This window comes from Candidatus Methylacidiphilales bacterium, assembly GCA_028713655.1.
Taxonomy (GTDB): Bacteria; Verrucomicrobiota; Verrucomicrobiia; order Methylacidiphilales; family JAAUTS01; genus JAQTNW01.
This window is the reverse complement of sequence record JAQTNW010000015.1, coordinates 1-57,671: the sequence shown is the minus strand read 5'-3', so window position 1 is coordinate 57,671 and position 57,671 is coordinate 1. Positions and strand designations below refer to the sequence as shown.

Sequence of the window (57,671 nt, the reverse complement as noted above, 5' to 3'; positions counted from 1 at the left end):
CCGCGGCGGCCAGTTCACGCAGCGTACGGGCCAGTGTTTCCTGCGAGGGACGGTCCAGACCGGCAAACGGTTCATCCAACAAAAAGACATGCGCCTGCTGAGCCAGAGACCGGGCCAGGAACACCCGCTGTTGCTGGCCGCCGGAAAGGGCATTGATCTGGCGCTCAGCCAGGTCATCCAGCTCCATCGCCGCCAACGCCGTGCTGACATTTTTCTGTTCCTCATCGCCAAACTTGCGCCACCAACCCAACCGCTTGTAACAGCCCATCTCCACCAAACCGCGCACCGTCACCGGAAAGTCCCAATCCACATTCTCGCGTTGCGGCAGGTAGGCAATCTCGCACCCGGCGCCGCGCATCCTGTGGCCGTGGAAACGAACCACGCCTGTCTCCAGCGGCAACAATCCGGCGAGGGCCTTCAGCAGCGTGGTTTTGCCGCCACCGTTGGGTCCCAACAGGGCCACGCTGTGCCCGCAGGGAATGGACAAGCTGATGTGATGCACCGCCGGCACGCGGTTGTACGCCACGGTCAGGTCCTGGATCTCCAGCCGGTGTGTTTCCATTTTATTGTCAGGTTTCATCCGGGTTAGGGGAAAGTTAGAATTTCATCGATCGCGCCTTTACCCCAAACGGTTTTATGCAGGCTTGCCCCTTCCGGTGTTTGCACATCCAGACGTACTGCCGTTTCCGGCGTTCCTTCAGGCCACTGCGCTTTCAATTCCAAGTCAATCCCTTCCTTCGGGAATGGAATGCCGAGCTCTGTTTTGAACGACTCGGCCCCGTTCACAGAAGGGTTCCACAAGGTTTTTCCCAAATACAACAACCGGAAACTGCGGGGGGCATGGACAAATTTCAGGTGGACTGACAATTTTTTAGCGGGTTCATTTGCCGCTATTTCGGGCGCCACAGTTGCAACCGGAGCGCCATGACTGCGGGTCAATCGCCACAAGGGCAGAGCCGCCAGCAACAGCAGGGCAAGCACCACACAAGTCCGGATTAAAGGAGAGCCGCGCACAGGATTTATTTCAATGCATTCACAAGGGTCAGGACATTGTGTTTGAACATTCCCTCGTAGGTCGCGGCGTCCCCGTTCTCTGCACCCAGGCCGTCCGCATACAATTTACCGCCCGGCACCGCTCCGCTTTCCCTGGTGATCTCAGTGATCACCTTGGGATTTTCAATACTCTCGAAAAACACGGCTTTGACATGTTCCCGTTTGATCATCTCGATGATCCGGGCCACTTTTTGGGAGGACGGCTCATCTTCCGTGCTGAGGCCTTGGATCGGGTAAATTGCAAATCCGTATTCCGCTGCGAAATAGTGGAACGCGTCATGCGAGGTTACCAGTTTGCGCCGGTCCCTCGGAAGCAATGCAATTCCCCTGCGGGCCCAACTCTCAAGCGCGTCCAATCGGGCAATATAAAGGTCTGCATTGTGTTCGTAAGCGGCTTTTCCTTTCGGATCGAGTCCCTCCATCGCTCTCCCTAACACGCGCGTGGCTTGCTTCATGTTTTCAATGCTGTGCCACCAGTGCGGATCTTCCTCCTGCTTTCCCGTGCCGCCTTCGACGGCTTCTTCATCCTGTACTTTCGGCGAGGGCAGCAAATTACCAACCTCGAGCAATACGGCCTTGGTCCCGGCACTCTGCCGCAACTTGCTGACATAATTTTCCAAATGGCGGCCCAGGGTCAGAACCAGGTCTGCGCGCGCAACCACCTTGAGATCTTCCGGCGTCGGCTCGAACGCATGCGGGTCCACCCCCGGTCCGACCAGTCCTGCAACCTGAACCCGGTCTCCGCCCACTTCGCGGGCGATTTCCGTTGTGATGGTGGAAAAGCTGGCGATCTGCACGGGGGCGGCCTCGCAGGCTGCGACTGCAAACAGACAGATAAAAATCAAGGCACGCGCCAAGTTCATGGTTTTTGATCCTATGATATTGATAAATTATTATCAATAATTAAATGCGCCGCACGGCGTTCCAATTCTCTGCATTTTCCGTTCAATACCGAAACACAATCCGCGCCTTCAGCGCTCGGATGCTTTACCCTTCTCCTTCGTGCCTTCGTGTGAGACCCGCTTTGCTTTCAAGAGTTTGAGATGGAGTAAGAGTAGGATTAAGAGCAAGAGTAAGATTTTTATCCGGCGCGCTTCTTCCGATTGCAGGCCGGACAGAGGCCGGACAACGTGATTTCGTGCCCTTCCAACTTGTATCCCCGGGGCAGCATCCTTTCCACAGCGGACGATAACAGGCAACCGCTCAAGTCATCCACCCTTCCACATTTGCGGCATTGGAAATGGTGATGATGCCCCCGGCTCGCAGGCTCATAACGCGTCTCCCCGCCAGGCAGGGCCACCGGAAGAATCAAGCCCGCATCCTGCAACAAGTTCACGGTGCGATACACGGTCGCTATCCCCACCTTGAGCCCCTTTTTTTGCGAGCGCTCATGAATTTGCGGAACCGAAAGCGGGCCGCCCGCGCTTTCCAAAACGCGCAGAATACTGTCGCGCTGCCGTGTCTGCCGTTGTCCAACTTGCGGGGCTGTCACAATTTTTCCTGTTGCAGATAAGAAATCCTTTGAGGCATGCAGGTTAAAGCGGATGCCGGTTGACGCGCCACAAGAGCCAGATTCCGGCGGACTGAAAAATCAGGTTGGGCGTCCAGACAATCAACTCGGGCCAGGCCGAGGCGGTTTCCCTCAACGCCATCGCCACCACCACCATCAGGTAATAAAAGATGAAAATCGCGATGCCCATGACAAAACCGATCGACGTCTCCTTGCGCCCGGTTGTTATCGCCAGCGGTATGCCGACCAGCACAAATGTGAAACAGGCCATCGGAAATGCCAGCCGTTTCTGCAATTCCGTCAACAGCGGCGTAAAATTCAACCCGGTCGCGTTCGACGAAAATATCCGGTACCGCAGCTCCCCGAACGTCATGACATTGACCGTCTTCACCCGGGACGTGTCCAGCATGTCACCCAGCGGGACCCGGATCGGCAATTGCGCCGCCCTCATGCCGGACTGGATCTGGTTCAGCACAGTCGGATCCGCCCCACGCTCCTCCTGCCGGGCGTTGAACAGCGTGATGGTCAGGGTCATGTCCTGCAAGTCCGCGTTCAAAATCCCGCGGTCGGCCCTCATACTGCGCTTGGGCAGCCCATTCGGCCCCATTTCCCAGATATACACGCCCTCAACCGTGTTGCCGTATTTCTTGTCCACGTACAAATTAAAGCCGTTGAATTTCGTGATCGGCTCCTGGGCCCGGATCAACACGGTGGGATTGTTGCGGCCCATATCGACCAGCATCGTTTTGAAAGTGGTCATGCAGGTCGGGGCCAGCATGGCATTGTTGTAAAAACAGACCAGGCTCATGAAGATGCTGAACAAAACCACTGGCGCAATAAACGGGATCAACCCAAGGCCGGACGAACGGATGATCTGGATCTCCTGGTCATGCGACATCCTGCCGAACACCAGCAGCACCGCCACCAGCAGGCCCAGCGGTATGGTGACGGTCAGGGCCTGCGGCAAAAGCAGGGCCAGCATTTTCAAAATAATCAGAAAGGGAATGTCATTGTCCATCAAGAGGCCGAAGATCCGTTTCGACCCGTCCAGAAGCAGGATAATGCTGGTCAAGACCCCGATGGCCGCAAAAGCCGCCATCAAAACCTGCCTGAATACATATCGATGAAGAATCTTCACGTGAGCCTGGAGGCTGCCTCTTTTAGTTGCCAAACCATAGGGATTCGGAATAAATAGGGTTTATCTTCCAATTTAGCAAGCAGCCGCACAGCACCATTATTTTTTCACCATTCGCATGAATCCGGATCCCTCCAACAACGTCCAAAACACAGGAGCGGGGTCTCATGACGAATCCTGGCTGCCGGGGGCTCGCGAGGGCCGTGAGGAGGCTTGGGCGGAAATACACCGCCATTATTATAAAGGACTTTGGAGTGCCGTGAACCAGATTTTACATGATGAAACATTGTCCGAGGACGTGGTCCAGGAGGCGTTTTTAAAGGCGTACCGGCAAATCCGCCGCTTCGAAGGCCATTCCCGCTTCAGCACCTGGCTTTACCGCATCGCCCTCAACCAGGCGTACGACGTCCTGCGCAAAACCAAACGGAGAAGCAAATATCTCGGCCTTTTCCCCGTGCAGGAAGAAGACGAAACCGTACCGCTGGAGGCAATCGACCCCCACACACCCATCGACGATGTGGAGCGCGCCGACCACCAACTCGCCCTCTCAAAAGCCCTGGCCACACTGGCGCCCGAACATCGCGCAGTGGTGGAATTGCGACTCGTGCAGGGATTTTCAACCGATGAAACCGCGCAAATTTTAAAGTGCAGGCGTGGGACCGTTCTTTCCCGCCTGTTTTACAGCTGCCAACGCCTGAAAAAAGTGTTAGAAAAATACCGCCATGAACTTTGAATCCTTCGAAAAAGAATTGCAAAAGCTGGACTCCGCTTCCGGCAAGGAGGAATCAAACGATTCTCTGGCCGGCCTGCGCTCCAAACTCCGCCAGTCAGCATCCGCCGACTCACGCTCGGATCAGCATCAAGCCTGGGCCTGGACCCGGCTCCGCGAACAGCTCCACAATCCGGAACGCGCGCAAACATCCATGTGGCCCTGGTTGACGTGGAAATGGCTGCTGCCGGCGGCGGGCGCGGCGGCCCTGGGCCTCACCCTGTGGTGGATGAACAGCGATGACAGCTCCGACCTGACGCCGCTTGATTCCAATATTTACGCCTCGTCTTTCCACATGAAAAACGCAGCGGCGGATGTCCTCTGGGTCGAAGGCTATGACTCGACAGCCGGATCGTTGCCATGAACCAACCGGCGCGCATCTTCCTGCCGGCCCTCATGGGCTGCCTCCTGATGGTCAGCGGCTGCGCCCATAAGGAAACCACGGGAGGCACTCCGGCTGTCGTGGTTTATCTGTTCCAAGGCCAGAACGAAGGCATTCCGGACGAACTGGGGCATGACCCGCAACTGCGCGGCAATCTGGTCAAACTGTTCGGCTACACCCATTACCGCAAGCTGGGAGAAGCCAGGGGCAGCCTGACCAGCACGCAGGAAATCGATTTGAAGCCATCGACTCTTTTTTCCATCCGCCTGGCGCCCTGCACCAAGAAGGCCGACCGCCTGAGTTTTGCCTTGTTGCGGGATGACAAACTGGTGCTGAGAGGCCGCTACATTCCCAAACCCGGAGTGCCTCTCATCATCCGCGGTCCGCATTATCAAAGCGGCAACCTGATCCTGATCCTGAACACATACAAATGACATTTCACCACGAAGACTCGAAGGAACACATTTTGGACAGGATTAACAGGATAAGAGGCAGTGAAACCGCAAAAGACACGAAAATCACGAACAAGAAATAAGCTGGTTGTCAGTTCCTATTTGCTCTTTTCGTGCCTTTAGTGTTTTTCGTGGTTAAAAAATTTTCACCCTTTGCGTCTTCGCGCCTTTGCGTTAAAATTCCCCAGCTAAATTCGTTTGCCCCGCAGCGGGATTCCGCGCATCATCTCCCCCATGAGTCTTCTCGAACAAATTGATTCCCAGCTCAAGGACGCCATGCGCGCCAAAGACCTCGACAAGGCCAATGTCCTGCGCAGCCTGAAATCCGCGGGCAAATACATGGCCATCGAAAAATACGGGGCCGACAGCCAGCCGACGGATGAAGACCTCATGACCGCCGCGCGCAAGGAAATCAAAAAGCGCGTCGAAGCCATTGAGAGTTTTGAAAAGGCCGGACGCCCCGATGTTGCCGCCAAGGAAAAAATCGAAAAGACGCTTCTCGAAACTTTCCTGCCCGCCGCATTGTCAGAGGCCGAAGTGGAACAAATCGTCAAAGCGGCCATTGCCGAAACCGGCGCCACCGGCAAAGCGCAGATGGGGCTTGTGATGAAAGCCGCGCTCGCAAAAGCCGCCGGCCGCGCAGACGGCAAACAAGTCAGCACCCTGGTCAACAAACTCCTGGCTTGAGCATCTTCCTGATGAGGAAGCGCCGAAGGATCGCCTAATAGAGACCGAATCGGCTTGGCTTAATCCAGAGCCGGGTGATGATTCCGTAAATAAATCCAAGGATTTCGCCTTGGATACCGTCTTTACCTACAAGGATCGAATGAGGCTCGAGAACGAGGACGTGCCGGAAGCGCACTTGATAAGCGGCGCACAATCCGGCGACACCAAGTCGTTCGAGACACTCTTTGATCGTTACTACGATATGATTCACGCCTTTGCTTACAGGGTTTGCCTCACTGCGACCGAGGCTGATGACATCACACAGGAAACGTTTATCCGTGCGGCCCGGGGGATCAATTCTTATCATGGAACAGCTTCGTTTAAAAACTGGCTTTACCGCATCGCGCACAACGCGCTGGCCGACTGGGGACGGCAAAACTCCCGTGAAAGGGACAAGCAGGTTCAATTTGCCGCCGAACTGGAATCCTGGGCACAGGTGCGTACCCCAGATTACGCCGATGTGCATTTCGCCTTGAAACAATTATCCCCGGATCTGCGCGAGGCTGTTGCCCTGGTTTATTTTGAAGAAATGAACCACCGCGAAGCGGCTCGCTCAATGGGTTGTGCGGAGACGACCGTTTCGTGGCGGATTTTTCGCGCCAAAAACGCACTCAAGAAGCTCTTGAGGGCCGGGAAAGGAAAGTCCTCATGAAAGATGATGATCTCCGGCGGCATCTTCAGAAATTAAAGGTGCCGGAAGTATCGGAATCGGTCCGCGCCCGCGCGCGGCACCGGGCAGTCATTGCCTTCCAGCAAGACAGTTCCATGCAACAGGATGATTCTGCATGGAAAGGAGTTATTGGCCGCTTGTGTGGCGCTTTTGCGCTGGTTTTAGCCGTTGGCCTTCTCCCTTTTCTCTTTTTCAAACACCATCCTATCTCGGAAAACCTGGCCAGCGACCAACAAATCCTTCTGCAGGTGGAGAAACTCTTTCCCGGCCAAGTCAATGCCGTGGTGACGGAAAACGGGAAAGTTGACCTTTCGATTGCCCAGTCTCCTGTGATTGGCTCAAACCAGCCGGTGTTAATTGTTTTTAAACGAGGTAGCGATACAATCCGCGTTTTGAGCTACAGCGGACATCGCGTCTGTTTAATGTTGGGAAAAACACATAGTTGCTTTGAAATTTTGGTAACCCCGACAGGCAGCGTCATTTTGGAAAGCGAGAATAAGGTTTGGCTGGCCTCGGAACATCCTAAAGTGGCTGGTTATTCCGTGCGGGCTCAAACGCTGGAGACTACACTATGAGACTGAGCCCATCCTTCTGGCTTGTTTGCGGAACCTTGCTCCTATGGGCGACAGTGTCTGTATTCTCCGCAGAATCTGTTCAACTTATCGGCTTGGAAAGCCACATCCAGCCTGCCTCACAATTACCCGCGGTTTTTGGGAATCGCGAGGAAAGAATCAACATCGAGATTAGTGGAGTGGCCGTAAAGTCGGCTTCCTTGCGAGCCGATTTATTTCAAATCGCAGGCGCCTTGGCGATGCCGTTGGCGAAGGACATTCATTTACAGGAAGGACTCACTTTTCCGAATACATCGCCCAAGCGCCTGAGCATCTCTGTGAAATTTCCAAGTGTAAAACAGCGGGCGGAAGTCCTCGTCCGTCTCGCACTTGTCCAAAGCGGTCCGCAAGCAAACCCCATTTTGTTGGAATCTCTCAAGTTCGAGGTTTTTCCAGACAGCGTGACAAAGGAGCTGAAGAATTTACTCCAACCCAAACCCGATGGCTCCGTGCAAGTCGTCGTTTTCGGGCCCGGAGACAAATTCCGTCGTTTTCTTGCCAGCTTGCGCCTCCCTTTTGAAAATGCCGGAAACGGCACACCGGATCGATTCGATCCGAATCGCCTATATTTTGGAGAGTTGGCCACTGACGAGCAATTTCAACAAGCGCAGGATCGGAGTGCCGGCGCGTGTTTGGCCCTTTTCTGGCCCGATGAATCGTTGCCGGTGGGGGTATATGCAGATCACTCGAATTCCCGCGTCCTCGTTCATGTTACGTCACATGTCCTCGACAATATGAACAACGATCCTCGCGCACAACTTGGACTCATTAAAATTATCCATCTTCTTTCCGGTCAAATTCCACCCGCGCATCGAGCAGTAAACTTATGAACTACTACTTACATCTGATTTTATTTGGCAGTTTTGTCATGATGCCTCTCTCTCCTCAAACCTCAATTGCCGCCGATACAAGCCAACCGCTGGCCACCGCTGTATTTAACTTTCAAAGTTCGGACGAATCGATGGACAAACAGGGCGCAGAGATCGCCATATTGTTGGAGGCTGATTTATCCACAAGCAAGCACACCCTCATGGTCGAGCGGCAGGAAGTGGACAAGATTCTGAACGAACAAGAACTCGGCAAATCCGGATTAGTGTCGGCTGAGACAGCCGCCAAGATTGGCTCCCTCACCGGCGCTCAGGTGCTGGTAACGGGACGTTTATTTGCCGTGGGCAACCAATACATGGCAGTAGCCAAGATCATCAGCACCGAGACCAGCCGCGTCTATGGTGTAACGACAACTGTTGCCGACCTTGGAAACCTACCGCAAGCCGCACGGGATTTGTCTGGAAAAATCGATGAAGTACTAGCTTCACATCGCGATGTTTTGTTGGCGCAGAAAGAAATCCCCGCCCAGCGCTTACAACGCTTGCGGGGCATTGTTGGGCAACGCTCTCTGCCCTCCGTAGCGGTAACGATCACCGAGCGTGATTACAGCCAACCAACCATTGATCCCGCGGCGCAAACCGAAATTGCGATGCAGTTGCAAGGACTTGGATTTCAAATCATTGAGCCCGATCAGAGCCAAAAAAAGCCCGATATCATCATTTCGGGCGAGGCTTTTAGCGAACTGGGAGCCCGTCATGGGAATTTGGTCTCCAGTCGCGGGCGAATCGAAATAAAAGTTGTCCGCGCATCGACACACGAACTCCTCTGGACGGACCGAGAAACGCAGGTGGCCGTTGATCTTGGCAATCACACCGCCGGGAAAGAGGCGCTTGAAAAAGCTGCAGGAAGGCTGGTCGAGCGATTGCTCCCAAAACTAACAAAGTAAACACGACTGCGTATTCCGTCATGATTCTTCCTTTTTGCACTGCCTTGGCGCTTGTTTCAACCACCAGAGAAAAATAATGGGAATTTCCGGGCGATCACGTCATGCCATGCGGCCAACGATACAAGGCAACGTATTGGCAAGCCTGGTAATCTTTTGTTTTTCCTTGATTACATTCCCCCCGGCAAAGGCGGAAGAACCCGCAAAGCCTTCCGCAACTCCTGTTAGGTTGGCCCTGGTAGGGACGGAAGCAACCGGGGATTTGGCTGCATTGTTATCGGCCAGGCTTGGCTCGCTTCCCGGAATCGTGCTGTTGGAACGCGCCGAGTTGTCTCGGTTGGCTACGGAAAAGCAACTGCAGGAATTTGCCGCAGGGGATCGTTTGAACCATGCGTTTGACCTGTTGAAGGCAGACGGGCTTTTGGTTTTGGAAAAGGCGGGTCAGGGTGGCCCTCTGACGCTTCGGCTTTTTTCCACACACAACGGACTCCGCTTGTGGAGTGCAGAAATTCCGGAAAAGAATCCGCAGGAATTGGCCAATAAACTGGCAGATGCCGTGGCTGAAAAAGCTCCCAAATGTTTATTGGCGAGCACGAATGCCTTGCCCATAACCGTAATCAATCTGCGTGCCGCAACTTTTTCGCCCACCAATGTAGAATGGGAGATAAAGTTGACCCGCTTGCTGGAGATGCAGCTTGATGCGGAACCGGGGGTTGTTCTATTGGAGAGAAGGCGCTTGGGCGAGGCACAGTTCGAGAGGGGCCTGGGCGCCGCAATCCCTGAGTCGCTGCAATCGGGTGTTTTATTGGTGGATGGATCATTCGAAGTGGGGTTGAACGACGGGGAAATCAGCCTGAGCCTGCGGGTTCGTGGGAAAGAGGCAACCAGAGAGGGCAAGTTCAAAGTCAAATCGGAAGAGCTAAACAGGCTGATGCAAGAAACCACAGCCTTTATTACGGGACAACAAAACAAAAAGGAAGTTCTTGGGGCAAAGGAAACGAAAGAATATCTGACTGAAGCCTTGTGGGCCGAGACTCATGGCATGGATGAAATGGCCTTGGAGGCGGGCGAGGCGGCTGTGGCTCTTGGAGAAAAATCAGTCGTGCTCCAACAGCTTCTGGCCAAGACCTATGCCAGGCTTGCTCACGGTGAAAAGCGTTTTTACAACGGCAAAGTTCTGGAACCCGTGCCCGCCTCACCGCAATTCCGTTATGATGTGATTCTGAATGCGCTGGCTTTATGCCGGGAACTGGAAAACCAGAAACAGGACGTTCCCAAAACCGAGGTTTTGAATGCCGCTTCCGAATTCCTGTTGGAACTTGAAACAGACGGGAATTCAGAACTGGACATGGAACGCATCCGGGTCTTGTTGCGGGAGTTGGCGCCATTTGATCCTACTGGCAAAAATAGTCCCTACAATTTCGCTTATGCCGCGGATTATGCGCCGCTATGGGCGGCTTCCCTGGAAGATCTGCTTTCTTTTTACAAGGTTTGGGTGGAGTCATCCGAACCCAAGCGTTTTTGGGTATTCAAACGGTTGAAGCGTGAACCTGAGATCGCACTTGGAAAACGTTTTTTAAGCAAAGAGGAGGCCAGAAAACATCTGGTGGCCCTGGCTGTGGAATGGAAGGCTCAACCTGGCACTGAGCTTTTCGGCTTATTGCTGCTGAGCAGGCATGGATCGACGGAGGAGTCGGCGGCGGCTTACAGACAATATCTGAAATTAATGGCGGATCGCGCCGAGACTCTGGAAAAAAACGGCGAGCTGGATGAATATCTGAACGCAGATTGGCTGAATGGACGCTTTGACAGCAACATGGCAAAGGAGCGCGCGGAATTTTTAACGCAGCTTTTTCAGGTTTTGAAAAAATATGATGGTGACCTGCTGTCTGAATATCTTGACAGGGGCACCTTTGATCCGGAGCTGGCACAAGCTGTTTGGAAAAACTTCAATGAATACCGGAAGCGGATATTGAATTCACTGCCGGAAACGGAACAAAGCAAGACTGCCAGAGCCTTTAACTGGCATGAAAAAGAATTTTTGATGCATTATCCGGTACTAAAGCAGCCGGAGGCGGCGCACGAACAGGAAGCGCTGCTTGTCAGCCACTATTGGTGTGCGAAGAGTGATGGAAAGTCCTACGAGTTTGGCTACAACAGTCTGAAGGTCGCAGGAGATACGGCTTGGCTGATCGGGAATTGGAACGGACGCCCCGGCGGAAGTTTGATCAAGGTTTCACTCCCGGAATTGCAGGACAAAGAGTTTCCCGTGGGATTCAGCGGCACAGGCGGTAAAATGGCAATTACTCCGGATGGAGTATATGTCTTACACGGTAAATATCCGGGTAATAACAGGCCGATGGAAATGTTTCTTAGCCGCTTTGACACGGCCTTATGCACCTGGGAGGAACGTTCATTTCAGGATGCCTCTGAAATTTATTCAGCAGGAAAGAAATTGTACTTCAGCCTCTGGAAGCATCCATCCAGTCGGAGTGAGGAGAACGGTCTTTTGGAATATGATTGGACCACCAAAGAATCACAATTGCTGGCCAGCACGCGGCGCAAACCTCCTTTGAATCAATTGGATGAGAGTGTCAATGGCCGCATTTTGGGGGTATTTGACGGGCCGAAGAGCAAGATTTGGGTGGTGACCGGCCCTCCACTATCGCGTGTTTTCATCCTTCAGAAGGAAGATGGAAATTGGAAGGAAATCATGGACATGGATTCTCCGCATTGCATTTTGAGTGAAGGCGAGGCCCTGTTGGCTGGAAAAAATGGAATAGTTATCCATGTGAACCCCGAAGGAAGTACAGTCTGGTTGGATGCCGCCAATCCAGGAGAGTGGGAGTGGGGATGGAGGAAACCTACCGGCTGGACATCGCAATGGTTGATGAATAATGCGCTAGCTTTCCGTCCGGAGGATTTGTTTATTCTAAACCGCAAGGAAGGCCAAAGCTACGAGCTTCTGTGGTATTGGAAAGGAGGGCCTTCCGATGGCCTGAGCATCCCCGTCGCCTTTCAGTTGCCTGATGATATACGAAAAACAATTGCAGCCATTTCTGAAAATGGTAACAGCAGTCTTTTCAATGCGGATGCGATAGCAGCGCCGGAAAAAGCCTCTTACAGCTTGAAATTGATTGCCAGCAGACATGGACTGCTTTTGGAAACTCCGTGCCATGGATTTTGGTTCATTCCGAACGCGGCTCTGGAATCAAAAAAAGCAGACTGGCTTGCCGGGAAGCGCGAGAGCATTACAAAAAATCCATGAAATATTTTCTTTTTCTGTTGTTCCCGATAATTTTTTGTCAAGGACAGTTAGTAATTGCGGCGGAAGAACCCGCCATCACAGCGCATGCTCCGTCGGCATCCTGTCGCCTTGCAGTAATCAGCACGTCCGAAACGGCAGATCTGGCCGCCCTCCTGACAACCGAACTCTCCGGCAATCCAGATATCCTTTTGGTGGAACGCGATGAACTGGCCAAAGTTGCTGACGAACTCAAGTTGCAACAGATGGCTGGGAAGGATGCAGTAGCTCTGGGCAAACTTGTCGGCGCGGATGGCCTGCTCTTTATCAGCAAAACACCGGATGGCCTTCAAGTCCGGTTTACTGCGGTGGGTCTGGGCTACGCACTGTTCGACGATCCATCGCCACCCAAGGACAACCTGCCCGAACTTGCCAAATCAATCGCGCACCGTGTTACGGGTTATGCGCCCAAGCTCAAACTCGATCCAACAAAAGCCATCCCCATCTCCGTGTTGAATCTTCGAGCTGATTACGGCACCGCCCAATCTCTTCAAGTTGAACGAAATCTGACCTTGCTATTGGAAAGTCGATTAACTTCAGTTCCTGAATACGTTGTACTTGAACGTAGGCATGCATGGTCGCTGGGCTTCGAGCATTCGCTCAATGCCACATCGAAGCCGCTGCTGAAGGGCGCCTACCTCATCGATGGAACGATCAGCATGGCCGCTCCGGGCGACACCTGCTCCGTCGCGTTACGTTTGCGAGAACCAAGAGGAGATGAAAAGAAGACAATGCTGCAGGGCGACACGAAAAATCTCGGTGCGCTGGTTGACCAGATTCTTGCTGAAATCAAAAAAGATATGGGGCAACCGTTCTCGAACTCCGGGCTGACCGCGATCCCGGAGGCAAATGAATATTTGCGCGAGGCGCTCTGGGGTTTACGCGCGAATGTTCCCGCTGCCGCGTTGGAAGCAGTCGATAGCGCCGAATTGCTCGGCGCAGCGCCCGAAAAGATTGTTCCATTGCGCATCCAAATTCTCTGCTTAATCTCCGAACAAGGCATGGAGAAATGGCATCCTCCCGAGCTTAACGGCAAACCGACTTTCGATTCGGACACCTTGGCAGCTAAAACGGAAGTCATTTTGCGTGCGCTTTCGGAAACGGTACGCTATCGCGACCAAAAGCTGGAAGCGAAACCTGAAAAGCTCGCTCCGTCCAACGGTCCAGAAACCTCCCAGACCATTGCCACCGTCTCGTATAAGGCGTCAAAAATTCTGGTACTGCTGGAACGGGCGCAATCTCCACGCGCAAACGAACTCCGTCACACCCTACGCACTCTCACGGGATATGATCCACAGAATGGCAAGTCGGGTGCGGTACAGCCCGGTAATGTGAGTCTTCGTGAGAACGTGGCTTATATTTTCGCCGACGATTGGGCGCAAACTATCGAGGAAGAAATCGCCTGGCTTCGACTGATTTGCAATGACAATCAGCAGGCGCTCCCGAAAGACAGTCTGAAGGATCCATCTCAAACTTTTTGCGCGCGACTCCTGACGACTCCCAAGGAGCGTGAGAAGGCATTTGACGATTTTGTGGAAAGCTTGAAAAACAATCCTGATACAAAACGAACTTATCTTGTTTTGAAAACGCACGTGAAAGACGCGGCAACAGCGGATGCCGCCTACCTTGAATACTTGAACTATCTCCTAGCTAGTCGTCAAGAGCTTTCCACATGTAATGACTACTCGCCGCTTGTGGAAAGTGTCTGGGATATTGCCTCCGAAGTAAAGAGACGGGACGCCAAGGCGTCGCTTCCCATCGTTCATGCCGTGCTGGACGAGGAACATCCCGGAAATAGTGGCATTATCATATTGAAAAATCTATGGCAGCCCACTGAAACGGATTTGACCGACGCTTCGGCGATCTGGAAGGAAGAACAGGACTACGTAAAGCGGCGTACGGATGTTGTAATACAAAAGCATGGCCTTCCCGACCTCTCCTTTATCGCCGAGATGGACAGTATTATGTACTACTTCAAAAGCAAGTTCCCAAACGTAGTTAACGCGAATGCGGCGACGGACACAAATTCCACACCGCCTCTTGTCATCACGCAGTTTTGGCATCCCTGGCTGGTACCCAGCACCCCAGTCGATAATAATATCATCATTACTGCCACCAGCGTGGCCAACGACCAAATCTGGGTTGCCAGCTATCTTAATATCCTGGAAAAAGGGCGGATTTTCAAAATCCACCTGCCGGACCTGCAAACAGAAACCGTTGATACCATGGACGGCAAGTATATTCAGGGGTTACTTTGGACCCCACAGGCTCTTTACGCGCCGATGGGAAGCGATGAGACCCTGCAGGGTCTCAGACAACAACTCGCGCGTTATGATTTTTCGACCTCAAGCTGGACGAAGCGCGATCTCCCGGTTTCGTATTCTTCGCAGTATCTATACGGGGTAAACGGTGATATCTATCTCCCTACGGGTTCGCGCCAAGGGGCAGAGTCAGGCTTGGTTAAGTACAACTGGGACGCGGATAAAGTTACCCTCCTCGCCGATAACCGTCGGCGACCCGCGCAGAATCAATTTGATGACACAAGCACCTATCGAGTCATCTCGATCTTTGCCGGGCCGGGAAACAAACCGAGTGTGACGACGGGCGATGGCACGTACTTTATTCAGGAATCGCCTGGGACCTGGCCACCCGTTTTCGATGGCGCGTGCAATGATTATGTGGTCTCCGTGGGTGACCAAAGCCTGGTATTCAACTGGGAAGGCGAAGCAATGTTCATCGATCCGAAGATGCCCTCGCCGATTCCATGGATGGCGGCCGACGAACCTATCTATCGCAAGGCCAAGACAAGCCCCGTTACAACGCCGTGGGCAAGCCAAACAATCTGGGATTGTCCTCCCGGCAAGAGAAAGCAAATGGATGAAAGAACGGTCGCCTTTCACGACGGCAGGCTCTTCATTCTCTTCAAGCCAAGTACGTTCGAAAACCGCTATGAATTGCTCTGCTACGACAAGGCGCGAGGTCGCAAGCCCGTGCGCATTCCCCTGAAGATGCAACTGACTGCCTCAGCCAAGGCTGCGTTGTCGCTACACCCGGGCCGTGCGCCGAACGGCTGGTCGCTTGATGATATTGAGCAGCCTAACCGTCTATATGAACCAGAATTGAAGGCAACGAAACAGGGGCTTTGTCTTGTGCTCCCCTGGGTGGGTTTTTGGTTTGTTCCGTACACCCACATCGAAGCTTACTTTAAAGCTCATCTCAAGGTTCAATCAGATAGTGTAACGTCGACGACAATCCCAATTAATACTCCCAAAATAATGGCAAAACCTACCGTAGGCAATGATGTCGATCCAGGAGATCTGACTAGTTTTCGTTAATAAAAGTCCACATGGCAAACTGAAATTATATGCGTGTTATCTTAAGCGTCCTGATCTTGATGGTGTTGGCGATAACAGCCACTGCCAATCCGGCGTCGGTGCGAATCGCCATAATCAGCGATGCGGATGAGCAAAATCTGTCGGCGCTGCTAACAACCGAACTCTCCGGCAATCCAAATATCCTTCTGTTGGAACGCGATGAACTGGCCAAAGTTGCTGACGAACTCAAGTTGCAACAGATGGCTGGGAAGGATGCAGTAGCTCTGGGCAAACTTGTCGGCGCGGATGGCCTGCTCTTTATCAGCAAAACACCGGATGGCCTTCAAGTCCGGTTTACTGCGGTGGGTCTGGGCTACGCACTGTTCGACGATCCATCGCCACCCAAGGACAACCTGCCCGAACTTGCCAAATCAATCGCGCACCGTGTTACGGGTTATGCGCCCAAGCTCAAACTCGATCCAACAAAAGCCATCCCCATCTCCGTGTTGAATCTTCGAGCCGACTATGCCACAACCGATTCCGCCGTCCTTGAACGAAAACTGACCCTGCTGCTGGAAAGCAGACTCGCGTCATTGCCCGATTATGTGGTTTTAGAAAGGCGACATGCTTGGTCGCTTGGCTTTGAGCACTCCCTTTCGCCCACGCCCCAGCCTCTTTTGCAGGGAGTCTGCGTCATCGATGGAACTTTGAGCCTTCCGACACAGGGCACAGGCGATGTTGCGATTCATCTCCGTTTGCGTTCGCCCAACAACCAACAGACCCCGCTGGAAATCCACGGACCCATGAATAATCTTCATGGACTCACAGAACAGATGGTCGTTGAAATCCAGAAAGCCACCGGCACCACTGCCAATTCCCAGCCTTGGCAGCCCCAAAAGGAAGCGCGGGAATATTTACTGGAAGGCATTTGGGGCTGGCAGCACAAGGTTAGCGACGCTGCGCTGGAGGCTCTCGACAGCGCAGACCTGCTGGGCGAAAGGGCGCAGCAGCTTTTTGCCGTAAGGAGCGAGGTCTGCGGAGCGATTTCCGGGAACGATTTGAAGATCGAAAACGAAAGGATCATTTTGCCGGACGGTCCGTCGGCTCAACACGCCGACCAACGAGCGGCCATGATCATCCGCTCGATCCAGGACGCCGTTCGTTTCTACGAATCCAGCAAAACACCCGGCTACGTTCCGGACCCGGAGGTGGTCAAAGCGGTGACATCGCCCGATCCCGGACCGGTTATTGTACCGGTTGCGTCGTACATCCTCGCCCTGCTCGACCGCGAGGACCCGGCGCAATCGGATCGCGTACGCGAGGCCTTGCGCGTGCTGACGAAATTCGACCCCGCACACGGGTCGATGGGGCCCTATCACTCGCTCGGTCATCTCACCATGCGTAACCTCTTCATCGAAGAATGGCCAGCCACGCTGGACGAGCAATTCGCGACCCTGCGCGTCGTCTGCTCGAACTCGAACGACTGGCTGCCCAGTATGATGCTTGAACAGGGCAAAGATTTTTGCCCGCGCTTCCTGAAAACAACGAACGATCAGAAAAAGCAGTTTGATCTGTTCGTCAAATCGCTCAAGACCCCTCCCGTCGCGCATTTGCGGTTGCTGCTCATCCAGTCTGCCTCGGGCGATCCCGCCGTGGCCGACGCCGCTTACAAAGATTACCTCGGCGAGTTGTGGAACCAGCGCGAGACCATCGCGCAGGAGAACGGCTATCCCCCCGATCTCTCTTGCGCGCGCGGGTTGCCTGACGAGGTGAGACGCCGAAACGCCGCAGTCGGTCTCCCGCTTTTGCACTACGTCCTGGCCCATAGTGATTCGTTCCATCCTTACGAAATCGTGATAACCATTCTCTGGAAACCTGCGGGATGGTCGCGTGACGAAGCCTCCTCGATTTGGAAGGAATACCAAGCATTTAAAGCTCGAGCTGGGGGGAATGTTTCGGGAACATTCCGCCGCGACTACGAGGCTCCCTTCAAACGCCAGTTCCCCGACCTCGCCGTGGAAACTCCGCTGCCTTCGCCCGAGGCTGACGCGCTCACCGTAACGCGGTACTGGTATCCATGGCGGTATGCGTCGGTTGCACCCGGCTATTATTATGAGAACATCCTCACCATGGATGATGAGAGCATCTGGCTCTCCCACAATAAACCGGGCGGTCCAGATGAATTAATGCGGGTGTTCCTCCCCGATTTCAAGACACAATCGATTCCGCTCCCCGCCAATCGAAATCCGCATTCCTTCGTCCGCACGTCAGATGCGCTCTACACGACGTGGGAAACCAATGGCCACGATGGCAAAGGCGGACCCGCTGCACACCAGATTGCGCGCTACGATCCGCAAACGGCGACGTGGGCCGCGCACGCGTTGCCCGATTTTTTCAGCGGTGATCTTTATGGAGCCGGCAACGCGCTCTATTTGTTCGTCAGTTTCAAGTTCGCCAGCAACGAGAACGCCATCATGCGCTATGACTGGGACCATGACTCGACGACGCTGCTCTCCAGCACGCGACGGAAGCCCGCGCAAAATCAATTCGACGACAACACTCGGCTCTATTATGCGCATATTTTCCTCGGACTCGGCGGCAAGCCGTGCATGACCACAAAGGAGGGTACGTTCTACATGCAGGAAACTCCCGGACCATGGCAACCCGTTTTCGACAGTTCGTTTGGCGGGCAGATAGCGACCGCCTGCGGCAAGACCATTGTCACCAACCAGCGCGGCGAGATTGTCCTTCTCGATCCGCAATCCACAGAGCCGAAGCCGTTGATGACGCCCGTGCAGCCGATCTTTCGTAAGCAGCCGACACCAGGATCACAACCTATCAAGGAATTACCGTCGTGGTTCGCGCAGGCGGCATGGGACGCCACTCCCAACGAAGTTCTTTACCACACCGAACTCGCCTTTCACGAGGACACGCTGTTCGCCCTCAAGAAACCGAAGATCAAGGGAGGAGTTTACGACCTGCTGTGTTATCGCCTCGGTCAGGGGCGAACGCCGCGCCATATCCCGCTCGTCTTTCACCTCAACGACCAGGCACGCGCGGATTTGTGCGTCAAGCCCAGCGATGCCCCCGCCCTGTGGGCTCCGGGACAGTTCGAGCATCCCGACACGACCATTTATCCCTCCAACGGCATTCAATTCTTCGGCACAAAAGACGGCCTGTGTATTGAACCATTCAACGTCGGCTTTTGGTTTCTCCCTTACAGCGACATCGACGGTTACCTAAAAGCCCATACAGCGGATAAGCCACAATCAAACACAACAATGGATCATGAGAATCCACCGAGCGACAAACATCCCAGAGGGGACGTGATAGATCCAACCAACCTAACAGATTTTCGCTGAGAAAAAGTCCATCTCTCCATAATGCAATGCAAGGGGATGGAGTCAGGAGCCATAATTTGACAAAGTCTGGCAGCTTGCGGGGGGTTTACTTGGATTTGATTTTTTCTTGGAGCGGGATAGAGTTTATCCATGAGCACGGTGGAAGAAATTGAAAAAGCGATAGCTGAATTGCCGGAATCTGAATTCTGGAAGTTGACGGATCGGCTGATTAATCGGCGTGAAGACGCCTGGGACCGGCAGATTGAAGCCGATGCCAAGGCGGGCAAGCTGGATTTTCTCTTTACTGAGGCCGACGCAGAAGCGGAAAAGGGCGCTCTTCGTCCCTGGCCGGAACGGGAATGACCTCCAAAGCCAGTGCCAGGTTTTGGAAATGCCACAATGAACTGCCCAGGCATGTTCAAACCCTCGCTCTCAAAAATTACAGGATTTGGCAGCAAAACCCGCAGCATTCCTCCTTGGACTTCAAGAAACTTTATGGTTCCGGGCAAAGATTTTCGGTCAGAGTAGGGAATCATCATCGGGCCATCGGGCGCGAAGTATCCGGTGGTGTGGAATGGGTATGGATCGGTTCTCATGAGGAATACAATGGATTAATCAGTCGAAGCAAGCGGTGACGGGCATGAAGCTGTGAAGCGCAGGCGTGAGTTGATGTCTTGGGGGATGGGGTCAGGAGTCCTATTTTGACAAAGGCTGGCAGCCTTTTTCTTCCTCCTCGGTCTCGAGGTGGAAACGGTGCATGAAGCGATGCACCAGCGGCGCCAGCAGCACCGCCGCGATGCCGATGAAAAAGATGCCGCTGAACAACGCATAAAACGACGCGAATAATTTCGCCGAGTCACTGTGCAATTCGCCGACAGGCCCCATGCCTCCGAGAATCATCGACGCGTCCAGGAACGCATCAACCCATGAAAATTTCGCGAAATGATGGTACCCCAGCACCCCGACCAGCAGCGCCGCGAACATCATGGCAAGCGCAACGACGAGATTTTTAAAAATGCGGAGCGCGAACTCCTGTTTCGAAATCAGTTTCTGGTGGCGATGCTCGAACATAAGGCCTTTACTTTGCTTCGAGCCATGCACAGCGGCAAGCAAAAGGTCCGGGGGCTATCCCCCATTGCGCAACAACGCGGTCCGGTATGCCTTCGGAGTTTGGTTCTTGAGTTCGCGGAATACGCTCACAAAATACGAGGCGCTGGAAAACCCGCACGTCCAACCCATAAATCAACCCAACAGAAAAGTAATATGAACTCCCCCATCCGCATCACTGTCTGGAACGAATACCGCCACGAAAAGAAAAACCCAAAGGTGGCCGCCCATTACCCCAAAGGCATGCACGAAACCATCGCCGCTTTCCTGCGCCCTCATGCCGATGTTTCCGTCCGCACCGCCACTCTGGACGAGCCCGAACACGGCCTGACGGACGCCGTCCTGGCCGAAACCGACGTCCTCATCTGGTGGGGCCACATGGCTCATCAAGAGGTCCAGGACGCCATTGTCGCCAAGGTAAAAACCCGAGTCCTCGAAGGCATGGGATTGATCGTCCTCCACTCCGGCCACTACGCCAAAATCTTCAAGGCGCTCATGGGAACCACCTGCTCGCTGAAATGGCGGGAAGACAACGACAAGGAACGGTTCTGGAACATCCTGCCCCAGCATCCGATTGCCGCAGGCGTGCCCGACCACTTTGAACTCGAAGCCGAGGAAATGTACGGCGAACCTTTCGGCATCCCCGCCCCGGACGAACTCATTTTCATTTCCTGGTTTACCGGCGGGGAAGTCTTCCGCAGCGGCGCCACCTGGTACCGCGGCAACGGGCGGGTCTTCTATTTCCGCCCCGGCCACGAAACCTATCCCACCTATCACAATCCCATGGTGCAAAAGGTCATCAGCAATGCCGTCCGTTGGGCGCGCCCCACTGTCAATATCCCGGATATTTGTCCGAACAGCCCGGCACTGGAACCGATCCCATCCCGGAAAGCCTAACCAACCAATCCTGCGCTCACTTTCTCCCGACGACTTATGAATAAACGCAGCTCCACCATACGCATCGCCATCATCGGCACCGGCGGCATGGCCAATACCCATGCCGGCGAATTCGCCAAAATTCCCGGCTGCAAACTTGTCGCCGCCGCCGACATCGATGCCGCGCGGGTCAAGGCCTTCGCCGAAAAACACGACATACCCCGCATCTTCACCCGGGCCGGGGATCTGCTCAAGAATGTGGAAGTCGATGCCGTCAGCATTGTCACTCCGGATCCCTTCCACGCCAATCTGGCCATCGAATGCCTGCGCGCGGGCAAGCATGTCCTTTGCGAAAAACCGCTGGCCCTCAACCACGCCGACGCGTCCCGCATGGTTGCCGCCGCCCGCAAAGCGCGCCGCATCCACATGGTCAACTTCTCCTATCGAAACTGGCCCGCCATTCACGGCATTGCCAAAGTAATTCAATCCGGCGAGATCGGTGAAATCCGCCATGTCGAAGCCAGCTACCTGCAAGCATGGCTCGCAAGCAAGGTTTGGGGTGACTGGCATAACACTCCCGCCTTGCTCTGGCGGCTTTCGTCCCGCCACGGCAGCAAGGGCGTTCTGGGCGATGTCGGTGTACACATCCTCGACTTCGCCACATTCCCGGTTGGCCCGATTTCGAAGGTCTATTGCCGGCTCAAGGCATTCCACAAGGCGCCGCGCAACCGCATCGGCGAATACACGCTCGATGCCAACGATTCCGCCACGATCAATGTTGAATTCGGCAACGGCGCGCTCGGCGTAATCCACACCACCCGCTGGGCCGGCGGCCATGCCAACAATCTCACCCTGAAAATATTCGGCGCCAAGGGCGGAGTTGAATTCAACTCGGAGATCTCCGACAACACATTCCGGCTTTGCTCCGGCGCCAACCTCGACAAATGCAAGTGGAAGGATGTCAAAGCGCCGCGTGTCCCGAACATGTACCAGCGCTTCATCGCAAGCATCCGGGCCAACAAGCAGGGCCAGCCCGATTTCATCCGTGGCGCTGAAATCCAGAAAATTCTCGATTCGTGCTTCGAGTCCAACAAGCGCAATCAGCCTGTGAAGTTATAAGGCGCGAAATCCTTTTTCAGCTTCGCAAACTATCGCTCTCAACCATGTTGCGGAAATGGCCGGGCTGTGTTGAGAGTTCGGCATAAGTTCCGTCCTGCGCGATAATGCCCTTGTTCAGGACTATGATCCGGTCGCAATTCTTAACCGTAGCCAGGCGGTGGGCGATAAAGATAACCGTGCGTCCTGCCATGGCGCGATGGAGCGATTCCTGGATCAACTTTTCGCTCACGGTATCCAGCGCGCTTGTGGCCTCGTCAAAAATGAAATAGGGCGGATCCAGCAGCAGGACACGCGCAATCGCCAGCCGCTGGCGCTGGCCGCCGGAGAGTGTTGTGCCGCCCTCGCCAACCGGAGTATCCAGTCCGCGCGGCATCGCGGAAATAAACTCCCATGCGCTTGCCTGTTCGCAGGCTCGCCGGATTCTCTCATCATCCGCATCCGGCCGCACAACCCGCAGATTGTCGCGCAGGTTCGTCTGGAAAAAATAGGGATCCTGTGGAACCACCCCGAAGCGCCGGCGCAGATGCGCTCCGGTGCAGTGCCGGATATCCACTCCTCCGATCTCGATGCTTCCAGAGTTGGGATCATAAAAGCGGAGCAGAAGTTGCGCGAACGTACTCTTGCCCGATCCCGACGCTCCGACCAAGGCAAGGCGCTGGCCATACGGAATCCGGAGATTCAGGGCGTTCAGCGTCGGTATTTGATCGTAGGAAAAATGAACGTCGCGCAAAACAATGTCGCCGCGTTCCGGCGCCTGCCGGTCATGCCCATCGGGATCGGGGGTGGTACTGACCGTGTTGAGAACGGCATTCAATCTTTCCAGGCTGGCCTGCGCTCCGCCGCGCAGGGAGCTGATTTGCAAAAGCTGTTGCATGGGGCCTTGCAGCGCAATGAAGGCGCCCAGGTAGGCCTGCAGTTCGCCAAGGGTCAACCCGGCATTCAAATAACGCCAGGCGCCGACGCTGCACAGCAAGGCAAAGAAAAGATAGGTTGCGGTTTCGGTTTCCATGTAATACATGTGCGATTTTACGTCGCGCTCCACGCTTTTGCGGCTGATGACGCCGGCCTGGAGCTGGAAATCCTCCATCACCTGCGCCTCCATTGAATAGAGCTTGATCTCGCGCGATCCCCGAATGAGATCGGCCACATGCCCGCTTACGTTGCTCTCCACAAATTGAAAATCCCGGTGCAATTTCTGCATGCGCTTTCGCGTACGCCACATCAGCCACACCCCGGCGACCACGGATGCGAGCAGTACCAATGTCATCATCCAATCCCAGAAAAACACCCAGATGATCGATGAAACGAGCGTCAGGACCGCTCCGGGACCGTTCATCGCCATCTGCTGGAGATATTGCTGCACCTGGGACAGCGGAGAACCGAAGAGGTAGCTAAACAGCTCGCCGCTGTTGTATTTTCCGTGAAAGCGCAGGCAAAGGCCGTTGATGTGGCGGAAGAAATTCGCGCGGATTTTCAGGATCACATTTTCGCGCACCCAGGTGAAAATACGGTAGCCAATGTGCCAGGCCAGCATCCGGCACAGGATCGACGCAACCAGATAAGCGGCGAGCAATAGCGCCAGCTTGTGATAAGGATGGCCGTTGGGGACCTGCCCGGCGGGAAGCACGTCATCAATCAGATATTTCGGGAACAGGAACTGGAAGGAAATTGCGATGCCGTGGAAGGCATTCAATGCGATCGACAACACAATCCATTTGCGATAAGGCCGCAGGTACGGAGCAAGCAGGCTCCAGAATTTCGACGGATTTTTTCCGTCTTTATCGTGCGGCGCATTCAAACCGTTCACCTGCTTTGATTATTGGAAACAAATGCACATCCTCCCCCCGGCAGCCTTCGGATGTCGAGACAGATCCAGCATCGGTCAACCTTACGCATTAAAATTGTTTTTACCACGGATAAGAAGCACCGCCGCCGCTACACTTTGCCGACGAACTCGAATGTGCGACATGAAGTGATATGGAGTCCGGTGGCAAGTCCGGCAGCCGCCGGACGCGACACCGTTTTTGTCGTTGCTACAGAAATAAGACAGAAAACCCCCTTGTCTTCCCCCTTTTCAGGGGGATGAATGCAGCTTGCGCCAGTTTTCATGTTTTAAGCTGGCAGCATTCTGAATTCCAGGACATCGCCCTCTTTCAGGCCGAATTTGGAGCAAATGCCGGCCGCTGTTTCGAGTGTGGAAGACGCCTTCCAAATAAGGGATGAAATCCGCCAGGGCTTGATCCCGTGAACAATCCGGATCACGCGGTTTTGTTTGTCCAGAAAGACGGCATCGATTGGAAACTTCATAAAGAACATGTGGATGCTGTTGCAGTGCAAGAGAAGGATGCCCTCGTCTTCCGGCAGGCTCTTCCTTCCCAGCAGGCCTTTGGAACGAAACCCAAATCCGGCGCCGCACTCGCAACGCGCCAGCATCCGCCGCTGCCCGGCCCAGACTTCGTAGATTTTCATGTTAGCCTGCATATTTCATACTCATTTCAATGGTCAACCTGTTAGCATCGGGACGTAACAGCGGAAAGATACGTACTGGGCATATGCAGGCTATTGTTGAAAATTCACCGCAGAGGCGCCGAGAACGCTGAGGTTTCCAGGCAAACGGCCTGACTTTTTATCTGCGCCAATCCGGTTAAAAATGTATTTCCTTTGCGTTTTTTGCGCTCTTTTGCGCTCTTTTGCGGCCAACCTTTGCTTAAGAGCCCCAAAGCGGTGTCGCACCCCGCAGTTACAGCGGCTTGCCACCGCACTCCATGTCCGCGGTTAATGCTCATTTGCTCCCGGGTTTGAACGCGGGGATCTTTTTCAGATCGGGCGGCAGTTGCTCCGCCGGGAATGTTTCCACCCGCAGCTTCAGCAACGAAACAAAGGGCGCGCCGAAATCCGGCTGCCGGTCGCCGCTCCGGTCCACAATGCACAGCACCGCCGCCACCTGCGCTCCGGCGCCGCGCACAATCCGGCAAACCTCATTCACCGCGCTGCCGGTTGTCACCACGTCTTCGCAAACCAGAAAGCGGGTCCCGGGTTTGATTTCGAAGCGCCGGACTGCCAGCCTGCCTTCGTGTTTCTCGGCAAAAATATGTTTTTTATTCAAATGCCGGGCGACATCGTGCCCGACCAAAATTCCGCCCATGGCCGGCGAGATCACTTCATCGGCTTCGATTTCCTTCGCCTTTTCGGCCAGCGCGGCGCAAATCCTGGAGGACAACGCCGGATATTGCAGCAAATGGGCGCATTGAAAAAACTGGCGGCTGTGCAACCCCGATCGCAGCACGAAATGGCCTTCCAGCAACGCGCCGGTTTCCTTGAATTTTTCCAGCAATTCCTCGGATGTCATGTCAGTAAACCCTGAAATTTGAATTCCAGGCTGTTCTTCCGGCCCTCGCGGCCTTCCTGTTAAAAATCTTCCTATTTCCGGAATGCCACGGCTTCGATCTCAACCTGTGCGCCTTTGGGCAGGGCCGCAACCTGAATGGTCGATCTCGCCGGAAGCGAGTCTCCGAAAAATTCCGTGAAAACCTTGTTCATGGCCGCGAAGTCGCCCAGGTTCACCATGAACACCGTGGCTTTCAATACGGTCTGGAACGAACCGCCGCCCTCCTCCAGCACCGCCTGAAGATTTTTCAAAACCAGCCGGGTTTGTTCCTCCACGGTTTTGCCGGTCAATTCCCCCGTGGCCGGATCCAGCGGAATCTGGCCTGCTGTGAAAATCAAATCCCCGTACCGGGTTCCCTGTGAATAAGGCCCGACCGCGGCGGGGGCTTTCGAACTTTTGATCCAAATTTTGCTTTTTGATTCCATGCTTTTTTACTAGCAACCCTTCCGCTTGTGTCAATGAATCGAGCTCGCGTCCTGGGGAACAGGACACTGAGGCTTGTGCTTCCGGCATTTTTGAGGCATAGTAACGCCAATGCCTCAGATTTCGCCATTCCAAGTTTACGCCACTGTCCTCGTTATCGCAGTCGCCATTTCGGGACTGCTCGCATGGGTGGCCGCCAGCAGGCTTAAGGCGGGGAAAAAAACAAATGTCGCTCCCGTTTCGGCGCTTGACCTTGAACCCATTGCCGCGTTCCGTTCGATTCAAAACCAAATCAGCGTGGTCGGATCGCTTCAGCACGGTTCCACGGATTTTTCCAGCGCTCTGGATAATCTCCTGTTGTTTCTGGGGGAATGCCAAACCACCATGCCGAACCAATCAGGCGAACTCAAAGACTGGCGCCAAAAATTGCAATCCTGTTCCGCGTCCGAGGAAAAGCTCATGCTCAGGTTCACGGAACTTCACGCCTGGGTCATCGCGCAGATCCGACACCTGCAGCCCGGCTGAGATCCTCTCCGCCCCCTCATGCTCATCGACACCCACGCGCATTTGGATTTCAGCGATTTCGATTCCGACCTCGATGATGTCATCCTGCGGGCCCGCCAGGCCGACGTGGAACGCATCATCAACATCGGAACCGGGCTCGAATCCAGCCGCCGCGCCGTCGCCCTGGCTGAGAAGCATGAAAATATTTTTGCCGCTGTTGGAATTCATCCCTGCAATGTTGAGGAGGAACCGGAAAATTTTGCTGTTGAATTGGACCGGCTGCTGTCCCATCCCAAGGTGGCGGCGCTCGGCGAATGCGGATTGGATTATTACCGGCCACCGCCGCAGGCCGATGGCGAGGAAAGCTCCGCTTACCAAAAACGGCTTGCGTCCTGGAAGGAACGCCAGAAACATTTTCTGATCCAGCAACTCGATCTGGCAAAAAAACACGGGCTGGGCGTGGTCATCCACCAACGCGCGAGTTGGGACGATTTGCTGGAATTATTGGTTCCCTATCACGGTTCGCTGCGGACCGTGTTCCATTGCTTTGGCGGCAGCGCGGAGCAAGCCAGGCGCCTCCTCGACAACGGCCACCTGGTTTCGTTTACCGGCATTGTGACATTCAAAAACGCAGAACCGGTGCGCGACTGCATACGCGCGTTGCCGGAAGGATCGTTCATGGTTGAGACGGACTGCCCCTACCTCGCCCCGGTTCCACACCGGGGCAAACGATGCGAGCCCGCCCATGTGCGGATTGTCGCGGAAACCATCGCCAAGCTGCGCAACGAAGCGTTCGAACAGATCATTGAAACGACGGGAAAGACCGCGGAAAAATTCTTTCGATTGAATTGAACCACCAAGACACCTGGGAAACTATTTTACAGAAAGTTCGCGGAGAACGCGGAGGGAAAAGGAAGAATGCAGAATGTGGAATTCTTAAAACCGGAATGGGATTGGCCGCGAATGAACGCAAAAGACACAAAGAACCAGGAACGATTTTCCCTCTCTGCGCCCTCTGTGTCTCTGCGGTAAATCAGAAGGGCTACCATCCGGAATGGGAACCAAAAGCCCCTGTTGGCGCAGTGTCGGGTGAACTGTCCTCCTGCATTTTAACCGCCGAGGTTGGCACCCAACCCTGTTTTCCGCTCACGGTTTCAACCAGCATATACGCTCCGCCGCCACTCACAACACGGACCCGCGTGCCCGAAGACAAAGTGGTATCGGCTGGTGTTTGTTGGGATGGACCCTTTTCCAACAGAGGCTCATCTTCGGTCAGATAGCAATTATAGACCGGGCCGTTGTATCCGCCATTGGCACAGCCTGCAAAGCCAAAGGCAACGGAGCAGCAAGCCGCACACAACAAGCTGAAAAATGATTTATTCATACCGCATGCTTACGCGACCCGAGGGAATTCGACAAACCGAAATTTACCCGAGCATCGCACCTGTTTCCAACCGGTAACCGCGGGCAAATTCGGCTGCATGCATGCGTTTGCGTCCCTCCAATTGTACTTCCCGGAGAAGCAACCCGCCTTTCGCGGCAGCCACCAGCACCCCGTGATCATCGATCCGCAACACGGCGCCAGGACTGCCCTTGGCATGCCTTGAGATGATTGTTTTATAAATCTTGAGCATCTTCTTCCCGCCATCCTTTTCTTCCAAAAATGAATAGGCGGAAGGCCAGGGATCCATGGCGCGAATATGCCGGTGAATCTGGATTTGCGGCTGGTTCCAATCGATATGCCCATCCTCCTTTTTCAATTTTCCCGCGTAGGTCGCCTCCTGCAGATTCTGCGGAATCCTGGGCGCTTTGCCGGCGCGGATCAGAGCCAGCGCTTCCAACAAAGCCTTGGGCGCCAATTCCGCCAATTTGTCGTGCAAGGTCCCGGCGGTGTCCCGGCTGCGGATGCGGACCGGTTCCTGCAAAAGAATATCGCCGGTATCGAGGCCGGCGTTCATCCACATGATTGTCAGGCCTGTTTTACGGTCTCCGCTTCGGATGGCGGCCTGGATGCAGGACGATCCACGGTATTTCGGCAGGAGCGAGGCATGAATATTCAAACAACCCAGTTTGGGGAGTTCCAGCACGCTGGTCCTTAAAATTTGTCCATAGGCGCAAACGACAAGCAGGTCCGGCTTGAGATACGCCAGTTGTTGGAGGGCCCCGGGCGAATTGATATTTTCCGGCTGGTAAATGCTGAGATGCTCTTCAAATGCAAGCTGCTTGACAGGCGATGGCGCAGGTTTCATCTGGCGGCCGGACGGGCGGTCGGGCTGGGTCAACACGCCCACAACCCGGCACGAGCCATCCTCGATCATTGCCCTGAGAGACGGCACTCCGATTTCTCCCGTGCCGATATAGACTATTCTCATCATCTGAAACGCCTGTCGCGGCTCCGACTCTCCCAGCCTCAATGCCGGGTGTCAACGGCGGCGTGAGGGAGAAAAATAACCATTTTTATCCTCTGATTACACAGATTCACGCAGATGCAATATCGGTATCTTAAAACTTGCCTGTCCGCCATAGTCTTGCGCATCAGAGATGGATCGCCACGGCCCAACTCCGACATGCGTCGCGAGTGTTCCAGATGGGCCTCCTAATGAACAGATGTGACAAGATGTTGAGATATATGATGTTAGCTAAAACGCCAACGGCGTTTCGTCCTCCAGCCCAGGGTTGCGAGGAACGAGCTACCCTGGGTAAAATCAAAAAATACCCCGAACCCTGAATGGGTTCCGTCCTCCTCTCGCCCATGCTGCCCCGCTGCAACTCCGATAGGCATCGCGAGTGAACTCCTTCAGAGTTGGGAACATTTTTGACAGATACCCAGGGTAGGCTCTCGCTGACTCGCGCCAACCCTGGGCTGAAAGATGCAACCGCGTTGCGGTAAGCTACAGCTCACGTTCATTCCCGCTCAAAACAGCTTTTTGAAAGGTTTGGTTTCTCGCGATGACGAATAGCCAGGGCCAGCATGCTTCGTCTGCACATTGCCCCACGCACCCGCGTTCCGCCGCGGCGGACGAGGAGCGTAGCGACGCGGCAATCCAGAGAAAATGGCACAAACGACAAAGCGCAGACATGTCTGCGTAAAAATTACGGCGCGGGAAGAGTGGGTGAAATGGGGGTTTCTTCCGCTGGGGGCGGAGGCGGTGGGGCTTGCTCTGTTGTGGTACGGTCGCCCTTGGTGGTCGTACCGCGCTTCGCGGCAGCTGCGGCGGCTTTCACTTCGGCTTCATGTTTCTTGGCGTCAAAGGGCGTGTTTTCCGAAAAGGCGTGGGCCTCGGCGCCAACCTGGTTTCTGTTTTCCTCGGACAAACTGGCCGCCTTGAATTCCTCATCGGAGCTCACGACGTTCGGCTGGATCATGATGATCAGCTCCTGGCGGGATTTGTCCTTGGTTGTTCCCTTGAACAAATAGCCAAGCAAGGGGATGTCTTTAAAAAAGGGCACGCCGGTGACGTTGACCGTGTTGCTTTCCGTAATCAACCCACCCAGAACAACGGTGGCTTTGTTGGGCACAATGATCGTGGTGTCCACCGACTGGGTGCCGATGGTCGGGATGCTGTTGCCTGAAATCACCTGGCTGCCGACCACGCTGTCATTGGTCTGCTTGATCTTGAGGGTCACTTCCTTGTCCGAATTGATCAGCGGGACGACTTCAAGTTTCAGCACCACGTCGGTGTAATCGATGTTGGAAATCACCGAGGTGCTGTCGGTTGTCGTGGCGGCGTTCAACGTGCTCAGGGTCGAGGTGGGCACGGCAATCCTCTGCCCGGAGGCGATGACGGCGCCTTTGTTGTTGGAAGTATAAATAACGGGGCGCGAAAGGACGCGGAAATGAGAGGTGCTCTCCAGCGCTTTGACATAGTAATTCAAAGCCGAACCGATGGCCCCATAGAGCGTAAGGCCCGCAGGCAGGGCGGTAAATGCCGCGGCGCTGGTCAACCCCCTGGGATTCAGGGTCAGGTCCGTCGTGGCGCTACTGCGCGTGCGCTGACTGGCCGCAACGCCGAAATTTCCGCTGCTGGAAAAATTCTGGAGCAGGTCCACGGCAAATTCCGTATTCTTGCCGATCGTCAACTGGCCGATGACGGTGGCCAAATAAACCTGCATGGGTTTTTTATCGAGATGATCCAGGATGGATTTTACCTTATCAACGCTCTCGGGCGGTCCGATGACAATGATGGAGTTGGCCTGCTTGTCGGCAATGAGGCGCGTTTTGCCAACCATGACCGCTTCGGGCGCCGTGTCCTGGTTTTCCTGCAACGTGCGGTCTGCGGAAACGTTCGGGCCGCTGCGGCTGCCGCTCGAACTGGAACTGCGCGAGGTATTGTTTTGACTGAAGCGGTTTTGCTGATTTGGCTGGCCTGGATTACTCGTGTTGCTTGAAACCGGTTGGGAATCCTTGCTTTCCGTGAGCAGGGTTTCCAACACAGGCAGAACATCGGCGGCCATCACATACTTCAGCGGCCTTTCAAGCGGCGAGGTCAGCGTGACCGCATCATCGAATTGTTCGATCAATCCCTTGATGTAGTCAAAGTTCACCGGACGGGTCACCACCAGGATGCGGTTGGTTCTGGGATCCGGCGTCAATTGAACATCACCGGAGACAAAAGTGCGCTCGTTCAACGTCAGGTTTTCACCCGGTATTTCGGAGGAGGACAATGTCTGGCCGGGGACGCCTTGGGCCTTGCTTTTGCGCGCATCAATCATTTTGGTGATCGTGTCAGCCACCCTCTCGGCATCCGCGCGTTGAAGGGTCACAAACTGGCTGATCACCTTGGCGGGCGGCACGTCAATCAGCTCTTTGAGCTTGGCCAGTTGCCGGATGGCGGAAGCGTTCTCGGTAATGACCAGGGCTTGGGCATTGGGCACCGGAACGATCACGCCGTAGGGATGCGGCTGGAGATGCTGCATGAAAATCTGCTGGGCTGACGCGGCATCCAGGTATCGAAAGGGCATGAAATAACTGGCCAATTGGTCTCCCTTTGGAAGGTCTTGAAGATTGGCATAAATGGCAATGCCTTCACTGCGCGGAATCTTGCCGGATGTGCTGTTCAAGACCTTGACGCTGTTGTCCTCGCCGGGCACAAGGGAGAGCCCATTGAGTGTCATGACGGACTCCAGCAACCGCAAGGCCTGGCTTTTTGGAATCATGCCCGGGACGACAAGATGAATCGTCAGGCCCGAGATGCCCTGGATATTGGCGTCGCGCAGCAATGTTTTGCCGGAGGTTGCTTCATAAGCATCCAGGATATCGTCAAGCTTCGCTGATGGATACTGCACTTTGACCAGTTCCTCCCCGCCCGGATTTGCAGGCGCCGGAGCCTGCGCTGGGGCCACTGCTTGCGATTTCAACGGTGTCTGGCCCTGACCATCCGCAAAACACAACAGCCACACCGCCAGGCACACCAATGATTTAGAGTTTGACATGAATTTTCCTGATTTTTTCCACGGGTTCTAAGACCCCGACGACTGCGAAGGAACTGTAAAAGGGCGGCGTATGAACCGCTGGGGCGGCGGCGGCGGGGTTGACTGTGGCTGGACATTCACCGGGCTCGGGATCTGCACCTGCGGCGGATGGCCCTGGTTGTTGAATATGGGTTGGCCCGGCACATTCATGGGTGACTGGCCCGTCACCTGCTTCAAATAGTCCATGTCATAATGCAAAGAAAAAGTTTCACCGCTTTTGCTCAGGTTGGCCACCACCTTGCTCAGATCGTCGGACGTCTGCAACGCATCGAGCTTGACTCCCTGGGCATTCACCTGCCTGGAAATCAAAAACCGTTCCTTGTTTTCCGTATCGTAAATCGAAACATAGGGTTCGTCGCCGATTTTCAAGACCCCCGTCAGCTTGAATTTGTCCGACAACCCGCCTGTCGGCCCCGCATCGGGCACCGAAGAAAGGGTAAACGGGGACTTTTTCCAGACCGGTTCATACCGCTCAATGGGATAAGCTTCCGGAATCACGACTTCGCCGGCACAAACTGAAAAGGAAACCAGGTATCCGCCTAACAGCACAAGGCCAAAAATGAAAGGCCGTCCGCCGGTTTGTTTCCCGGCCTGCATTGCTATTTTTTTCATGGTTTCAAGGCATACCATCTGGCAATCGTGAGATTACATATGACCTTAGGCGGTTCCGCGTCACTTTTCAAAGTCAAACTGGTTATGGCTTGAAAGCGTTCGGGAGCCTGCAACCCCGCCAGCCACCTGACCACAGGCTCCAGGGAACCCCGTACTTCGATCCGGACGGACGCCTCACGGTACTCGGCCTCCGTTCTCGGCTCCAGGAGCTTTTGGTCCGTGATGGTGATTTTATTCTGGCGGGCGCCTTGTTGCAGAAATTCGAGCAACCGGGCGCTGTCCTGGCCCGAAGGATCCGGCTTGGGCTGGTTGCGGTCCATCCATTCCTTGCGTTTGAGCCACAAATCCTTCTGCCCCATCCAAACCCGCGCCTCCCGCCGTTCAAGATCCAACTTGCGGACGGTTCTCTCCAATATCTGGCGGTTTTTTGACAGCAGGCTGAACCCAAACAGATTCAGCGCCAAAAACAAAAGCACTGTAAAAACCAGCAACAGACGCTGTTCACGGTTTGTGACTTGGCGCATACTTTGATTTCCCTTCTATTCGGAACTGGGCGGTGTCATTGGTCAAAAGCTTCGGAGGCGGCATATCCCACGCATAATCCCCCAACTCGGGGTCTTTTTTCAAATCATCAAGGAATTTGTAGGCCGCCGCCGAATCCTTCGCCTCCCCCACCAAAAGCGCCTGTTTTGGCTCCTGGCTGAAAGTGACGAGCCGAACCCCTTCTGCCGGCAAATGCCGGGTGCTGCGGTAAAGAATTTCCACCGGATAGCCTGCGGGCATAATCGCGGCTTCCAAAGCCTCCCATCTCTGCGCGGCCTGCCGGATGGTTTCAACTTCCACGCGGTTCCGGGCCAATTCGGACTCCAATCCGTGTTTTTTCCAGAACAGCCAGCTGACCTGTCCCAGCGCTGCCGCCAGCAAGAGCAAATATAAAACACCCGCTCCGGCCAGCATCCGCAGATTGCGCTTTTTTTCTTCATTTTGCTGATGGCCGGCCTTGACTGACGCCGGCAGCAAGTTGCGCTTTTTTTCAAAAAGCCGGGGCTGCGGCCGTGGGGCTTGCGCGGTTTCACAGCCGAAAACACGGCCCAGTTCGCGCAAGTCCGCCTGCGAAAAACTTCCCCACGCCGTAACGCCTTGAATGGCCGCCAAAGTCCCGTCGCCCTCCAAAGCCAGCATGCTGCAAAGCGCTTCCTGCACCACATGGCCAAACAAGGAATCCGAAGGCAGCGACTGCGCATAAACAAGTTCGCCGTCCCTCGAAAAGGCCATCACAAACCTCCCCAATTCCCTCCACAAAAACAATTGATTGCCGGACAACGGAAGAAAATCGGCCAAAAGGCGGTAATCGGAAAGCCGGTTCACGCAGAGCTCTTCAGGAAAATCACCCCGAAGCACCGTCACCGCCAACAGCGACCGCTCGTCCTGCCGGGCAATCACATGAAAATCGACCGGCTCTCCCGGACGCGAGCGGGATACCAGCCCGCGTTTTTCGAGTTGAAGCCAGAGCATGTCTTCCATGACAGAGCGATCCACCGTCGCCAGCCAAATCGGAACCACCACCACCTCCTGCACGGGCAGGGCCAGAATGGAATTTGCGCGCAACCGTGATCCAGCCTGCCCGGGCGGGCAATTCCCTTCGGCCAATGAAGCGGACGAAGAGTCAAGCGCCCAAATTTCCCACGACTGCTCACCCGGAAGCAGCACCCGGGCGCCTTCCGCCTTGCCGGTCTTGGGTGCTCTTATTGCTCGAACCATGACAGATACTGTATCGGGTTACTATTCAGATGAGTCACGACAATAATTGTGCGTTTATAAGAACCAACCATCCCTGTGCTTTCGATGCGGCGGTAGTCACTTTTCAATGTAATGCGGTCTTGCAAGGCCTGGAAAGCGGCATTCGTCAATCCCAACGACGACTGTACCTGTGAAAGATCCTTTAATTCAACGTCATCATCGGTGTCAACCACCCCATCCGGGCCCAGACGGTATTGGACCAGATTTTCGGCCTGCCGGGCGCCCACATTACAAACCGCTTCTATCAAATCCGCCGGCGCTTCATTCAAATCCAGCTTTCCGTCGCCCCAGACCGTAAAGTAATTCTTCCAGTCCGGCTTTGCTTTGGCAACCACATCCATGCCCAAAACCATCTCCATTTCATCGACAGACTGGAACGGCCGGTTGGGCGGCAGGTCAGGCAGTCCGATGGCTGCATATTCCGGCTGCTCGGCGCCATTCAGGCGTTTGAGGGAATCCGCATCCACCCAGTCCATCAAACAATCCACTGTGCGCATGGCATCCTGGCTTTTTACCCCCCATTGGTCAAAAAGATCCAACAGCACATCGCGCTGGTCCCGCAGCAGAACCACGTTGATATTCAACCGCGCCCCCTCGCTCCTGAGCTTTACGTCGAACGATTCGGAGGCATCAAAAGTCTGGTGAAGAACGCTTTCCCTCTTCCTGACTTTTGGATGCAGCCCCAGCGCAATGCCGGACTCCGCAAGCTGCAGCGCCCTGAAATCTTTTCCCTTCGTTGCGGCTTCATCGAACCCGATATTCACAAACTCCACCACACCCAAAATGGCAGCGGACATGATGGCGATGGCCCAAAGCACAATCAAAAGGGCCGAGCCTTTTCTTCGGGTAAAAAATGGGGGGCGCGCTTTCATGGGTTCGGAGTCGGTGGGTTGGAGGCTTGCGGGACCATTGCCTGCGCTTCAATCGGGACCACCCAAAACACCACAACCAGGGGATCCTCATCCCCGGGCAACAACAGCTTCATTTCAATCGCAGTCGGCCTCCCGGACCCGACCGGTAAAATATCCATCCACATGGCCGATCTTGCATCATAATAACGCCATTCGATTTGAGACACGTCCGGAATCAGGGTCAGCCAATCCTCCGGCTTGCTTGCGACAACCGGATCCACCGCAGGGTTCTTCGGGGCCGAAACGCGCAAGAGCCCCAGGCTAAAGCGGCCGCCGATTTGCGGCCTCAACCCAATGACGCTGATCGTGTCATAATCCTCGACTTTGCCCCAAGCCAGCGATTCCGGCGCCTTGCGGATCAGAATCTCAGGCAGAACCGCGCCCGAGTCCTGCCTGACACGCCCCTCGAGGGAAGCCTGCGCCGGCAGCATCCGGAAGGTCTTGCGGCATAATTCAATGAAGCCGTCGATTTCCTGCTGGCGCGACTGTTCCTCGCTCAAAACCGAAACTTCTGCGATGGTCCCGCGCAGCACGGCGAAAATACTGCCGGCAATGATGACCAGAATGGCCATCGCAACCGTCACCTCCAGCAAGGTGAAGCCGCGGGCCGATTTGGAACTATTTTTTTTCATCTGCGTTTACGAGCGGTCAAAAAATTGCCTGGTGCATTTCTCGCGCAAAGTCGCGAAGACGCCAAGGACACAAATGGAGGGATGACCTCTGTGTCGTCCCGTTTATATCCCTCCACTTTTGTTTGAGTTGGGATTTCAATCTTTACATTGAATCTATTTTTCTTATCCGTGCTCATCCGTGTTATCCGTGGTTAAGAATGTTCCCCCTTCGGTCTCTACGGCTGGTACACATAGATTTCAGCCTCCTCCTCCTGGTCCACCGTTCCCTCTTTCCAGTGCGCCTTCAACGTAACCCGGTAAAGATTCGCAAGTGCAATTTTGTCGTCATTGGACAATTCCAAAGGGGCGATTTCCTGTTCATACACGACACCGTTGGGGTCCGGATCATCCTTGCTCTTGCCCGGAGCCAACGGACGGATCCGGATTCCCGACAGCCTGGACTCAAGCTCAATCCGAACCGCCGTGACTTTGCGCGCACGCGTGAACGAGTGGGCCATGTCGTTCAGCGCCACCACAAGCCCGACGCCGGCCATCGCAAAAATACCCGCGGCAAGCATGACCTCGAGCAGGATATAGGCCCGTTTTCGCGCGGATGCGGTCCGTGTTTTCATGGCAAATTAAAACTTTCGTCCTGCTTGTTGGCGGTCAGAGGATTGAAAGTTTCCTCCAGCCACGCCTCGTCCTTTTCGAATCGAAACCTGTGCGGCGCGCACAATCCTGTGGACGGGAATGTCCAGACCCGCTGCTCTTTCAGCTCATCCCACTCATCCGCCCCCCAAAGCTTGACCCGGAATTTGACGCCCTCCGGAAACCGGTATTCCAGTGTCTTCCCCGCACTTGCATCCGAATCTTCCGGCGGCTGCGCCCCTGCCACCACATCTTCCGGCTGCGCGGGCTGCAACAGAATGGAGTCCGACTGCAAAATAATTTCGTACTCGCGATTTTCCTGCATTGCCTGCCTTCGCGCCGTTTTGGCAAAAAGAGCCAGCTTGCGGCCGGCGTTCTGGAGTTCCTCATTCTTAAAGGCGTCCCGCGCCAAACCCGCCGCCATCGCAAGAACCAAGGACGCAATCAACATGACAATGACCAGTTCCATAAGGGTGAAGCCCCCGATGACACGGGACGTACAACTCCTCATCTTGAAATGAGTGGAATAAAATGTCTGGGTTCCCGGCTGGCGAGAGAATCTCATCGGGAATCCATACGAAGGGACAACGCCAGGCTTTACCAGTTGCCAACGTCGTCGCTGCTTTCAACACCATCCGGTCCCAGCGAATACAAATCAAACCCGTCCGGGTTATGTTTGCCTGGGTAAACGTATTGATAGGGGTGACTCCAGGGATCAAGTGGGACATCCTTCATTAACTGAGACCAGCGCTTGGGCACAGGTTCCGATTCTGGTTTTTTTACAAGAGCCATTAATCCCTGCTCCGTGGTGGGTAAAAAACGGTTGTTGATCTCATACATTTTCAACGCGGAGGTAATGGAGCTGATGTCTCCGTCCACACGCTGCATTTTAGCTCCACCGACGGCTCCTGTTAAGTAGTAAATCGCGGACCCCATCAGCACGGCGATGATTCCCAGCACAATCATGATTTCGAGCAGAGTGTAGGCCTGGCGCCCGCGCCGGCCCCTCAAGTAAGATTTCATCCGGCTGCTGGAAAGTTTCATGGAGATTGTTTTCATAGAAGGTTAAATCAAGCTTGCCCCAAAACGCCAAAACTTCAAGGAATAGGAGCGGGCTGTTCCCCGCCCATGGAAGGAGTTTGGCCGCCTGTCGGCGCTGTTTCGGATACAAGCGGCGGCGGAGCAGCCACGGTCGGATATTTCAGTTGCAGCTTTAAATTTTTCAATGTCAGCGGGATATTGGACAACCCCTCGTCCTGCCACGAAAACTGCAATCGGTTGTTGCCAGCCTGCAGCAGCCCGTTCGGAACAAGAATCGCGGCCTTTTGCCAGCCAATATAACTGGTCTTGCCGTCCTGTGATGTTTGGTAGCCCGGATCGGTCAAATCAGGGACCGGAAGCGACAGCAACCCGGCCACTTTGCCATTCACCCAAAGTACCATCCGCTGGTCCAAAGGCACTCCCAGCAATTGCGCTTCCACCCGCGCCAGCGCAGGCACCGCTTCCAGCTCAACTCCAAATTCAACACCGTCCCCAATCGATTCGACCTTTTCCGTTATCGGCGCCAAAATAATGGATCCCTTCCATTGGTCCGAATCGGGAAGTATGGGGTCCCCTGTAAGCTCTTGTACCGCCAAAACCTCACCGGTCGCTCCCACAGCCCCGATCCGGATCCCCGAATCCATGGAAACAGGAACAGCCTGAGGTTTCAACCAGTCCCACCGGATGCGGCTAATCTTCAAATCCGGCTGGCCGGCTTGGAACGACAAAACCCCGCCCCCTTTCAGCAAGGACGCGGAAAGAAGAATGGTTCTCCGATTGGTTAGTCCCTTGGCAACGCCTTCATACAAATTCTGGCTCAATAGAACGGGAGCTGAAGTCCCGCCCGAGTTCCCGGATGTCCCCGGGACCCAATAGACACGCAGGAAACCCCCGTCCACTTCCTGAAAAAAGAGAGTCAGCAAAAGGTCGCGCGAATCATCCACGGGCGTAATTTGAAAATCCTGCCTGCCGAAAAAGTTTGAATCGATTGTTTGAGACACCACTCCGACCCACACCGGGGCGGGCGTTGGCGAGGCAAAATCATACGTCCAGGAAGACAAATCCTCCGCGGATAAAACGGACGTCAGGAGCACCGCGCATACGGCAAGATTTGCCATTAATTTCATAAGTCGATAGCGGTGGATGTGAATATTTTTAAAAGGCCAGCAACGCCATGCAAGCCTACGGGATGCCCCGGCCAAGGTCAATCCGGCATATTCAAGGACGTGGACGCTTTTTGCGCCTTTGCGTCTTGCGCCCTCTGCGTTAAATGCTTTTGTTTCCCCATCTACACTCATCTCTGCCATTTGAGGCTTGTCGAAAAGCCCTGAAGCGACAAGCATTTCCCGATGGCTGAGAAAAATATCGTCAACCTGGGTCTGGTGCAGTTCGCCTGCTCCGACGACCCCGCTGCGAACCTGGCGAAAGCGGTCGAACTCTCCCGTGCCGCGGCACAACGCGGCGCGCAAATCATCTGCCTCCAGGAGCTGTTCCGCACAGAATACTTCTGCCAAAAAGAAGATATCCACCTCTTTGACCTGGCGGAACCCATTCCCGGCCCCAGCACGGAGGCGCTTTCCGAAATCGCCCGGGAACACAAGGTTGTCATCATCGCCAGCCTCTTCGAAAAGCGCGCCCAGGGCCTCTACCACAACACCGCCGCCGTAATCGATGCCGACGGAACACTGCTCGGCATTTATCGGAAAATGCACATCCCCGACGACCCGGCCTTTTACGAAAAGTTTTATTTCACGCCCGGCGACCTCGGCTTCAAGGCCTTCACAACCCAATACGCGCGCATCGGCGTACTGATTTGCTGGGACCAGTGGTATCCCGAAGGCGCCCGCCTCACGGCCCTGCAGGGAGCTGACATTTTATTCTACCCAACCGCCATCGGCTGGGCCCAGGGCGAAAAACCCAATATCCGCATATGCCAGCACGATGCCTGGCAAACCATCCAGCGCAGCCATGCCATCGCCAACGGCGTCTTTGTCGCCAGCGTCAACCGAGTGGGCGTCGAAAACGGCCTGGAATTCTGGGGCGGCTCCTTTGTCTGCGACCCGTTCGGCGAAATCCTCAAGGTCGCCTCGCACGACAAGGAGGAAATCCACATCATCCCCGCCGACCTCAACGAAGTGGACCTCACCCGCCGCCACTGGCCGTTTATCCGCGACCGCCGCATCGACGCCTACCAGCCCATCACCCAACGCTATCTCGACACCTGACAATATCCATCCATGAGCACCACTCTTCCCGGCGTTTATCAGGCCGACAGCTTCGACTTTTCCGGCTACAGCATGCCCGCGGAATGGCATCCCCATGACGCCACCTGGCTGGTCTGGCCCGTCAACATCGAGACCTGGCCGGAGCACATGGAAGAAGCCCGGCAGGTTTATGTGCAAATGATCGAGGCGCTGACACCGCATGAGCGCGTCTATCTGCTCATCGGCACTTGTGAGAATGCGGAGGAAATCCGCGGACGCCTCGCCGCTTCCAAGGCCAACATGGCCAATCTCAAAATTTGCAACATCCCGGTGAACGATTCATGGGTGCGCGATGCCGGCCCCATCTTCGTCAAAACCACGCAACCCGGCAAAGCGCCCTTGCTGGCGCACGATTTTATTTTCAACATGTGGGGCGACAAATACCGGCCCTACGATCAGGACGACCTCATCCCCGAGCACGCAGCCGCGCTGCTGCAGGTTCCCTGTGTCAAACATTCGATGGTGCTGGAAGGCGGCTCCATCGATGTGAACGGCAATGGAACGCTTCTGACCACCCGGCAATGCCTGCTGAATCCGAACCGCAATCCCGCCCTCACCCAAAAACAAATTGAGGACAACCTGAAAAAATATCTCGGCGTGCAACAGGTGCTCTGGCTGGAGGAAGGCATCGACGGCGACGACACCGACGGCCATGTGGACGACATCTCGCGCTTCGTCAATTCCCGCACCATTGTCACCGCGGTCGAGGCCAACAAAAACGACGCCAACTACGGGCCGTTGCGTCTCAATCTGGAAAAGCTCACAACGTTCCGGGACCTGGACGGCAGGCCGTTTGACGTCATCGAACTGCCCATGCCGGAACGCATGCTCCACGGGCCGTTTGGGCGCTCGCCCGCCAGCTACGCCAATTTCTACATCGCCAACAATACTGTACTGGTTCCAATCTATTCCGCGCCTAACGACCAGGAGGCGCTCGACATCCTGAAAAAATGCTTTCCGGACCGCAACGTCATCGGCATCGAATGCACCGCGCTCGTCAACGGCCTCGGCTCGATCCACTGCGTCACCCAGCAGCAGCCAAGGCTGTGAGCCAATCCCCTCTATTCAAGAGGGGCGGAAAGAGAGCCTGGCGAACGCTTCGGGGTGTGTGGATGGCTGCAAGCTGTTTTAAACCTTTGCTCTTGTTATCCGTGTTTATCAGCGTGCATCCGCGGTTCAAAATGTGTTTCTTTCATGCTGTTCGCAGTTCGAATGTTCTCCATCCGAATTTATCCGTGCCATCCGTGGTAAAATTTTGGCCCCGCAGTAACACTTGTGATTTGTCCGCGATTCAATTAGAACCTGACCCAACACCCGCCACATGGATAACCCGGACTTTGAAGCAATCGTGAACCTCTATTACGGGGATCTCTACCGCTTTGCCTACAGCCTGGCCAAAAACCCCGACGACGCCTGCGACCTCACCCAGCAATGCTTCGCCATCTACGCCGAAAAAGGCCATCAGGTCCGCGAAAAAGAAAAAATCAAAAGCTGGCTGTTCACCACGCTTTACCGCGATTTCCTCCGCCAGCATGAACGCGGCAAGCGTATGGTCAGCAGCGAGGACACACTGGAGGAAATCCCGGAGACAGCGACCGAATCCAGGGCGGAACGGGAATTTGAGCACACCGAGCTGCTGGCTGCGTTGCAGTCCTTGAATGAATCGCACCGTTCCATTCTTACGCTCTTTTATCTGGACCAATGTTCGTACAAGGAAATCGCCGAAATCCTCGATATTCCCATCGGCACAACCATGTCCCGGCTCTCCCGGGCCAAGGATCTGCTGCGGAAAAAATTAGAGGCGACTACCGGTGGAATAAAACCCGATCCAGACTCCTCACACAATCAGAGTAAATAGGATCATGAATAGCGAACACGCCAAAGCCATTTTAAGCGCTTACCGCCCCAGTGGAGCGGAAATGGCGGAGCCTGATTTTGCCAAGGCTCTGGAACAGGCGCGCATCGACCCCGAACTCGGCCGCTGGTTTTCAGCGCAACAGGCCCTCGACACCCAAATGCGCCAGGCCCTGCAAAGCGTCCAGCCCCCGGCGCATTTAAAAGGATCCATTCTCGCGGCAAAACCGATCCGCGTCCGGCGTTCCCGCTTTCATCTTTCAAGACCGGGAATGCTCGCGCTGGCCGCCTGCATCGTGGCTTTGCTCGGCGCCGCCAGCTTGATGCTGCCGCAAAAATCCCAGCTCATGACCCTGGCTTCCCTGACGGGTGAAATCGTCCGCATGACGAACGAAGATCGGATTACCGTGGCCGTCTCAAATGAGGACTCCGGAAAACTCAACCAATGGCTGGCCGTCCGGAATGCTCCCCACGACTTTGAATTTCCGCCCGGTCTCGCAGGCAAGTCCAGACTGGGCTGCCAGGTTTATTCCATCCACGGAAACAAAGTTTCCCTCGTTTGCACCCGATTGGAGGGAGGCCAGGTGGTTCACTATTTTGTCATCGACCGCAACCGCCTGAAAGATCCGCCTCCCATCGGCAAACCTGTTTTTGAACAGTCGGACGGAATTTCCTTCGCCACCTGGTCGGATGCCAAGAGCACCTTCGTCATGCTCCACGCAGGCGACGTCAGCGACCTGCGCAAGCTTTTGTAATTTCCAAACGAACATCAACCGCAGAGACGCTTCGACATGGCATCCTCCAAATGTCGACGCTTCATCGAGGCTGCATGTAGGTACCGCAGGTGGGACATTTAGGATTGGCGCCGGAGCCGTTCTCGATACTGATTATCATTCCACAGGTCGTACACCTGTATGTGCGTATCAGTCGCCAGATTAGATCAATAAGAAGCTTTTTCATTGGCTTCCTGTCTTGTTTTGTGTTTTAACTCGTAGCATAACTTTTTGGTGTTATCAATCTCATTTATGTTGAGTGGGCGCGTTTCTTCATTAGCCTTTCAACCCGTCCTCTGCCTTCTCAGTGACCATCTCGACTTTGCTGGGGCCTTGAGTTTATCATGACTGAGGTCACTGTAAATGCACGCTTTCAGCAAGTAGTAGGTCAGCTTGAATCTTCGATTCCGAACATTTTATTCACCATCCTTTTTGCGGGGTTCAAATTAAATTCTGGTTGTAAGGCCAAGATTAGCAGCAACTCCAATACAATTCTATCCGTTTGATGCTGGACCTGCATAAAGCGCACTTCATCCCATTTTCTCCACCACTTTTTCTTCTTATGCGGTGAGGTTTGGTCATACAGCCTTCTTTTGAAATGTCTGCGGGATTGGCCTACATATAGAGCCTTGAGAGCCTTGAGAGCCTTGTCTTTAGAAAAAAAGACATATACCGCCCCCGATCCATTATCACCCAATTTTTTAGCTGTGCGGAAATCGGATCGTGATTTAGCCTCAGTAGAGCGGAGAAACCACATCTTCGCATTTCGTACCGTAGTCTTCAGCGATTTTACGGTTTCTTTGGCGGTTGTCATTCACATATCAATCTAACAGAGCAATAATTTCCTTCAAGCTCCAAACGTGATCCGCAGTGCCAGCTTCCATCGCCGGGGTAACGCACAAGACCTGGTGAATCCAGCAAAGTTGTAGCGCATGAATGGACAGCAACCGCATGTTCCAAATTCTCAACCCTCTTTGAAAAAGCTTTTGTCAGACGTGTGAACCGCTGCATGGACATGCGCATGGTCAAATTCTGACGCTCGTAAAGCTGGTTGAGACATGGGCAAAATCAGGTTTTCCGGCCACCTTGGCAATGCGTGTTCCAATGCACTGGGCCGGACTACCCTTTAGCGTCCATGGCATCTCAACATCTGCGTAAATTTGTGTTATCTGCAGTTAAACTTCACCTTCCCCCTTCGCGATCTTCCTGTAAGAACCTGCTTTAATTCCCAGGTAACAATCCTGTTACAAACAGCCGCCCCGGCTTGTGAGCCCCTCTTTTGCAGTTAATTTGTAATTCTAATGGAATAAAAAGGCGGCCTAATCATTCTGATCTATCGAAACCACCCAAGAAAACAGAATATGAACAAGTCCCTGCTCAACCTCACAACCAATAGCTACCGCCGCCTCATTTGCGCCGCCTCAAGCCTGCAGCCAATCTTCCTTCTCGTCATCCGTCTCTACTGGGGTTGGCAATTTTTCATGGCCGGCAAAGGCAAGCTCGGCGATATCGACAAAGTCGCGGGCTTTTTCCACAACCTCGGCATTCCGTGGCCCACGCTCAATGCTTACCTCGCCGGCTCAGCGGAATGTTTTTGCGGTTTGTTCCTCCTGCTCGGCTTCGCTTCGCGCCTCGCCACCCTGCCCCTCATTTTCACCATGCTCATCGCCTACCTGACCGCTGAAAACGAGGCGCTGCGCAGTATTTTCAGCGATCCGGACAAATTCACCGCCGCAACACCGTTTCTCTTCCTGCTTACCGTCGTCATCATTTTCCTCTTTGGCCCCGGCCCAATCTCCGTGGACGGCCTTTTAAAGAAATTTTTTGCCTGTGGGCCCTGTAATTCAACAACCACGGACCCGCAGTCAAAATAAAACAACACAACAACCAAACAGAAGGATAAATAACACATGAAGACCCAGAATACCGCGAAAGTCCTCCTCGCCGGCGCCGCCATTGCAGGTTTGCTCGGCGGAACCACGGCCCGCCTGCATGCCGCTCAAACCAACACCAGCTCCGGCTCCAACATGACAGCCGGCGTAATGGCTGATGATTCCGACAAAGGCAAGCACGGCTGCAAGGGCGCAAACACCTGCAAAGGCCAGGGCGGATGCAAATCCGGCGACAACGGCTGCAAGGGCAAAAATTCCTGCAAAGGCAAAGGCGGCTGCGCCACCGACGGCAGCAAGGGATAATTTAAAAGACACCCAATAAAGAGAGAGCCGGGGCTTCCATGCTCCGGCTCTCTCTTCACTGTCGAGCCCTTCACTTCTTATGCCCGCGAATCCGTTCAACAACTTTACCGACTACGGTATCGGGATCGGCCTGCGCGTACCGCACTACCGGCATATCCTCGAAAAAAAACCGGTGGTCGATTGGTTCGAGATCATTTCCGAAAACTTCATGTGCGACGGAGGCCGCCCCTTGGAAGTGCTCGACCAGATTTTGGAACAATACCGCGTCGTCCAGCACGGCGTTTCCATGTATTTCGGTTCCGCCGAAAAGTTAAACCGCGAGCACCTCAAAAAACTCAAGACCCTGGTCCAGCGCACCAAAACACCCTGGCTTTCCGATCACCTTTGCTGGGGCAGCGTGGATGGACGCTATACGCACGACCTGCTTCCCATGCCTTACACACACGCCGTCGCGAAACATACGGCGCAAAAAATCCGCCAGGTCCGCGATTTTGTGGAAGTGCCCGTTTGCGTCGAGAATGTCAGCAGCTATGCCGAATTTCACGCCTCGGAAATGACCGAATGGGAATTTTTGACCGAGGTCAGTGAACTCGCCGACTGCGGCATTCTCCTCGACGTCAACAACATCTATGTCTCGTCCAAAAATCATAACTTCAACCCCTACGATTATTTGAACAACGTCCCGCATCATCGCGTGGGCCAGATCCACATCGCGGGCCACTCGAAATTCGAGAAATACATTCTGGATACGCACGATCATCCGGTGCTTGATCCGGTCTGGAAACTCTACGCCCACGCCATCCAACTCTGCGGCCACACCGCCACGCTGCTCGAATGGGACGACCGCATTCCATCCTTTGAAGAAGTCCATCATGAAGCGCTCAAAGCCACGCAATTCCTCAAAAACCACACGTCGCCCGTCGCGGCCTGAGATCAAGTCGCGCGCCCAGTTGCTGAAGTTCCAGCGGCTCATGGCGACGGCGTTGTTCCGTCCGCTGACGGCGAACAGCAGGATGCAAACGCGCTGGATGGACGGGCGAAAAACGGCCGACGTCGTCGCCGGATTTGTCAAACCCAACGACCGGCTCAGCTCCTTCGACCGCCTTGAAATTTACAACCGCCAATACTGGTTCCGCATTCTGGATTGTTTTTACGAGGACTACCCCGGCTTGCGCGCGGCGCTGGGCGAGCGTTCTTTTATGCGGCTCGCCGAGGCATATCTAAAAAAATATCCGTCCGCATCGTTCACGCTTCGCAATCTCGGCTCGCGGCTGGAAAAATTCCTGCGTGAACAGCCGAAATGGGCCGGGAAGAAACTGGCTTTGGCCCTGGACATTGCGCGCTTCGAGTGGGCGCAGGTCGTCGCCTTCGACGGCGAAGCCAGGCCGCCTCTCGGCACCGACGAACTGCTCGATCTCGATCCGGCCAAAGCTCAGCTCAGTCTGCAGCCCTATATCACCTTTCTGGCGCTTGATTATCCCATCGACAACTTTGTGCTCGCGGTCAAAAAACATGAAGCCTTGCGTGGTGAAGCCAGCAACGCGATGGATTCGGCGCCGAAAGCAGCCAAGCTCAACAACGTGCCGCTGCCCAAGCGGGAGAAAATCTTTGTCGCTGTTCATCGCCATGAAAATGCGCTGTATTACAAACGCCTGGAACCGGAAGCTTTTGTCCTGCTCAACTCCCTGCGCAAAGGCGCCAGCCTCGAAACCGCCTGCAGGCGCGCGTTGCGCGGCGCTTCCCCGCAAGTCGATTGGCAAAGCAAAATCAAGGAATGGTTCCAGAACTGGTCCGCCCTTGGCTGGTTTTGCCAAGCCCCATAACCAAGCAGCTATTCACCGCAGAGGCGCAGAGAACGCAGAGGAAAACTGTTTTCCCCACGAAAATCACGAACAAAGGATTTGCAGCAAAAGGGAGCAAAAGTTGAACAAAATATTTGGGTTCTAAAAATCTGCTGAATCTTCTTAATATACAGACTGACTTGTTTTGTTTTAACCCCAGGAATGTATTTTGATTTTTTTCTTCTCCTCTGCGTTCTCTGCGCCTCTGCGGTAAAAATCTGCTTCTACGCGCTGTTTCAGAGATTGTCATCCCGCCCAGATTCCCTACCGTTTTTCCCTTATGACCTCCGCTGAAATCCGGCAAAGCTTTCTTGATTTTTTCAAGGAAAAGCAGCACACGATCGTCCCGTCATCCAGCCTGATGCCGGACTCGCCCAACTTGCTCTTCACCAACGCCGGCATGAACCAGTTCGTGCCCATCTTTCTGGCTGAAAAAGCCTGTCCCTACAAACCCGCCCGCGCCGCCGACACCCAGAAGTGCATCCGCGCCGGAGGCAAACACAACGACCTCGAGGACGTCGGCCTCGACACTTATCACCACACCTTTTTTGAAATGCTCGGCAACTGGAGCTTTGGCGATTACTTCAAAAAGGAGGCCATCGAATGGGCTTGGGAACTGGTCGTGGAACGCTGGAAATTTCCAGCCAACCGCCTCTACGCAACGGTTTATAGTCCGGATAAATCCAAGGGCGATCCCTCTGAATTCGACCAGGAAGCGCACGATATCTGGGCTGCGTTGTTCAAGAAGGCGGGACTCGATCCCAAGGTCCACATCGTCAACGGAAACAAAAAAGACAATTTCTGGATGATGGGCGACACCGGCCCCTGCGGTCCCTGCTCGGAACTGCATGTCGATCTCACACCGGACGGCGATACCAAAGGTTCCCTCGTCAACTCCGGCGACGCGCGTTGCATCGAAATTTGGAACCTGGTCTTCATCCAATTCAACGCAAACCCGGACGGCACGTTCTCGCCTTTACCCGCCCGACATGTCGATACCGGCATGGGTTTCGAGCGTGTTTGCTCCATCATCCAAGGCACAAAAAACTTTTCTGACTTCAAAAACGCCCGCATCTCCAATTACGAGACCGATGTGTTTGAACCCATCTTCCGCGAATTGGAAAAGATCTCCGGCAGGACATACGGCAATACCCTGCCCAGAGCCGGGTCCACTGGTGACACGAAACAAGAAAGGATTGACGTTTTTTATAGAGTAATTGCAGACCACATTAGAACACTTACTTTTGCTATATCTGACGACATTTTACCAGGAAATGACGAGCGTAATTATGTCATCCGAAAAATTCTTAGACGAGCAATGGCTTTTGTTTATGAACAAGCAGGATCGACAACAATCTTACACCGTCTAGTCCCAACTGTAGTTAGCGCGTTCCGCAACGCTTTCCCGAATCTAGCAGCTAAACAAGATCGGATTGCTGAAATTATTGAAACAGAAGAGCATGCATTTTTGAAAAATCTCGAAAGCGGCATGTCTATTTTGAACGAAGCTATTTCCATTAGCAGAAAAGACGAAAGGCCAATTCCAGGACAATTAGCCTTTAAGCTACACGATACCTATGGATTCCCCTTAGATCTTACTCAACTTAAAGCCCGTGAGTGTGGCGTGACAGTTGACGCATGTGGTTTCGATCACTTAATGGAACAGCAACGCAACCGCGCACGTGCAGCCCGAAAAAAAACAATCATCTCCACAGTTGCTGATTTTGCGGACGAGCGTGCAACTGAATTTGTAGGCTACGATATATTAGAGGTTAAAACAGAACTTGGAAAAATTCGCGGAGGTGATGGTTTTTTTATTTTCAAAAAAACCCCATTTTACGCCGAAATGGGCGGCCAAGTTGGTGATTCTGGCACAGCAACTTTCATTAAATCTGATGGCACACAGAAAATAGTTAAAATTGCCAACACAACAAAAGTCGGTGCTGGCATCTATTTACATCATCCTTCTGAAGATGAAACTAATCTGGTTCTTCCCATGGGTAGCGACTTAAATGTCACACTAACTGTTGATAAAAATCGCCGCGCGGCCATCCAATCGCACCACAGCGTCACGCACCTGCTGCACTGGGCGCTGCACGAAGTGGTCAGCCGCGACATTTCCCAAAAGGGTTCCTTCGTCAGCGGGGAAAAACTCACCTTCGACTTCAACAGCGCGGCGCTCACGCCCGAACAAACCCGCAAGGTCGAGGAACTGGTCAACCAACGCATCCTTGAAAACGCACCCGTTTCCTGGACCGAGGTGAAGCACGCCGACATCAAGGGCCGCAACGATATCATGCAATTCTTCGGCGACAAATACGGGGAAGTTGTGCGCGTGGTGCAAATCGGCGGCACACCCGGTAAACTCGACGGTTATTCCATGGAACTCTGCGGCGGCACACATGTGCGCAATACCGCCGAAATAGGCCCGTTCCGCATTGTGTCCGAAGGCGCCATTGCCGCGGGCGTGAGACGCATCGAGGCTGTTTCCGGTGGGGCGATTCACAACTATCTGGAGCCTGCCTTTGCAAAACAAAGCGAAGAACTCGCCGCGCTTCTGCAAAAATCCGGCAAAACCCTGAAACTCGCTGGCTTGGCTTCAGATCCAATCGAATCCTGGAAAAATTTTCTTAACAACCAGTCGGCCGTCGAAAATCTCAAATCCGAAATTCGCGAGTTCGAGAAGGAACAGGCCAAGGACAAGCAGGCGGGATTGCAACGCCGGCTTTCTTCCGAGGTTCCCGCATGGATTGCAAAGGCTGAAACCATCAACGGGATTTCCCTGCTCACCCATGACATCGGCGAAGCCGACGCCGCGATTTTGCCGCTGGCTGTCGGCGAGTTGAAAAAATCCTGGAAAGGCGTGGCCGTGCTGGCCTTCCACAGCGGCGGGCGCGTGGGGCTCATCGCCTCGGTTTCGCCCGATCTGGTTTCAAAAATCCAGGCGGGCAACATCATCAAGGAAATCGCTCCGCTGGTCGGCGGCAAGGGCGGCGGCAAACCGGACCTGGCCCAGGGCGGCGGCACCCAGCCGGAAAACATTTCTGCAGCGCTGGCAAAAGTCAAAACGCTGCTTTAACGAGATGGAGAGACGACCTTGTCTCAGCCCAAAACATGGATCGCCACATTCGGCCCTGCCTGACGACGCGGCAATCCAGAAGAAACACACCCCGAAGCGGTCACTGCGGCGACCTTTCCGCCCCTCTTTATAGAGGGGATACAAAACGCTTGGCCTGCCCACAGTGCCACTTTAGTATCACATCATGCGAACCGAACTGGTGACTACCCTCAAACGGAAGGCCACCGATGTGATCTCCCGGCTTTCAAACGATCAGGAACCTGTCTTGATCACACAACACGGTTTACATCGTGTATGTCATGCGAGGCGAACAGCAGTTTCAGGAAGACGTTTTATCTGCAAGAGGTCATGATTAATATAGACATCTTGACGTTTATTATAAAAGCATCATGATGTCTTCATGAGAACCACCTTGACGTTGGAGCCCGACGTGGCGGCCAAGTTGTCCAACTGCACCGCCAAGCTGAAAAAGCCCACCAAAACGGTGGTCAATGAAGCCCTCCGCATCGGCCTGGAAAAACTGGCCCAACCCATCCAAGCCAAACCGTATAAAACAAAGTCACATGCTTTTGGATTCAAACTCCAGGGCCATAGCGTCGCTGACTGGATCGCTGCCGCCGAAGGAGATGACTACAAGTGATTCTCGTCGATGCCAACCTGCTGATTTATGCAGTGGATTCGCAGTCGCCCTATCATGAAAAATCCCGCACTTGGTGGGACCTGCAGTTGAGTGGCATTTCTCCCCTGGCACTTTCCTGGCCCACCTTGCACGCCTTCCTGCGCATTACAACCAACCCCCGCTTGTCACCCGCCTACTTGTCGCTTGCTGATGCGCTGAAAATCATCGACTCGTGGCTGGCCCAACCCTGTGTTCAATTGCTTCAACCCACTTCGGCTCATCGGCAGATTTTTACAAGTCTCCTAATCGAAACTCAAGCCACCGGGAATTTGATTGCCGATGCCGCCTTAGCCGCTTTGGCCATTGAACATGGCTGTGAACTCTATTCCGCAGATGGAGATTTTGCCCGCTTTCCCGGCCTCAGGTGGCGCAATCCCTTGCTCAAACACACCAAATAGGTTCCGGCGCAGTTCTCAGCAAACCCTCAAAAAATCCTGTGGATTCAAATCAGGTCATGGTTTAATGTTTCCGGTTCTCTGATTTGTTCTCTGACATGAAAAGCAAGGCTGCCAGCGCAAAAACAAAGTTCGATCCGATCGAAGAAGTCATTGCCGACATTCGAAACGGACGCATGGTCATCATGACCGATGACGCCGACCGCGAAAACGAGGGCGACCTCATCATGGCCGCGCAAAAGGCCACTCCCGCTTCCATCAATTTCATGGCCCAGCACGCGCGCGGACTGATCTGCGCCCCCATCACCCATGAGCGCGCCGCCCAACTCGGCCTCCAGCGCATGGTGCTGGAAAACCGCGAAACCTTTAAAACGGATTTCACCGTCTCGGTGGATGCGGCCCATGGAGTGGCCACCGGCATCAGCGCCCACGACCGCGCGGCTGCCGTCAAAATCCTGGCCAGCGCCAAATCCAAGCCCAGGGACCTCGTCCAGCCCGGCCATATTTTTCCCCTGCAGGCCAAGAGCGGCGGCGTGTTGCAGCGCGCGGGCCACACGGAAGCGGCGGTGGATCTCGCCAAGCTGGCCGGGCTCGACCCTTCCGCCGTCATCTGCGAGATCCTGAACGAAGACGGCACCATGGCGCGCGTGCCCGAGCTTTTGAAACTGGCGGGCGAACACAAATTCAAGATCGCCACCATCCAGGACCTGATCGGATATCGCCGCCGCACGGAACGGCTTATCACCTGCGAGGAAATCGTCGAGCTGCCGACCGACTACGGAAAATTCAACCTCCATCTCTATCGCTCCATTCTCGACAACTCCCATCATCTCGCGCTGGTGAAAGGCAGGATCAACCCCAAAAAACCCACGCTGGTGCGCGTCCACAGCGAGTGTCTGACGGGCGATGTCTTTGGCTCCCGCCGCTGTGACTGCGGCAACCAGCTTCACGATGCCCTGACTTTGATTTCGCGGGCGGGAAGCGGCGTGCTTGTGTACATGCGCCAGGAAGGCCGGGGCATCGGCCTGCCTGCCAAGATCCACGCCTACAAACTGCAGGAACAGGGTTACGACACAGTTGAAGCCAATGTGAAGTTAGGCTTCGGCCCCGACCTCCGCGAATACGGCCTCGGCGCCCAGATTCTTTACGACCTCGGCGTCCGCAAAATGCGCATCCTGACCAACAACCCCAAAAAGGTCGTCGGCCTCTCCGGTTACGGGCTCGAGCTGGTGGACCGGGTGCCGATCCGGGTCAAGGCAAACAAACACAACAAAAAATATCTCCGGGCCAAGAAGCTGAAACTGGGGCATTCCCTGTAAATGGCTTTTTGGAAACGCCCAATGAAAAAGAATTTGCATATCGGGATCGTCGCCAGCCGCTTCAACGGCGAATTCGTGGACGCCTTGCTGCAAAACTGCATCAACGGACTGAAGGGCTGTTCCATCACCGTGCTGCGCGTTCCGGGATCATTTGAAATCCCCCTGGCCGCCAAAAGCCTGTTGAAAAACAAAAAAATCAGCGCGGTGATCGCACTGGGCCTGATCTGGCAGGGCAAAACAGCCCATGCGGGACTGATCGGCCAGGAAGTGTCCCGCGCCCTGATGAATCTCTCGCTGGAATTTGAAAAGCCCGTCATCCACCAGGTTCTTAGTGTGCAAAACGAAAAACAGGCGCGCGAACGCTGCTTTGGCAAAAAACTGAATCGCGGCACAGAAGCCGCCCGTGCCGCGTTGTCTTGCTTAAAACTTAACACTTAACACTTTCCTATGGGCAAACGTCGCGACGCACGGCTCCTGACCGTGCAATTTTTATACCAGCGTGAAGTCGGGGCCCAACAGGACTTGGAACAAAGCCTGTCCGATTTCTGGGAGCTGACCGAAGCCGCGCCTGCGTTGCAAAAGCTCGCCCTGCCCTCCATCCGCGGCGTGCTGGAACATTATGAGCAACTCGATGAGTTGATCAAAAAATACGCGCAAAACTGGAATTTAAACCGAATGGCGGCCGTGGACCGGAGCATTCTGCGGCTGGCCCTGTACGAAATGCATCACTGCCCCGAAGTCCCGCCGGTGGTTTCCATCAACGAAGCCATTGAAATCGCCAAACAGATCAGCACCGATGAATCCGGGCGTTTCGTGAACGGCATTCTCGACCGGGCCTGCAAGGATCTGGACCGCCCGGCCCGCGGGCCGACGCAAATCATTAACGCAAACTCCGCCATACGTCGCGAGCAGCGGGGCGCGAGACGCTAGGCGCGAAAGAAAAATTCTCACAAAGCCACAGAGAACACGGAATAAACCTTAAAAATTTGAATCTGTGTGAATCCTTTTAATCTGCGGATAAAATCTTCGTGACTTCGCTTAAAACTTACAAACTTAAGACTTAAAACTAACGAGATGCTCAGCGTTTTTAAAAAATGGATCGCCCAGGCCAAGGGCGGAAAAATCGAGTGGGACGACCTTGAAGCGGTCCTCATTCAATCCGACCTCGGTCTGCCTCTCACCCACTCCATTTTAAAAAGCCTGAAAGAAAGCCCGCTTTCCCGCGAAACCGTTTCCGAAGCCGCCGCGCAGTCCATTTTGGGCCTTTGGCCAACACCTCCCCGCCAACTCTTCGTCCAGCCCGGCAAGATGTCCGTGTGGCTGATTGTCGGCGTGAACGGGACCGGCAAAACCACCTCGATCGCCAAGCTGGCCCATCACTACCAAAAGACTGGAAAGAAGGTTCACCTCATCGCCGCCGACACTTTCCGCGCCGCTGCCATCGATCAACTGAAGGTTTGGGCCGACCGCACCGGTTCTGGATTTTTCGCCGGGAAGGAAAACGGCGACCCTGCGGCGGCGGCGTATCAGGGGCTGGAAAATGCCAAGCGCGAAAACGCCGATCTGGTTCTGATCGACACCGCGGGCCGGTTGCATAACAAGGAAAACCTGATGCGTGAACTGGAAAAGGTGAAACGCGTCATCCAAAAACTGATCCCGGACGCCCCGCATGAGATCCTGCTCGTCCTGGACGGAACCAATGGCAACAACGCCGTCGAACAGGCCCGGCAGTTTCACAGCTTCCTGAATTTGACCGGATTGATCGTGACCAAGCTCGACAGCTCATCCAAGGGCGGGGCCATTGCCGCCATCAAGGCCGAGCACAAGATCGACCCGGTTTTTATCGGGTCCGGCGAAGGCCTGGATGATTTCCGGGAATTTGACCCGAAGGCTTACGTGTCGCGCTTTTTTGCCCAGCCCACATCATGAATAGCGCATTCCTCGCGCAAAGCACGCCATGGACGCAAAACAAAACCAAAAACGCATTCTTTAGTTAAAACAAGCAACCACTTGGCGGCGCGAAACGGATATCCAGGATAAAATGCTTCATCGGCAACAGCAGCCGTTATTCCACGGCATCCGCGCGAGGAGCATTCCCATCCCGCAGGTATCGGTGATGCCCGCAAAAATGAGGCCCGCGCCGACAAAACCGGGAAGCGCGATCCAGAGCGGATTCACGAAATAACCGAGCAATGCGCCCGCGAGCACCAAGGCCCCCGCCGCGATGCGCACCTGGCGTTCGAGCGAGATGGTTTTCCGTCCGCGATTCAGCGGCAGGCCGGCCGCTTCCCATGCGGTCACTCCGCCTTCAAGCACCATCAAGCCGCGCAAGGCGCTCTTTTTCAATTTCTCGGCCGCCTGGCCCGATCGCATGCCGGACTTGCAAATCACGATGCAGGCCTTCTTGCCCGCGGCGAGTTTTTTTACCTCGTCCGGGTTGAGATTGCCGAGCGGGTGCAAAACCGATCCGGGAATATGAACCTCCTCGAATTCCGCAGGCGTGCGGACATCAAGCAGGAGGGCTGTACGCTGCTGGCGTTTGGCTTCGGCGGGTGAGAGGCGTTTGATCTTCGATTTGGAGATTGTCATGGTGCGGTTCCTTTGTGCTTGTATAACGATACTGATGGCTCGTCACCAGAAGAAAGGAGCACATTTTCACACAGAGAACGCAGAGGTTCAGAAGGGGTTTAAAACCTCAAACAAACTCCGTGATCTCTTTGTGAAAAGCCTTCTGTTCAATTTTTGCGTGTTTTGCGCCTTTTCGCGGCCAAACTCTAGCTTTGATATCCGAAGATGAATCCTGACGAAAAATGGATGCGCCTCGCGCTGGATCTGGCGCGCAAGGGTCTGGGCCGGACGAGCCCGAACCCCTGTGTCGGCGCGGTCATTGTCAAAAATGGGAAGCTGCTGGGCCAGGGCTGGCACAAACAGGCCGGGAAAGCTCACGCGGAAATCGAAGCCATCCGCGATGCCCGGCGCCACGGCCACCGCGTCCAAGGCTCAACGCTGTACGTCACGTTGGAACCCTGCTGCACGCACGGACGCACCCCGCCCTGCACCGAAGCCTTGATCCGCGAAAAATTCAAGCGCGTCGTAGTTGGCGCCACCGATCCGAATCCCGCGCACGCCGGGCGGGCGTTTCGCATCCTGCGCAAGGCGGACATCCAGGTCGAACACGGCATTCTAAAAACAGAATGCCTGCATCTGAACCGCGCCTTCAATCACTGGATCAGAACCGGGAAACCCTGGGTTCTGGCAAAGGCGGCCCTGACCCTTGACGGAAAGCTCGCACTTCCAAAGGTTAGGGGGGAAAGCAAAGGCCGCTGGATCAGTTCGCCCGCTTCACGCAAGGATGCGCATCGGCTCCGCTCATTCAGCGACGCCATTCTCGTCGGTGCCGAGACCGCGCGCGCCGACAATCCGCGCCTCACCGTCCGGGGTGTTCGCGGCGCGAAACAGCCGTGGCGGGTCGTCGTCACCCGCTCGGGCAAGCTGCCCAAATCGCTGCATTTGTTTTCGGACAGGCACAAAATCCGCACGCTGCTTTATCGCAGCCAGTCGTGGCCCCAGATCCTGCAAGACCTTGGAAAACGCGGCGTGGTGCAACTGCTGGTGGAAGGAGGGGGAGATATCCACAGCCAACTGGCCCGGAAGCGATGGGTGAACGAAGTCGTTTTGTATTACGCACCGCTGGTTCTTGGAAAATCTGCCGGTCGCAACCTGCCTCATGACGACGCCCTGCGCCGCCTGCCGCTCAAACACGCCACCCTTCAAAGGCTCGGCCCGGATTTAAAACTGCAAGGGTTGGTTTAATTCACCGCGCTGAGTGCGCGGAGAAAGATCGTTCTTGGTTTCAGGTTCTTGGTTCTTTGTCATTTTTACATGCCAACCTGTCCTTGCGCTTGCAGATGCAGGACTTCCGGGCAAGATGACCGAAAGAGCATCCGCCGCGGCGGATGCACTCCCTTCTTCGAAATAACACAATAGACACCAAATGTCCCACACCCTCCCCACACACGGCCTGCCATCCAGACCGGCGTTCCCGCCCCTGCTTCCAAGTTGTGTGTTGTTGTTGGTTAGTGGAACGCTCGCGCTCCGTCCTCTTGCCGTCACGTGGGATACAAATCCGAATTACTCCTTTGGCTTGCTGGTGCCATTCGTCGCGCTTTTTTTGCTCTACGAGCGCCGGGCCTCCCGCCCTCTTCCCGAGCCGGGCGCGCCCGGCGCCAGGCTTAAGCCTCTGCTCTGTCTTTGCTTCCTTTGGGGGCTGATCTTTATCGGCTTTCGGCTGGCGGTGGAAACCGATCCAGGCTGGCGGCCCGGACTATGGGGACTCGTGTCGCTCTATATTAGCGCACTGTTAGTCTGGCTCTGGCTTTATGGAGGCCGCCCGTGGCTGCGGCATTTTCTCTTCCCCATCTGTTTTCTGTTTTTCTGCATTCCCTGGCCTTTCCAGATCGAATGGCCGCTGGTGCGGGGGCTCATGCAATTCAACACCTGGCTGGTGGCGGGCTCCATGCAACTGCTTGGCATTTCGGCCGAATCCGCCGGCAACATCATCCGGCTCCCGAATTGCACCCTGTTCGTCGAGGAAGCGTGCAGCGGAATCCTGTCCCTCCAGGCATCGCTGATGCTGGGATCTTTGCTGGGTGAAATTTATCGCCTGAAACCCAAACGCCGTCTTGCCCTGGTTGGCGCCAGCATGGCGTTCGCGTTGCTTGGAAATTATGGACGCACGCTCTTCCTTTCCCTGCTTGCCTATGTCAAGGGAGAGCAAGCCCTGGCTCATTGGCACGATACAGCGGGATTTTCCATCCTGGCCTTCACGGCGATCAGCGCCTGGCTCAGCAGTCTTTTGCTCCGGGAAAAAGCCAACCGAAACGCCATGCCTGCCAGGCCGGATCGGGAACAATACAGTCCGTCTGCCGGGAGCCGGACGGCCCTTCGTCTCGCGTTGGGCATTTTCGCGGCAACAACTCTGGCGGAAACAGGGACCCAGGCTTGGTTTGGCTGGCAGGAGTCCAGGCGGGCCGAGTATCCCGCATGGGCAATCCAATTCCCCGAAACCGCAAGGGAGATCGCTTTGTCTGAAACCACACGCCAAATGCTCCTCTGCGACTTCCATAAGACCGCACAATGGCAGGATGCGCGGGAAAGGAACTGGACCGCCTTCTGGTTTCGATACAAACCGAAGGCCTCGAACAAAGTCGCGTTGGGCACGCATACTCCGGAAAGCTGCCTGCCCCTGGCCGGCATGAAAAAAGAGGACGAATACCCCGCTTTTACCGCAAAAGTAAATGGATTTGAATTCAACGTGCAACCGGCAAAGTTCTCCACAAGGGGTGTTACAGCCTACGTGTTTTGGGTCGCGTACTCCCTGGGAGGAACGCCGGTGCCGGATGTCATCAATGATGCAAAACAGACGTTTTCATCGAAAATACGTTCCCATCTGGAGGATATCCGCAACGGGTACCGCGGGATAGGCGCCGAAACTTTGGAAATCGCCATCAGCGGGCCGGAAACTTATGAAGCGGCCAGGACGGCTTATCTTGCCGCTCTCAACAGCATGGTGGCGGCAGACACCGGCACGGACAGCCCGCCTCCAGGGGGGGCGAAGCCCTAAATTTGTTTGTTAAAGTTTTTTACAATTCCATAAGATACGCCTACAAATGGCCTCGCACTATTATAACGTATGATACACCGGATAACCCGTTACCTGGCT

The 57,671-nt window shown here is 54.7% G+C and carries 57 protein-coding genes (1 of these 57 running past the window's edge); 33 read left to right on the top strand and 24 right to left on the bottom strand.

All coding sequences use genetic code 11. The annotated features are described in order from the left end of the window. The 5 genes from PHD76_06655 to PHD76_06635 all read right to left on the bottom strand — a co-directional run. Positions 1–580, bottom strand: the 5' portion of a protein-coding gene (locus tag PHD76_06655) for a metal ABC transporter ATP-binding protein (GenBank protein MDD5261515.1). The gene continues 182 nt to the left of window position 1, outside the view; only the first 580 of its 762 coding nucleotides appear in the window; its start codon is at positions 578–580; the stop codon falls past the left edge of the window. Between the two features lie 5 nt (positions 581–585). Continuing rightward, on the bottom strand, positions 586–1,014 hold the full coding sequence (locus PHD76_06650; protein MDD5261514.1) for a hypothetical protein: 429 nt from the start codon (positions 1,012–1,014) through the stop codon (positions 586–588). Between the two features lie 5 nt (positions 1,015–1,019). Beyond that, the gene (locus PHD76_06645; GenBank protein ID MDD5261513.1) at positions 1,020–1,916 is read right to left on the bottom strand and encodes a zinc ABC transporter substrate-binding protein; all 897 of its coding nucleotides are present in this window, start codon (positions 1,914–1,916) and stop codon (positions 1,020–1,022) included. Between the two features lie 218 nt (positions 1,917–2,134). Further along, on the bottom strand, positions 2,135–2,545 hold the full coding sequence (locus tag PHD76_06640) for a transcriptional repressor (GenBank protein ID MDD5261512.1): 411 nt from the start codon (positions 2,543–2,545) through the stop codon (positions 2,135–2,137). A 43-nt stretch (positions 2,546–2,588) separates the two neighbouring features. Further along, entirely contained in the window at positions 2,589–3,701 is a 1,113-nt protein-coding gene (locus tag PHD76_06635; GenBank protein MDD5261511.1) for an LptF/LptG family permease, read from the bottom strand. A gap of 115 nt (positions 3,702–3,816) precedes the next feature. On the opposite strand from PHD76_06635, the gene PHD76_06630 reads away from it, so the two are divergent. The 12 genes from PHD76_06630 (at position 3,817) to PHD76_06575 (ending at position 19,401) form a co-directional block, all read left to right on the top strand. Continuing rightward, on the top strand, positions 3,817–4,431 hold the full coding sequence (locus tag PHD76_06630; protein ID MDD5261510.1) for an RNA polymerase sigma factor: 615 nt from the start codon (positions 3,817–3,819) through the stop codon (positions 4,429–4,431). Further along, positions 4,421–4,831: a hypothetical protein gene (locus PHD76_06625; protein ID MDD5261509.1), complete on the top strand. Its 411-nt coding sequence runs from the start codon at positions 4,421–4,423 to the stop codon at positions 4,829–4,831. Before PHD76_06630 ends, PHD76_06625 begins: the two co-directional genes overlap by 11 nt. Then, on the top strand, positions 4,828–5,283 hold the full coding sequence (locus PHD76_06620; protein ID MDD5261508.1) for a hypothetical protein: 456 nt from the start codon (positions 4,828–4,830) through the stop codon (positions 5,281–5,283). Before PHD76_06625 ends, PHD76_06620 begins: the two co-directional genes overlap by 4 nt. Before the next feature lie 252 nt (positions 5,284–5,535). Beyond that, entirely contained in the window at positions 5,536–5,988 is a 453-nt protein-coding gene (locus tag PHD76_06615; protein ID MDD5261507.1) for a GatB/YqeY domain-containing protein, read from the top strand. 109 nt (positions 5,989–6,097) lie between these two features. Then, positions 6,098–6,679: an RNA polymerase sigma factor gene (locus PHD76_06610; GenBank protein ID MDD5261506.1), complete on the top strand. Its 582-nt coding sequence runs from the start codon at positions 6,098–6,100 to the stop codon at positions 6,677–6,679. Beyond that, on the top strand, positions 6,676–7,272 hold the full coding sequence (locus tag PHD76_06605; GenBank protein MDD5261505.1) for a hypothetical protein: 597 nt from the start codon (positions 6,676–6,678) through the stop codon (positions 7,270–7,272). Before PHD76_06610 ends, PHD76_06605 begins: the two co-directional genes overlap by 4 nt. Continuing rightward, the gene (locus PHD76_06600) at positions 7,269–8,138 is read left to right on the top strand and encodes a hypothetical protein (protein ID MDD5261504.1); all 870 of its coding nucleotides are present in this window, start codon (positions 7,269–7,271) and stop codon (positions 8,136–8,138) included. Before PHD76_06605 ends, PHD76_06600 begins: the two co-directional genes overlap by 4 nt. Next, complete coding sequence (locus tag PHD76_06595; protein MDD5261503.1) at positions 8,135–9,082, top strand: CsgG/HfaB family protein; 948 nt, start codon at positions 8,135–8,137, stop codon at positions 9,080–9,082. Before PHD76_06600 ends, PHD76_06595 begins: the two co-directional genes overlap by 4 nt. A gap of 163 nt (positions 9,083–9,245) precedes the next feature. Continuing rightward, entirely contained in the window at positions 9,246–12,347 is a 3,102-nt protein-coding gene (locus PHD76_06590) for a hypothetical protein (GenBank protein MDD5261502.1), read from the top strand. Next, a complete protein-coding gene (locus PHD76_06585) occupies positions 12,344–15,718 on the top strand; it encodes a hypothetical protein (GenBank protein MDD5261501.1) in 3,375 nt (1,124 codons plus the stop codon). Before PHD76_06590 ends, PHD76_06585 begins: the two co-directional genes overlap by 4 nt. 29 nt (positions 15,719–15,747) lie before the next feature. After that, positions 15,748–19,059: a hypothetical protein gene (locus tag PHD76_06580; protein MDD5261500.1), complete on the top strand. Its 3,312-nt coding sequence runs from the start codon at positions 15,748–15,750 to the stop codon at positions 19,057–19,059. Between the two features lie 138 nt (positions 19,060–19,197). Then, complete coding sequence (locus PHD76_06575) at positions 19,198–19,401, top strand: hypothetical protein (protein ID MDD5261499.1); 204 nt, start codon at positions 19,198–19,200, stop codon at positions 19,399–19,401. Positions 19,402–19,734: 333 nt separating this feature from the next. On the opposite strand, the gene PHD76_06570 is transcribed toward PHD76_06575, so the two are convergent. Then, a complete protein-coding gene (locus PHD76_06570; GenBank protein ID MDD5261498.1) occupies positions 19,735–20,109 on the bottom strand; it encodes a hypothetical protein in 375 nt (124 codons plus the stop codon). Positions 20,110–20,301: 192 nt separating this feature from the next. Here PHD76_06570 and PHD76_06565 point away from each other — a divergent pair, with 192 nt between their 5' ends. Continuing rightward, positions 20,302–21,042 (top strand): ThuA domain-containing protein, encoded by a 741-nt coding sequence (locus PHD76_06565; GenBank protein ID MDD5261497.1) that lies wholly within the window; start codon positions 20,302–20,304, stop codon positions 21,040–21,042. Between the two features lie 36 nt (positions 21,043–21,078). After that, positions 21,079–22,140, top strand: coding sequence for a Gfo/Idh/MocA family oxidoreductase (locus tag PHD76_06560; GenBank protein MDD5261496.1), 1,062 nt, complete (start codon positions 21,079–21,081; stop codon positions 22,138–22,140). Between the two features lie 16 nt (positions 22,141–22,156). On the opposite strand, the gene PHD76_06555 is transcribed toward PHD76_06560, so the two are convergent. From PHD76_06555 to PHD76_06540, 4 genes are all read right to left on the bottom strand, one after another. After that, a complete protein-coding gene (locus tag PHD76_06555; GenBank protein ID MDD5261495.1) occupies positions 22,157–23,947 on the bottom strand; it encodes an ABC transporter ATP-binding protein in 1,791 nt (596 codons plus the stop codon). 305 nt (positions 23,948–24,252) lie between these two features. After that, positions 24,253–24,609 (bottom strand): DUF192 domain-containing protein, encoded by a 357-nt coding sequence (locus tag PHD76_06550; GenBank protein MDD5261494.1) that lies wholly within the window; start codon positions 24,607–24,609, stop codon positions 24,253–24,255. Between the two features lie 313 nt (positions 24,610–24,922). Beyond that, on the bottom strand, positions 24,923–25,489 hold the full coding sequence (gene pyrE / locus PHD76_06545; protein MDD5261493.1) for an orotate phosphoribosyltransferase: 567 nt from the start codon (positions 25,487–25,489) through the stop codon (positions 24,923–24,925). 71 nt (positions 25,490–25,560) lie between these two features. Then, positions 25,561–25,953: a RidA family protein gene (locus PHD76_06540; GenBank protein MDD5261492.1), complete on the bottom strand. Its 393-nt coding sequence runs from the start codon at positions 25,951–25,953 to the stop codon at positions 25,561–25,563. A 109-nt stretch (positions 25,954–26,062) separates the two neighbouring features. On the opposite strand from PHD76_06540, the gene PHD76_06535 reads away from it, so the two are divergent. Together PHD76_06535 and PHD76_06530 are read left to right on the top strand one after the other, a co-directional pair. Beyond that, positions 26,063–26,476, top strand: a complete 414-nt coding sequence (locus PHD76_06535) for a hypothetical protein (protein ID MDD5261491.1) — start codon at positions 26,063–26,065, stop codon at positions 26,474–26,476. 18 nt (positions 26,477–26,494) lie between these two features. Continuing rightward, positions 26,495–27,307, top strand: a complete 813-nt coding sequence (locus PHD76_06530; GenBank protein MDD5261490.1) for a TatD family hydrolase — start codon at positions 26,495–26,497, stop codon at positions 27,305–27,307. A gap of 190 nt (positions 27,308–27,497) precedes the next feature. Here PHD76_06530 and PHD76_06525 read toward each other — a convergent pair whose 3' ends face one another. The 12 genes from PHD76_06525 to PHD76_06470 all read right to left on the bottom strand — a co-directional run bounded on the left by PHD76_06525 (position 27,498) and on the right by PHD76_06470 (position 38,677). After that, a complete protein-coding gene (locus tag PHD76_06525; protein MDD5261489.1) occupies positions 27,498–27,839 on the bottom strand; it encodes an SH3 domain-containing protein in 342 nt (113 codons plus the stop codon). 43 nt (positions 27,840–27,882) lie between these two features. Next, positions 27,883–28,830 carry a methionyl-tRNA formyltransferase gene (fmt, locus tag PHD76_06520; GenBank protein MDD5261488.1) on the bottom strand — a complete coding sequence of 316 codons (948 nt, stop codon included), beginning with the start codon at positions 28,828–28,830 and terminating at the stop codon, positions 27,883–27,885. 718 nt (positions 28,831–29,548) lie between these two features. Beyond that, the gene (locus PHD76_06515) at positions 29,549–31,888 is read right to left on the bottom strand and encodes a secretin N-terminal domain-containing protein (protein ID MDD5261487.1); all 2,340 of its coding nucleotides are present in this window, start codon (positions 31,886–31,888) and stop codon (positions 29,549–29,551) included. 27 nt (positions 31,889–31,915) lie between these two features. Further along, the gene (locus PHD76_06510) at positions 31,916–32,539 is read right to left on the bottom strand and encodes a hypothetical protein (protein MDD5261486.1); all 624 of its coding nucleotides are present in this window, start codon (positions 32,537–32,539) and stop codon (positions 31,916–31,918) included. Further along, positions 32,536–33,063: a GspMb/PilO family protein gene (locus PHD76_06505; GenBank protein ID MDD5261485.1), complete on the bottom strand. Its 528-nt coding sequence runs from the start codon at positions 33,061–33,063 to the stop codon at positions 32,536–32,538. The genes PHD76_06510 and PHD76_06505 overlap by 4 nt, the downstream gene beginning before the upstream one ends. Beyond that, entirely contained in the window at positions 33,041–34,300 is a 1,260-nt protein-coding gene (locus tag PHD76_06500) for a hypothetical protein (GenBank protein MDD5261484.1), read from the bottom strand. Before PHD76_06500 ends, PHD76_06505 begins: the two co-directional genes overlap by 23 nt. After that, positions 34,285–35,211 (bottom strand): type II secretion system protein GspK, encoded by a 927-nt coding sequence (locus tag PHD76_06495; protein ID MDD5261483.1) that lies wholly within the window; start codon positions 35,209–35,211, stop codon positions 34,285–34,287. The genes PHD76_06500 and PHD76_06495 overlap by 16 nt, the downstream gene beginning before the upstream one ends. Then, positions 35,208–35,882 carry a prepilin-type N-terminal cleavage/methylation domain-containing protein gene (locus PHD76_06490; GenBank protein MDD5261482.1) on the bottom strand — a complete coding sequence of 225 codons (675 nt, stop codon included), beginning with the start codon at positions 35,880–35,882 and terminating at the stop codon, positions 35,208–35,210. Before PHD76_06490 ends, PHD76_06495 begins: the two co-directional genes overlap by 4 nt. 215 nt (positions 35,883–36,097) lie before the next feature. Next, a complete protein-coding gene (locus PHD76_06485) occupies positions 36,098–36,493 on the bottom strand; it encodes a hypothetical protein (GenBank protein ID MDD5261481.1) in 396 nt (131 codons plus the stop codon). Further along, entirely contained in the window at positions 36,490–37,020 is a 531-nt protein-coding gene (locus PHD76_06480; GenBank protein MDD5261480.1) for a prepilin-type N-terminal cleavage/methylation domain-containing protein, read from the bottom strand. Before PHD76_06480 ends, PHD76_06485 begins: the two co-directional genes overlap by 4 nt. Before the next feature lie 86 nt (positions 37,021–37,106). Then, complete coding sequence (gene gspG / locus PHD76_06475) at positions 37,107–37,553, bottom strand: type II secretion system major pseudopilin GspG (GenBank protein ID MDD5261479.1); 447 nt, start codon at positions 37,551–37,553, stop codon at positions 37,107–37,109. Positions 37,554–37,606: 53 nt separating this feature from the next. Then, a complete protein-coding gene (locus PHD76_06470) occupies positions 37,607–38,677 on the bottom strand; it encodes a hypothetical protein (GenBank protein MDD5261478.1) in 1,071 nt (356 codons plus the stop codon). A 222-nt stretch (positions 38,678–38,899) separates the two neighbouring features. On the opposite strand from PHD76_06470, the gene PHD76_06465 reads away from it, so the two are divergent. From PHD76_06465 to PHD76_06450, 4 genes are all read left to right on the top strand, one after another. Next, a complete protein-coding gene (locus tag PHD76_06465; GenBank protein ID MDD5261477.1) occupies positions 38,900–39,775 on the top strand; it encodes a carbon-nitrogen hydrolase in 876 nt (291 codons plus the stop codon). Positions 39,776–39,787: 12 nt separating this feature from the next. Beyond that, a complete protein-coding gene (locus PHD76_06460) occupies positions 39,788–40,864 on the top strand; it encodes an agmatine deiminase family protein (GenBank protein ID MDD5261476.1) in 1,077 nt (358 codons plus the stop codon). A 298-nt stretch (positions 40,865–41,162) separates the two neighbouring features. Next, on the top strand, positions 41,163–41,672 hold the full coding sequence (locus PHD76_06455; GenBank protein MDD5261475.1) for an RNA polymerase sigma factor: 510 nt from the start codon (positions 41,163–41,165) through the stop codon (positions 41,670–41,672). A gap of 4 nt (positions 41,673–41,676) precedes the next feature. Next, a complete protein-coding gene (locus tag PHD76_06450) occupies positions 41,677–42,423 on the top strand; it encodes a hypothetical protein (GenBank protein MDD5261474.1) in 747 nt (248 codons plus the stop codon). 406 nt (positions 42,424–42,829) lie between these two features. On the opposite strand, the gene PHD76_06445 is transcribed toward PHD76_06450, so the two are convergent. Continuing rightward, positions 42,830–43,255, bottom strand: a complete 426-nt coding sequence (locus PHD76_06445; protein ID MDD5261473.1) for a hypothetical protein — start codon at positions 43,253–43,255, stop codon at positions 42,830–42,832. A gap of 547 nt (positions 43,256–43,802) precedes the next feature. On the opposite strand from PHD76_06445, the gene PHD76_06440 reads away from it, so the two are divergent. The 11 genes from PHD76_06440 (at position 43,803) to ftsY (ending at position 53,878) form a co-directional block, all read left to right on the top strand. Beyond that, positions 43,803–44,315, top strand: a complete 513-nt coding sequence (locus PHD76_06440) for a DoxX family protein (GenBank protein MDD5261472.1) — start codon at positions 43,803–43,805, stop codon at positions 44,313–44,315. A 36-nt stretch (positions 44,316–44,351) separates the two neighbouring features. After that, on the top strand, positions 44,352–44,636 hold the full coding sequence (locus tag PHD76_06435) for a hypothetical protein (GenBank protein ID MDD5261471.1): 285 nt from the start codon (positions 44,352–44,354) through the stop codon (positions 44,634–44,636). A gap of 79 nt (positions 44,637–44,715) precedes the next feature. Next, on the top strand, positions 44,716–45,567 hold the full coding sequence (locus PHD76_06430; GenBank protein ID MDD5261470.1) for a DUF692 domain-containing protein: 852 nt from the start codon (positions 44,716–44,718) through the stop codon (positions 45,565–45,567). Beyond that, the gene (locus tag PHD76_06425; protein MDD5261469.1) at positions 45,509–46,459 is read left to right on the top strand and encodes a DNA-binding domain-containing protein; all 951 of its coding nucleotides are present in this window, start codon (positions 45,509–45,511) and stop codon (positions 46,457–46,459) included. Before PHD76_06430 ends, PHD76_06425 begins: the two co-directional genes overlap by 59 nt. A gap of 298 nt (positions 46,460–46,757) precedes the next feature. After that, the gene (gene alaS, locus PHD76_06420) at positions 46,758–49,556 is read left to right on the top strand and encodes an alanine--tRNA ligase (protein ID MDD5261468.1); all 2,799 of its coding nucleotides are present in this window, start codon (positions 46,758–46,760) and stop codon (positions 49,554–49,556) included. 400 nt (positions 49,557–49,956) lie between these two features. Then, entirely contained in the window at positions 49,957–50,196 is a 240-nt protein-coding gene (locus PHD76_06415; protein MDD5261467.1) for a hypothetical protein, read from the top strand. Then, the gene (locus tag PHD76_06410) at positions 50,193–50,633 is read left to right on the top strand and encodes a PIN domain-containing protein (GenBank protein MDD5261466.1); all 441 of its coding nucleotides are present in this window, start codon (positions 50,193–50,195) and stop codon (positions 50,631–50,633) included. Before PHD76_06415 ends, PHD76_06410 begins: the two co-directional genes overlap by 4 nt. A 95-nt stretch (positions 50,634–50,728) precedes the next feature. Beyond that, complete coding sequence (locus tag PHD76_06405) at positions 50,729–51,949, top strand: bifunctional 3,4-dihydroxy-2-butanone-4-phosphate synthase/GTP cyclohydrolase II (GenBank protein MDD5261465.1); 1,221 nt, start codon at positions 50,729–50,731, stop codon at positions 51,947–51,949. Positions 51,950–51,970: 21 nt separating this feature from the next. Next, the gene (gene ribH, locus PHD76_06400) at positions 51,971–52,387 is read left to right on the top strand and encodes a 6,7-dimethyl-8-ribityllumazine synthase (GenBank protein ID MDD5261464.1); all 417 of its coding nucleotides are present in this window, start codon (positions 51,971–51,973) and stop codon (positions 52,385–52,387) included. A 9-nt stretch (positions 52,388–52,396) separates the two neighbouring features. After that, positions 52,397–52,879 carry a transcription antitermination factor NusB gene (gene nusB, locus PHD76_06395; protein ID MDD5261463.1) on the top strand — a complete coding sequence of 161 codons (483 nt, stop codon included), beginning with the start codon at positions 52,397–52,399 and terminating at the stop codon, positions 52,877–52,879. A 144-nt stretch (positions 52,880–53,023) separates the two neighbouring features. Then, the gene (gene ftsY / locus PHD76_06390) at positions 53,024–53,878 is read left to right on the top strand and encodes a signal recognition particle-docking protein FtsY (protein MDD5261462.1); all 855 of its coding nucleotides are present in this window, start codon (positions 53,024–53,026) and stop codon (positions 53,876–53,878) included. Positions 53,879–53,995: 117 nt separating this feature from the next. On the opposite strand, the gene PHD76_06385 is transcribed toward ftsY, so the two are convergent. Then, entirely contained in the window at positions 53,996–54,538 is a 543-nt protein-coding gene (locus PHD76_06385; protein ID MDD5261461.1) for a rhodanese-like domain-containing protein, read from the bottom strand. 204 nt (positions 54,539–54,742) lie between these two features. Between PHD76_06385 and ribD the strand changes: the two genes are divergently transcribed. Together ribD and PHD76_06375 are read left to right on the top strand one after the other, a co-directional pair. After that, complete coding sequence (gene ribD / locus PHD76_06380) at positions 54,743–55,762, top strand: bifunctional diaminohydroxyphosphoribosylaminopyrimidine deaminase/5-amino-6-(5-phosphoribosylamino)uracil reductase RibD (GenBank protein MDD5261460.1); 1,020 nt, start codon at positions 54,743–54,745, stop codon at positions 55,760–55,762. Positions 55,763–55,943: 181 nt separating this feature from the next. Beyond that, a complete protein-coding gene (locus tag PHD76_06375) occupies positions 55,944–57,572 on the top strand; it encodes an exosortase/archaeosortase family protein (GenBank protein ID MDD5261459.1) in 1,629 nt (542 codons plus the stop codon). Positions 57,573–57,671 lie beyond the last annotated feature (99 nt).

What these genes read in the sequence shown, in the direction of transcription:
- PHD76_06645 (MDD5261513.1), bottom strand. Translation starts at nt 1,916, where the DNA reads ATGAACTTGGCGCGTGCCTTGATTTTTATCTGTCTGTTTGCAGTCGCA.
- PHD76_06630 (MDD5261510.1), top strand. Translation starts at nt 3,817, where the DNA reads ATGAATCCGGATCCCTCCAACAACGTCCAAAACACAGGAGCGGGGTCT.
- PHD76_06625 (MDD5261509.1), top strand. Translation starts at nt 4,421, where the DNA reads ATGAACTTTGAATCCTTCGAAAAAGAATTGCAAAAGCTGGACTCCGCT.
- PHD76_06620 (MDD5261508.1), top strand. Translation starts at nt 4,828, where the DNA reads ATGAACCAACCGGCGCGCATCTTCCTGCCGGCCCTCATGGGCTGCCTC.
- PHD76_06615 (MDD5261507.1), top strand. Translation starts at nt 5,536, where the DNA reads ATGAGTCTTCTCGAACAAATTGATTCCCAGCTCAAGGACGCCATGCGC.
- PHD76_06605 (MDD5261505.1), top strand. Translation starts at nt 6,676, where the DNA reads ATGAAAGATGATGATCTCCGGCGGCATCTTCAGAAATTAAAGGTGCCG.
- PHD76_06600 (MDD5261504.1), top strand. Translation starts at nt 7,269, where the DNA reads ATGAGACTGAGCCCATCCTTCTGGCTTGTTTGCGGAACCTTGCTCCTA.
- PHD76_06595 (MDD5261503.1), top strand. Translation starts at nt 8,135, where the DNA reads ATGAACTACTACTTACATCTGATTTTATTTGGCAGTTTTGTCATGATG.
- PHD76_06585 (MDD5261501.1), top strand. Translation starts at nt 12,344, where the DNA reads ATGAAATATTTTCTTTTTCTGTTGTTCCCGATAATTTTTTGTCAAGGA.
- PHD76_06580 (MDD5261500.1), top strand. Translation starts at nt 15,748, where the DNA reads ATGCGTGTTATCTTAAGCGTCCTGATCTTGATGGTGTTGGCGATAACA.
- PHD76_06570 (MDD5261498.1), bottom strand. Translation starts at nt 20,109, where the DNA reads ATGTTCGAGCATCGCCACCAGAAACTGATTTCGAAACAGGAGTTCGCG.
- PHD76_06565 (MDD5261497.1), top strand. Translation starts at nt 20,302, where the DNA reads ATGAACTCCCCCATCCGCATCACTGTCTGGAACGAATACCGCCACGAA.
- PHD76_06560 (MDD5261496.1), top strand. Translation starts at nt 21,079, where the DNA reads ATGAATAAACGCAGCTCCACCATACGCATCGCCATCATCGGCACCGGC.
- PHD76_06550 (MDD5261494.1), bottom strand. Translation starts at nt 24,609, where the DNA reads ATGAAAATCTACGAAGTCTGGGCCGGGCAGCGGCGGATGCTGGCGCGT.
- pyrE (MDD5261493.1), bottom strand. Translation starts at nt 25,489, where the DNA reads ATGACATCCGAGGAATTGCTGGAAAAATTCAAGGAAACCGGCGCGTTG.
- PHD76_06540 (MDD5261492.1), bottom strand. Translation starts at nt 25,953, where the DNA reads ATGGAATCAAAAAGCAAAATTTGGATCAAAAGTTCGAAAGCCCCCGCC.
- PHD76_06535 (MDD5261491.1), top strand. Translation starts at nt 26,063, where the DNA reads ATGCCTCAGATTTCGCCATTCCAAGTTTACGCCACTGTCCTCGTTATC.
- PHD76_06530 (MDD5261490.1), top strand. Translation starts at nt 26,495, where the DNA reads ATGCTCATCGACACCCACGCGCATTTGGATTTCAGCGATTTCGATTCC.
- PHD76_06525 (MDD5261489.1), bottom strand. Translation starts at nt 27,839, where the DNA reads ATGAATAAATCATTTTTCAGCTTGTTGTGTGCGGCTTGCTGCTCCGTT.
- fmt (MDD5261488.1), bottom strand. Translation starts at nt 28,830, where the DNA reads ATGATGAGAATAGTCTATATCGGCACGGGAGAAATCGGAGTGCCGTCT.
- PHD76_06515 (MDD5261487.1), bottom strand. Translation starts at nt 31,888, where the DNA reads ATGTCAAACTCTAAATCATTGGTGTGCCTGGCGGTGTGGCTGTTGTGT.
- PHD76_06510 (MDD5261486.1), bottom strand. Translation starts at nt 32,539, where the DNA reads ATGAAAAAAATAGCAATGCAGGCCGGGAAACAAACCGGCGGACGGCCT.
- PHD76_06505 (MDD5261485.1), bottom strand. Translation starts at nt 33,063, where the DNA reads ATGCGCCAAGTCACAAACCGTGAACAGCGTCTGTTGCTGGTTTTTACA.
- PHD76_06500 (MDD5261484.1), bottom strand. Translation starts at nt 34,300, where the DNA reads ATGGTTCGAGCAATAAGAGCACCCAAGACCGGCAAGGCGGAAGGCGCC.
- PHD76_06495 (MDD5261483.1), bottom strand. Translation starts at nt 35,211, where the DNA reads ATGAAAGCGCGCCCCCCATTTTTTACCCGAAGAAAAGGCTCGGCCCTT.
- PHD76_06490 (MDD5261482.1), bottom strand. Translation starts at nt 35,882, where the DNA reads ATGAAAAAAAATAGTTCCAAATCGGCCCGCGGCTTCACCTTGCTGGAG.
- PHD76_06485 (MDD5261481.1), bottom strand. Translation starts at nt 36,493, where the DNA reads ATGAAAACACGGACCGCATCCGCGCGAAAACGGGCCTATATCCTGCTC.
- PHD76_06480 (MDD5261480.1), bottom strand. Translation starts at nt 37,020, where the DNA reads ATGAGGAGTTGTACGTCCCGTGTCATCGGGGGCTTCACCCTTATGGAA.
- gspG (MDD5261479.1), bottom strand. Translation starts at nt 37,553, where the DNA reads ATGAAACTTTCCAGCAGCCGGATGAAATCTTACTTGAGGGGCCGGCGC.
- PHD76_06470 (MDD5261478.1), bottom strand. Translation starts at nt 38,677, where the DNA reads ATGAAATTAATGGCAAATCTTGCCGTATGCGCGGTGCTCCTGACGTCC.
- PHD76_06465 (MDD5261477.1), top strand. Translation starts at nt 38,900, where the DNA reads ATGGCTGAGAAAAATATCGTCAACCTGGGTCTGGTGCAGTTCGCCTGC.
- PHD76_06460 (MDD5261476.1), top strand. Translation starts at nt 39,788, where the DNA reads ATGAGCACCACTCTTCCCGGCGTTTATCAGGCCGACAGCTTCGACTTT.
- PHD76_06450 (MDD5261474.1), top strand. Translation starts at nt 41,677, where the DNA reads ATGAATAGCGAACACGCCAAAGCCATTTTAAGCGCTTACCGCCCCAGT.
- PHD76_06445 (MDD5261473.1), bottom strand. Translation starts at nt 43,255, where the DNA reads ATGACAACCGCCAAAGAAACCGTAAAATCGCTGAAGACTACGGTACGA.
- PHD76_06440 (MDD5261472.1), top strand. Translation starts at nt 43,803, where the DNA reads ATGAACAAGTCCCTGCTCAACCTCACAACCAATAGCTACCGCCGCCTC.
- PHD76_06435 (MDD5261471.1), top strand. Translation starts at nt 44,352, where the DNA reads ATGAAGACCCAGAATACCGCGAAAGTCCTCCTCGCCGGCGCCGCCATT.
- PHD76_06430 (MDD5261470.1), top strand. Translation starts at nt 44,716, where the DNA reads ATGCCCGCGAATCCGTTCAACAACTTTACCGACTACGGTATCGGGATC.
- PHD76_06425 (MDD5261469.1), top strand. Translation starts at nt 45,509, where the DNA reads ATGAAGCGCTCAAAGCCACGCAATTCCTCAAAAACCACACGTCGCCCG.
- alaS (MDD5261468.1), top strand. Translation starts at nt 46,758, where the DNA reads ATGACCTCCGCTGAAATCCGGCAAAGCTTTCTTGATTTTTTCAAGGAA.
- PHD76_06415 (MDD5261467.1), top strand. Translation starts at nt 49,957, where the DNA reads ATGAGAACCACCTTGACGTTGGAGCCCGACGTGGCGGCCAAGTTGTCC.
- PHD76_06405 (MDD5261465.1), top strand. Translation starts at nt 50,729, where the DNA reads ATGAAAAGCAAGGCTGCCAGCGCAAAAACAAAGTTCGATCCGATCGAA.
- ribH (MDD5261464.1), top strand. Translation starts at nt 51,971, where the DNA reads ATGAAAAAGAATTTGCATATCGGGATCGTCGCCAGCCGCTTCAACGGC.
- nusB (MDD5261463.1), top strand. Translation starts at nt 52,397, where the DNA reads ATGGGCAAACGTCGCGACGCACGGCTCCTGACCGTGCAATTTTTATAC.
- ftsY (MDD5261462.1), top strand. Translation starts at nt 53,024, where the DNA reads ATGCTCAGCGTTTTTAAAAAATGGATCGCCCAGGCCAAGGGCGGAAAA.
- PHD76_06385 (MDD5261461.1), bottom strand. Translation starts at nt 54,538, where the DNA reads ATGACAATCTCCAAATCGAAGATCAAACGCCTCTCACCCGCCGAAGCC.
- ribD (MDD5261460.1), top strand. Translation starts at nt 54,743, where the DNA reads ATGAATCCTGACGAAAAATGGATGCGCCTCGCGCTGGATCTGGCGCGC.
- PHD76_06375 (MDD5261459.1), top strand. Translation starts at nt 55,944, where the DNA reads ATGTCCCACACCCTCCCCACACACGGCCTGCCATCCAGACCGGCGTTC.